55 protein-coding genes (2 of these 55 cut by a window edge) are annotated in these 55517 nt (G+C 61.3%); 21 read left to right on the top strand and 34 right to left on the bottom strand.

Annotated features, from left to right (window positions below; translation table 11 throughout):
• The 6 genes in view from rpsS to rpsJ are tightly spaced (at most 22 nt apart) and all read right to left on the bottom strand, a layout consistent with a single transcriptional unit that may run on beyond the window.
• Window positions 1–14 carry the start of a 30S ribosomal protein S19 gene (rpsS, locus tag AB5Y51_RS07575; protein ID WP_005307960.1) on the bottom strand. Its footprint begins 265 nt before the window's first position, so only the first 14 of its 279 coding nucleotides appear in the window; the start codon lies at window positions 12–14; the stop codon falls past the left edge of the window.
• Window positions 15–36: 22 nt separating this feature from the next.
• A complete protein-coding gene (gene rplB, locus AB5Y51_RS07570) occupies window positions 37–858 on the bottom strand; it encodes a 50S ribosomal protein L2 (RefSeq protein WP_010672560.1) in 822 nt (273 codons plus the stop codon).
• Between the two features lie 15 nt (window positions 859–873).
• Window positions 874–1173 carry a 50S ribosomal protein L23 gene (gene rplW / locus AB5Y51_RS07565; protein ID WP_342690021.1) on the bottom strand — a complete coding sequence of 100 codons (300 nt, stop codon included), beginning with the start codon at window positions 1171–1173 and terminating at the stop codon, window positions 874–876.
• Window positions 1173–1778, bottom strand: a complete 606-nt coding sequence (gene rplD / locus AB5Y51_RS07560; RefSeq protein WP_005340616.1) for a 50S ribosomal protein L4 — start codon at window positions 1776–1778, stop codon at window positions 1173–1175. Before rplD ends, rplW begins: the two co-directional genes overlap by 1 nt.
• A 17-nt stretch (window positions 1779–1795) precedes the next feature.
• Window positions 1796–2428: a 50S ribosomal protein L3 gene (gene rplC, locus AB5Y51_RS07555; RefSeq protein ID WP_010672559.1), complete on the bottom strand. Its 633-nt coding sequence runs from the start codon at window positions 2426–2428 to the stop codon at window positions 1796–1798.
• 22 nt (window positions 2429–2450) lie between these two features.
• Window positions 2451–2762 (bottom strand): 30S ribosomal protein S10, encoded by a 312-nt coding sequence (rpsJ, locus tag AB5Y51_RS07550; protein ID WP_005307944.1) that lies wholly within the window; start codon window positions 2760–2762, stop codon window positions 2451–2453.
• Between the two features lie 355 nt (window positions 2763–3117).
• Between rpsJ and AB5Y51_RS07545 the strand changes: the two genes are divergently transcribed.
• A complete protein-coding gene (locus AB5Y51_RS07545) occupies window positions 3118–4032 on the top strand; it encodes a DMT family transporter (protein WP_039039491.1) in 915 nt (304 codons plus the stop codon).
• A gap of 35 nt (window positions 4033–4067) precedes the next feature.
• Here AB5Y51_RS07545 and envZ read toward each other — a convergent pair whose 3' ends face one another.
• Both envZ and ompR read right to left on the bottom strand, forming a co-directional pair.
• On the bottom strand, window positions 4068–5378 hold the full coding sequence (gene envZ, locus AB5Y51_RS07540; RefSeq protein ID WP_164882882.1) for a two-component system sensor histidine kinase EnvZ: 1311 nt from the start codon (window positions 5376–5378) through the stop codon (window positions 4068–4070).
• Window positions 5375–6094, bottom strand: a complete 720-nt coding sequence (ompR, locus tag AB5Y51_RS07535; protein WP_010672556.1) for a two-component system response regulator OmpR — start codon at window positions 6092–6094, stop codon at window positions 5375–5377. Before ompR ends, envZ begins: the two co-directional genes overlap by 4 nt.
• Before the next feature lie 202 nt (window positions 6095–6296).
• Between ompR and greB the strand changes: the two genes are divergently transcribed.
• Window positions 6297–6770, top strand: a complete 474-nt coding sequence (greB, locus tag AB5Y51_RS07530; RefSeq protein ID WP_039039492.1) for a transcription elongation factor GreB — start codon at window positions 6297–6299, stop codon at window positions 6768–6770.
• Between the two features lie 268 nt (window positions 6771–7038).
• Window positions 7039–9345, top strand: coding sequence for a Tex family protein (locus tag AB5Y51_RS07525; protein WP_368178234.1), 2307 nt, complete (start codon window positions 7039–7041; stop codon window positions 9343–9345).
• Between the two features lie 58 nt (window positions 9346–9403).
• Here the strand turns inward: AB5Y51_RS07525 and AB5Y51_RS07520 are convergent, their stop codons facing one another.
• The 3 genes from AB5Y51_RS07520 to bioH form a co-directional block, all read right to left on the bottom strand.
• Window positions 9404–10165 (bottom strand): putative metalloprotease CJM1_0395 family protein, encoded by a 762-nt coding sequence (locus tag AB5Y51_RS07520; RefSeq protein ID WP_368178233.1) that lies wholly within the window; start codon window positions 10163–10165, stop codon window positions 9404–9406.
• Window position 10166: 1 nt separating this feature from the next.
• Window positions 10167–10400 carry a flagellar biosynthesis protein FlgE gene (locus tag AB5Y51_RS07515; RefSeq protein WP_368178232.1) on the bottom strand — a complete coding sequence of 78 codons (234 nt, stop codon included), beginning with the start codon at window positions 10398–10400 and terminating at the stop codon, window positions 10167–10169.
• Between the two features lie 72 nt (window positions 10401–10472).
• A complete protein-coding gene (bioH, locus tag AB5Y51_RS07510) occupies window positions 10473–11237 on the bottom strand; it encodes a pimeloyl-ACP methyl ester esterase BioH (protein WP_010672551.1) in 765 nt (254 codons plus the stop codon).
• 38 nt (window positions 11238–11275) lie between these two features.
• Here bioH and AB5Y51_RS07505 point away from each other — a divergent pair, with 38 nt between their 5' ends.
• Complete coding sequence (locus AB5Y51_RS07505) at window positions 11276–12004, top strand: ComF family protein (protein ID WP_368178231.1); 729 nt, start codon at window positions 11276–11278, stop codon at window positions 12002–12004.
• 148 nt (window positions 12005–12152) lie between these two features.
• The gene (nfuA, locus tag AB5Y51_RS07500; RefSeq protein WP_010672549.1) at window positions 12153–12731 is read left to right on the top strand and encodes a Fe-S biogenesis protein NfuA; all 579 of its coding nucleotides are present in this window, start codon (window positions 12153–12155) and stop codon (window positions 12729–12731) included.
• 69 nt (window positions 12732–12800) lie between these two features.
• Here the strand turns inward: nfuA and gpsA are convergent, their stop codons facing one another.
• From gpsA to AB5Y51_RS07485, 3 genes are read right to left on the bottom strand one after another with little or no spacing between them, the layout of a single operon-like run.
• Entirely contained in the window at window positions 12801–13805 is a 1005-nt protein-coding gene (gpsA, locus tag AB5Y51_RS07495; RefSeq protein ID WP_010672548.1) for an NAD(P)H-dependent glycerol-3-phosphate dehydrogenase, read from the bottom strand.
• A gap of 2 nt (window positions 13806–13807) precedes the next feature.
• Window positions 13808–14278 (bottom strand): protein-export chaperone SecB, encoded by a 471-nt coding sequence (gene secB, locus AB5Y51_RS07490; protein ID WP_010672547.1) that lies wholly within the window; start codon window positions 14276–14278, stop codon window positions 13808–13810.
• Between the two features lie 47 nt (window positions 14279–14325).
• Window positions 14326–14757, bottom strand: a complete 432-nt coding sequence (locus AB5Y51_RS07485) for a rhodanese-like domain-containing protein (protein WP_010672546.1) — start codon at window positions 14755–14757, stop codon at window positions 14326–14328.
• A gap of 348 nt (window positions 14758–15105) precedes the next feature.
• Between AB5Y51_RS07485 and gpmM the strand changes: the two genes are divergently transcribed.
• Together gpmM and AB5Y51_RS07475 are read left to right on the top strand one after the other, a co-directional pair.
• Entirely contained in the window at window positions 15106–16635 is a 1530-nt protein-coding gene (gpmM, locus tag AB5Y51_RS07480) for a 2,3-bisphosphoglycerate-independent phosphoglycerate mutase (RefSeq protein WP_039039496.1), read from the top strand.
• Window positions 16636–16644: 9 nt separating this feature from the next.
• Window positions 16645–18048: a peptidoglycan DD-metalloendopeptidase family protein gene (locus AB5Y51_RS07475; protein WP_223916338.1), complete on the top strand. Its 1404-nt coding sequence runs from the start codon at window positions 16645–16647 to the stop codon at window positions 18046–18048.
• Between the two features lie 206 nt (window positions 18049–18254).
• Here the strand turns inward: AB5Y51_RS07475 and AB5Y51_RS07470 are convergent, their stop codons facing one another.
• Entirely contained in the window at window positions 18255–18905 is a 651-nt protein-coding gene (locus AB5Y51_RS07470; RefSeq protein WP_041212172.1) for a Qnr family pentapeptide repeat protein, read from the bottom strand.
• A gap of 88 nt (window positions 18906–18993) precedes the next feature.
• Here AB5Y51_RS07470 and AB5Y51_RS07465 point away from each other — a divergent pair, with 88 nt between their 5' ends.
• Window positions 18994–20001 carry a substrate-binding domain-containing protein gene (locus tag AB5Y51_RS07465; protein WP_045522401.1) on the top strand — a complete coding sequence of 336 codons (1008 nt, stop codon included), beginning with the start codon at window positions 18994–18996 and terminating at the stop codon, window positions 19999–20001.
• A gap of 110 nt (window positions 20002–20111) precedes the next feature.
• Window positions 20112–20501, top strand: a complete 390-nt coding sequence (locus AB5Y51_RS07460; protein ID WP_039039500.1) for a nuclear transport factor 2 family protein — start codon at window positions 20112–20114, stop codon at window positions 20499–20501.
• Window positions 20502–20556: 55 nt separating this feature from the next.
• On the opposite strand, the gene AB5Y51_RS07455 is transcribed toward AB5Y51_RS07460, so the two are convergent.
• The 4 genes from AB5Y51_RS07455 to AB5Y51_RS07440 form a co-directional block, all read right to left on the bottom strand.
• On the bottom strand, window positions 20557–21249 hold the full coding sequence (locus tag AB5Y51_RS07455) for a helix-turn-helix domain-containing protein (protein WP_368178230.1): 693 nt from the start codon (window positions 21247–21249) through the stop codon (window positions 20557–20559).
• Between the two features lie 138 nt (window positions 21250–21387).
• Window positions 21388–22029 (bottom strand): bifunctional 4-hydroxy-2-oxoglutarate aldolase/2-dehydro-3-deoxy-phosphogluconate aldolase, encoded by a 642-nt coding sequence (locus AB5Y51_RS07450; RefSeq protein WP_039039502.1) that lies wholly within the window; start codon window positions 22027–22029, stop codon window positions 21388–21390.
• 9 nt (window positions 22030–22038) lie between these two features.
• On the bottom strand, window positions 22039–23835 hold the full coding sequence (gene edd, locus AB5Y51_RS07445; protein ID WP_039039503.1) for a phosphogluconate dehydratase: 1797 nt from the start codon (window positions 23833–23835) through the stop codon (window positions 22039–22041).
• Window positions 23836–23895: 60 nt separating this feature from the next.
• Window positions 23896–24405 (bottom strand): gluconokinase, encoded by a 510-nt coding sequence (locus tag AB5Y51_RS07440; RefSeq protein ID WP_039039504.1) that lies wholly within the window; start codon window positions 24403–24405, stop codon window positions 23896–23898.
• 165 nt (window positions 24406–24570) lie between these two features.
• Here AB5Y51_RS07440 and AB5Y51_RS07435 point away from each other — a divergent pair, with 165 nt between their 5' ends.
• The 4 genes from AB5Y51_RS07435 to AB5Y51_RS07420 all read left to right on the top strand — a co-directional run bounded on the left by AB5Y51_RS07435 (window position 24571) and on the right by AB5Y51_RS07420 (window position 31995).
• Window positions 24571–25932, top strand: coding sequence for a GntP family permease (locus tag AB5Y51_RS07435; RefSeq protein ID WP_223918078.1), 1362 nt, complete (start codon window positions 24571–24573; stop codon window positions 25930–25932).
• Window positions 25933–26084: 152 nt separating this feature from the next.
• Entirely contained in the window at window positions 26085–27434 is a 1350-nt protein-coding gene (gene pssA, locus AB5Y51_RS07430) for a CDP-diacylglycerol--serine O-phosphatidyltransferase (protein ID WP_041212167.1), read from the top strand.
• 176 nt (window positions 27435–27610) lie between these two features.
• Entirely contained in the window at window positions 27611–29680 is a 2070-nt protein-coding gene (gene recG / locus AB5Y51_RS07425; protein ID WP_368178229.1) for an ATP-dependent DNA helicase RecG, read from the top strand.
• Window positions 29681–29934: 254 nt separating this feature from the next.
• Entirely contained in the window at window positions 29935–31995 is a 2061-nt protein-coding gene (locus AB5Y51_RS07420) for an AsmA-like C-terminal region-containing protein (protein WP_368178228.1), read from the top strand.
• A gap of 46 nt (window positions 31996–32041) precedes the next feature.
• Here AB5Y51_RS07420 and AB5Y51_RS07415 read toward each other — a convergent pair whose 3' ends face one another.
• Window positions 32042–32950 carry a bifunctional GNAT family N-acetyltransferase/hotdog fold thioesterase gene (locus AB5Y51_RS07415; RefSeq protein ID WP_010672532.1) on the bottom strand — a complete coding sequence of 303 codons (909 nt, stop codon included), beginning with the start codon at window positions 32948–32950 and terminating at the stop codon, window positions 32042–32044.
• Between the two features lie 173 nt (window positions 32951–33123).
• On the opposite strand from AB5Y51_RS07415, the gene AB5Y51_RS07410 reads away from it, so the two are divergent.
• Window positions 33124–33804, top strand: coding sequence for a methyltransferase domain-containing protein (locus tag AB5Y51_RS07410; RefSeq protein WP_041215785.1), 681 nt, complete (start codon window positions 33124–33126; stop codon window positions 33802–33804).
• Window positions 33805–33869: 65 nt separating this feature from the next.
• On the opposite strand, the gene dtd is transcribed toward AB5Y51_RS07410, so the two are convergent.
• The 3 genes from dtd to typA all read right to left on the bottom strand — a co-directional run bounded on the left by dtd (window position 33870) and on the right by typA (window position 37282).
• Complete coding sequence (dtd, locus tag AB5Y51_RS07405) at window positions 33870–34307, bottom strand: D-aminoacyl-tRNA deacylase (RefSeq protein ID WP_010672529.1); 438 nt, start codon at window positions 34305–34307, stop codon at window positions 33870–33872.
• Window positions 34308–34433: 126 nt separating this feature from the next.
• Window positions 34434–35306: a virulence factor BrkB family protein gene (locus tag AB5Y51_RS07400; RefSeq protein ID WP_039039511.1), complete on the bottom strand. Its 873-nt coding sequence runs from the start codon at window positions 35304–35306 to the stop codon at window positions 34434–34436.
• Between the two features lie 164 nt (window positions 35307–35470).
• The gene (gene typA / locus AB5Y51_RS07395; RefSeq protein WP_039039512.1) at window positions 35471–37282 is read right to left on the bottom strand and encodes a translational GTPase TypA; all 1812 of its coding nucleotides are present in this window, start codon (window positions 37280–37282) and stop codon (window positions 35471–35473) included.
• A 350-nt stretch (window positions 37283–37632) separates the two neighbouring features.
• Here typA and glnA point away from each other — a divergent pair, with 350 nt between their 5' ends.
• The 5 genes from glnA to add all read left to right on the top strand — a co-directional run bounded on the left by glnA (window position 37633) and on the right by add (window position 43516).
• Window positions 37633–39042 carry a glutamate--ammonia ligase gene (gene glnA, locus AB5Y51_RS07390; RefSeq protein WP_010672526.1) on the top strand — a complete coding sequence of 470 codons (1410 nt, stop codon included), beginning with the start codon at window positions 37633–37635 and terminating at the stop codon, window positions 39040–39042.
• Window positions 39043–39234: 192 nt separating this feature from the next.
• Window positions 39235–39804: a DUF4124 domain-containing protein gene (locus AB5Y51_RS07385; RefSeq protein WP_010672525.1), complete on the top strand. Its 570-nt coding sequence runs from the start codon at window positions 39235–39237 to the stop codon at window positions 39802–39804.
• A gap of 86 nt (window positions 39805–39890) precedes the next feature.
• Complete coding sequence (glnL, locus tag AB5Y51_RS07380; protein ID WP_010672524.1) at window positions 39891–40946, top strand: nitrogen regulation protein NR(II); 1056 nt, start codon at window positions 39891–39893, stop codon at window positions 40944–40946.
• Window positions 40947–40955: 9 nt separating this feature from the next.
• Window positions 40956–42374 (top strand): nitrogen regulation protein NR(I), encoded by a 1419-nt coding sequence (gene glnG, locus AB5Y51_RS07375; protein ID WP_010672523.1) that lies wholly within the window; start codon window positions 40956–40958, stop codon window positions 42372–42374.
• A 140-nt stretch (window positions 42375–42514) separates the two neighbouring features.
• Window positions 42515–43516, top strand: coding sequence for an adenosine deaminase (gene add, locus AB5Y51_RS07370; protein ID WP_167826427.1), 1002 nt, complete (start codon window positions 42515–42517; stop codon window positions 43514–43516).
• Between the two features lie 69 nt (window positions 43517–43585).
• Here add and hemN read toward each other — a convergent pair whose 3' ends face one another.
• From hemN to AB5Y51_RS07350, 4 genes are all read right to left on the bottom strand, one after another.
• Window positions 43586–44959, bottom strand: coding sequence for an oxygen-independent coproporphyrinogen III oxidase (gene hemN, locus AB5Y51_RS07365; protein WP_368178235.1), 1374 nt, complete (start codon window positions 44957–44959; stop codon window positions 43586–43588).
• A gap of 28 nt (window positions 44960–44987) precedes the next feature.
• On the bottom strand, window positions 44988–45428 hold the full coding sequence (locus AB5Y51_RS07360) for a DUF2489 domain-containing protein (protein ID WP_039039514.1): 441 nt from the start codon (window positions 45426–45428) through the stop codon (window positions 44988–44990).
• Window positions 45429–45439: 11 nt separating this feature from the next.
• Window positions 45440–46021, bottom strand: coding sequence for a Der GTPase-activating protein YihI (gene yihI / locus AB5Y51_RS07355; RefSeq protein WP_039039515.1), 582 nt, complete (start codon window positions 46019–46021; stop codon window positions 45440–45442).
• A gap of 800 nt (window positions 46022–46821) precedes the next feature.
• On the bottom strand, window positions 46822–47439 hold the full coding sequence (locus AB5Y51_RS07350) for a cytochrome c (protein WP_042882257.1): 618 nt from the start codon (window positions 47437–47439) through the stop codon (window positions 46822–46824).
• A 143-nt stretch (window positions 47440–47582) separates the two neighbouring features.
• Between AB5Y51_RS07350 and yihA the strand changes: the two genes are divergently transcribed.
• Window positions 47583–48215, top strand: a complete 633-nt coding sequence (gene yihA, locus AB5Y51_RS07345; protein ID WP_368178227.1) for a ribosome biogenesis GTP-binding protein YihA/YsxC — start codon at window positions 47583–47585, stop codon at window positions 48213–48215.
• Between the two features lie 1002 nt (window positions 48216–49217).
• Here the strand turns inward: yihA and aroE are convergent.
• From aroE to AB5Y51_RS07310, 7 genes are all read right to left on the bottom strand, one after another.
• Complete coding sequence (gene aroE, locus AB5Y51_RS07340; protein ID WP_368178226.1) at window positions 49218–50039, bottom strand: shikimate dehydrogenase; 822 nt, start codon at window positions 50037–50039, stop codon at window positions 49218–49220.
• A 103-nt stretch (window positions 50040–50142) separates the two neighbouring features.
• Entirely contained in the window at window positions 50143–51051 is a 909-nt protein-coding gene (hemF, locus tag AB5Y51_RS07335) for an oxygen-dependent coproporphyrinogen oxidase (RefSeq protein WP_226043624.1), read from the bottom strand.
• Between the two features lie 100 nt (window positions 51052–51151).
• Window positions 51152–51712 carry a Sua5/YciO/YrdC/YwlC family protein gene (locus AB5Y51_RS07330; protein WP_039039520.1) on the bottom strand — a complete coding sequence of 187 codons (561 nt, stop codon included), beginning with the start codon at window positions 51710–51712 and terminating at the stop codon, window positions 51152–51154.
• Window positions 51713–51990: 278 nt separating this feature from the next.
• Window positions 51991–52548: a type I DNA topoisomerase gene (locus tag AB5Y51_RS07325; protein ID WP_042882250.1), complete on the bottom strand. Its 558-nt coding sequence runs from the start codon at window positions 52546–52548 to the stop codon at window positions 51991–51993.
• Between the two features lie 55 nt (window positions 52549–52603).
• Window positions 52604–53077 (bottom strand): DUF494 family protein, encoded by a 474-nt coding sequence (locus AB5Y51_RS07320; RefSeq protein WP_010672510.1) that lies wholly within the window; start codon window positions 53075–53077, stop codon window positions 52604–52606.
• The gene (dprA, locus tag AB5Y51_RS07315; RefSeq protein ID WP_368178225.1) at window positions 53070–54185 is read right to left on the bottom strand and encodes a DNA-processing protein DprA; all 1116 of its coding nucleotides are present in this window, start codon (window positions 54183–54185) and stop codon (window positions 53070–53072) included. Before dprA ends, AB5Y51_RS07320 begins: the two co-directional genes overlap by 8 nt.
• A gap of 1 nt (window position 54186) precedes the next feature.
• On the bottom strand, window positions 54187–55275 hold the full coding sequence (locus AB5Y51_RS07310; protein ID WP_227263118.1) for a LysM peptidoglycan-binding domain-containing protein: 1089 nt from the start codon (window positions 55273–55275) through the stop codon (window positions 54187–54189).
• Window positions 55276–55383: 108 nt separating this feature from the next.
• On the opposite strand from AB5Y51_RS07310, the gene def reads away from it, so the two are divergent.
• Window positions 55384–55517: the beginning of a peptide deformylase gene (def, locus tag AB5Y51_RS07305; RefSeq protein ID WP_010672507.1), read on the top strand. 379 nt of this gene lie beyond the right edge of the window; 134 of the gene's 513 nt are visible here — the first part of the coding sequence; its start codon is at window positions 55384–55386; the stop codon falls past the right edge of the window.

Raw genomic sequence — 55517 nt, 5'->3', positions numbered from 1 at the left:
AGAGAACGTGGCATGGTGATTCCTCTATGTTAACAATTACTTGTTACGACGACGTACGATGTACTTGTCGGTACGCTTGTTCTTACGGGTCTTGAAGCCCTTAGCCTTCTGGCCCCATGGGGACACAGGCTGCATGCCCTTGTTACGACCCTCACCACCACCGTGCGGGTGATCAACCGGGTTCATCGCCATACCGCGAACGGTCGGACGAATACCACGCCAGCGGTTAGCACCGGCTTTACCCAGTTGACGCAGCATGTGCTCGGAGTTACCCACTTCACCGATGGTAGCGCGGCACTCGGCCAGAACTTTACGTACTTCGCCGGAACGCAGACGCAGAGTTACATAGTTACCTTCACGAGCCAGGATCTGGATGAAAGTACCAGCGGAACGAGCCAGCTGGGCACCTTTACCAGGCTTCATCTCTACGGCGTGAACGGTAGAACCGACCGGGATGTTGCGCATCGGCAGGGTGTTACCTACCTTGATGGCAGCATCAGCACCAGAGGCGATTGCATCACCAGCTTTCAGGCCTTTCGGAGCCAGGATGTAACGACGCTCACCGTCTGCATACAGCACCAGGGCGATGTTTGCGGTACGGTTAGGATCGTATTCCAGACGCTCAACTTTGGCCGGAATGCCGTCTTTGTCGCGCTTGAAGTCGATCAGACGGTAGTGTTGCTTGTGACCACCACCGATGTGACGAGTGGTGATACGACCGTTGTTGTTACGGCCACCGGACTTGCTTTTGCTGTCCAGCAGAGCGGCGAAGGGCTTGCCCTTGTACAGCTCTTGGTTGACGATCTTGACGACGTGGCGGCGGCCCGGAGAAGTAGGCTTGCACTTAACGATTGCCATTTTTCAGAACTCCTCTTACTCGGCTGCGCCCATGAAGTCGATGTCCTGACCAGCTTTCAGGGTCACATAAGCCTTTTTCCAATCGGAACGACGGCCTACGCGTGCACCTGCGCGCTTGGTCTTACCCTTCATGTTCAGGGTACGGACGGTCTCAACTTCGACCTCGAACAGTTTCGCAACTGCAGCTTTGACTTCCGCCTTGGTGGCATCAACAGCAACTTTGAACACGATAGTGTTCTGCTTTTCTGCGACCATGGTGCTCTTTTCAGAGATGTGCGGAGCCTTCAGAACTTTCAGCAGACGCTCTTCACGGATCATGCCAGCATCTCCTCGATTTGCTTAACTGCGTCAGCAGTCATCAGAACCTTGTCGAAAGCGATCAGGCTGACCGGGTCGATACCGGCAACGTCACGCACGTCAACTTTGTACAGGTTACGAGCAGCCAGGAACAGGTTCTCATCGACTTCAGCAGTCACGATCAGAACGTCAGTCAGTTCCATTTCTTTCAGCTTGGCGATCAGTTCTTTGGTCTTCGGCGCTTCGATGCCGAACTTCTCAACAACGATCAGGCGCTCTTGACGTACCAGCTCGGACAGGATGCTACGGATAGCGCCGCGGTACATCTTCTTGTTTACTTTCTGGCTGTGATCTTGCGGCTTAGCAGCAAAGGTCACACCACCGGAACGCCAGATGGGCGAACGGATGGAGCCAGCACGGGCACGACCAGTACCCTTCTGACGCCACGGCTTTTTGCCGCCACCAGACACTTCAGAGCGAGTCAGCTGCGCACGAGTACCCTGACGGGCACCAGCGGCATATGCAACGACAACCTGGTGAACCAGAGCTTCGTTGAATTCGCGCCCGAAGGTAGTCTCGGAAACTTCAAGAGCGCTCTTGGCGTCTTTCATTACCAATTCCATTACTATCTCCTCAGACGTTACGCTTTGACGGCAGGTTTGACGATCACGTTGCCGTTGGTTGCACCCGGTACTGCGCCTTTGATGAGCAGCAGGTTGCGTTCAGCGTCAACACGAACCAGTTCCAGGTTCTGAGTCGTTACACGCTCAGCACCCATGTGACCAGCCATCTTCTTGCCCTTGAATACACGGCCCGGGGTCTGGTTTTGACCGATGGAGCCAGGTACACGGTGGGACAGGGAGTTACCGTGGGTCATATCCTGGGTACGGAAGTTCCAGCGCTTAACAGTACCGGCAAAACCTTTACCCTTGGATGTGCCGGTAACGTCTACCAGCTTAACGTCAGCGAGAAGATCTACTTTCAGCTCGCTACCAACAGTGAAAGTTTCACCGTTGTTCAGGCGGAATTCCCACAGACCGCGACCGGCTTCTACACCAGCTTTGGCGAAGTGGCCAGCTTCCGGCTTGGTTACGCGGCTGGCTTTCTTGGCGCCAGTGGTAACCTGAATAGCGTTGTAGCCGTCGGTTTCTACAGATTTGACCTGAGTTACACGGTTAGCTTCAACTTCGATAACAGTCACCGGGATAGAAACGCCATCTTCAGTGAAGATGCGAGTCATACCCACTTTGCGACCTACAAGACCGATTGTCATTGTTATCAACCTCTTTCCGTAATTAACCCAGGCTGATCTGGACGTCTACACCAGCTGCCAGATCCAGACGCATCAGTGCGTCTACGGTCTTGTCAGTCGGCTCAACGATGTCTACCAGACGCTTGTGAGTGCGGATCTCGTACTGATCACGCGCGTCTTTGTTGACGTGCGGGGAGATCAGAACGGTGAAACGCTCTTTGCGAGTCGGCAGCGGGATAGGACCGCGAACCTGCGCGCCAGTGCGCTTAGCAGTTTCAACGATTTCCGCAGTGGATTGATCGATCAGGCGATGATCAAAAGCCTTCAGGCGGATACGGATTCTTTGGTTCTGCATTGACAGAGCTCCAATAGATAAAAGAACATAAATCAACACCGCCCGACCGGGACTACTCCCGCCAGAGGTGTGATTTTTCACGTTTCCTCCCATATCGGGAGGACTGTATGGCTGGCAACTCGTAAACGGGAAGCTCAGCAAGCAGACATATCGTCTGGCTGCCTCATGGGCAAGCGGAGGGGATTATACGGATTTTTTCCACTCACGCAAGTGAAGGCGGACAGATTGTGCGCAATTTTATGTGACAGATGGATCTCGCCAACGGCTGGGCAAGCCCTTGCCTGGCAGGGGTAACGACAATGTTGCAAACAGGCTGATAGACTGCGCCCTCGCCCCTGTCTGCGGAACCCATCCCATGCTCAAGAATCAGAAGAAAGCCTACCAGTACGGGCTCTGTGCCGTCGCCCTCTGGTCCACGGTGGCCAGCGCCTTCAAGATCTCCCTCGCCTACTTTGAACCGGTACAGCTGCTGCTGGTCGCGGCCTGCACCTCGACCCTGACCCTGGGGTGCATCGTGGCCTGTCAGGGCAAACTGCCACTACTGCTCGACTACATCAAGCGTCGCCCCCTCTACTACCTCGCTCTCGGGGTCCTGAACCCCTTTCTCTATTACCTGCTGCTGTTCAAGGCATATGATCTGCTGCCCGCCCAGCAGGCGCAGACTCTCAACTACACCTGGGCCATCACCCTCAGCCTGCTGGCCGTTCCCTTCCTCGGTCAAAAGCTGCGCCGCCGCGATGGCGTCGCCATCGTGCTCGGCTATTTCGGCGCCCTGGTGATCGCCACCAGGGGGGACGTGTTCGGTCTGCAGTTCGACAGTCCGCTCGGCGTCACGCTGGCGCTGGTGTCGACCCTGATCTGGGCCGGTTACTGGATCCTCAACACCCGCAATCAGGGGGATCCCGTCGTCAGCCTGCTGCTCGGCTTCCTCATCAGCCTGCCCTTCATCATCGTGGCGACCTGGTTGCTCTCGGACTTTGCCATGACTGCCTGGCAGGGATGGGCTGGCGCCATCTATGTGGGGCTGTTCGAGATGGGTTTCGGTTTCGTGCTCTGGCTGATGGCCCTGCGCCACGCCACCAACACGGCCCCCATCAGCAACCTTATCTTCATCTCGCCGTTTGCCTCTCTGGTGCTGCTCAACCTGTTGATCGGCGAAACCATTCACCCGGCAACCCCCATCGGGCTGGTTCTCATCGTCGCCGCCCTGCTTATCCAGCAACTCAAATATGGCAAGCGCTACCGCAAGGTGAGCGACCCCCACCCCTGACAGACAAAGGGCGTATCCCTCGATACGCCCTGCTTTCAATCCATCCACTCCAGCGGCTGGTTCTTGGGTAGCCGGATCTCCACCTGCAAGCCCCCCAGTTCGGAGCGCCCCAGCCTGATGGTGCCGTGATGCTGGGAGACTATCTTGGCAACGATGGCCAGCCCCAGCCCACTCCCGCCACCGGTGCGCGCCACATTGCCCTGGGTGAAGGGCTTGAGCACCCGGGAGTAGTCCTCTTCTGCGATCCCCGGGCCATTGTCGGAGAGTCGCAGCCGCACCCAGTGGCCATCATCCCTGAGCTCGGCCTGCAACCGGGTCGCGCCATAGCGCAGGGAGTTGCCCGACAGATTGTTGAGGATACGGCGAATGCTGATGGGATGGCAGGCCACACGCACCGCCTCCTCCGGCAGGAGCAGCTCCACTTCCAGTCCCTGATCGGTCTGCATCAGCAACGCATCGTGAATGAGCTGGGTCAGGTCGACGGGCCGGGCATCGAGCCCCTCGTTCGGGCGAATGTAATCGATGAACTGATCAATGATGCCGTTCGACTCATCGATGTCCGCATTGATGCTCTCCTTGAGGTACTCATCCCCCGAGGACATCATCTCGGTTGCGAGACGAATGCGGGTGAGAGGGGTGCGCAAATCGTGGGATACCCCGGCCATCATCAGGTTGCGCTCCTCGATCAGCCCCTTGATGGAGCTCGACATGTGGTTGAAGGTGCGGGTCAGGCGGCGCACCTCCCGCGAGCCCTGCTCCCCCAGGGCATCGGGAAAGTTGCCGCGCGCCACCGCCACGGCCCCCGCTTCCAGATCCTCCAGCGGCCGCACCAGCTGACGGGCAAAACGCCAGGCTGCAAACAGGGTCACCACCAGCAAGACGCTCATATAGAGGATGAGCGGTTCGATGTCGTCATCTTCAATTTCCGTCAGGGGAATGCGCACCCACATCTGGCTGGCCTGGGGAGGCTGGATCCAGATGATGTAGTGATCCTGGATTTCAACCCTGACCCTGGTATCCCCTTTCAATTCGCGGCTGATGCTCTGCTCCAGATAGGGGTAGGGCTTGGAATCATTCAGCCCATGCTGCTCCGCCTCGCTCTGGGTATAGATGTCGCTTCCGGTCGCCACATAGACCAGCGCCTCGGCATCTTCACTGAGCGCCAACTGGTTGTTGTCCACCGGGAAGATGAGTTTGACCTGGTTTGCCAGCAGGTGGCTGATCTGCTTGACGGTCGGCGCCAGCAGGTAGTTGTAGAAGGTAACGTAGGAGACGACTTGATAGACCACCAGCACGGCAGCCAGAAACCAGAGCATGCGGGAGAACATGCTGCCCACTTTCTTCATGCGTTCTCACCGTCCGGTACGAACACATACCCCAGACCCCAGACGGTCTGCAGATAGCGGGGCTGGGCCGGGTCCTGTTCCAGCAGGCGGCGCAGGCGGGAGACCTGCACATCGATGCTGCGCTCGGTGGCCGTGTACTCGCGACCACGGGCCAGGTTCATCAGCTTGTCACGGGAGAGCGGTTCGCGAGGATGACTCACCAGCACCTTGAGCACGGCGAACTCCCCGCTGGTCAGGGCAACCGGTTCGCCATCACGGCTCAGTTCACGGGTCGCCAGATTGAGCTGGTAGGCCCCGAAACTCACCATCTTCTCCGCCGCGGAAGGGGCGCCGGGCAGCTCCACGGTATGGCGGCGCAGCACGGCGCGGATCCGGGCCAGCAGCTCACGGGGGTTGAACGGCTTGGGCAGATAATCGTCGGCCCCCATCTCCAGACCGACGATGCGATCCACTTCGTCCCCCTTGGCGGTGAGCATCAAGACAGGGATCTGGTTGCCAGCTTCCCGCAGGCGGCGGCAGATGGAGAGGCCGTCTTCCCCCGGCAGCATCAGATCAAGCACCATCAGGCTGAAGTTTTCACGCGTCAGCAGGCGATCGGCCTGCTCCCCGTTGGCGACACCTCGCACTACAAACCCCTGCTCGGTGAGGTAGCGCTCCAGCAAGGAACGCAGTTTCAGATCGTCGTCCACCACCAGGACCTTGTATTGCTGACTCATTGCCACCTCTCTTCTCTGTCTCCCCTCATACTAGAGCCGCCCCCTGCAACCACAAAGCATAAATATGTTACCGGTTATTGCCCTCATTCGGCCCCGGAGCCGGGAAGGATGGATGGCCAGCTCTGCTTTTTGCTCGACAGGGCGGCGACAATGACTAAGATCCCGGGCAACCGGATGCAATTGGCGAGGGAGTGATAACCCCATGAAAACCAAACTCATTACCCGTGAAGGCTACACCAGGCTCCGGCAGGAGCACGACATGCTCTGGCGGGAGGAGAGGCCCGATGTCACCAAAAAAGTAGCTTGGGCGGCGAGCCTGGGTGATCGCAGCGAGAATGCCGATTACCAGTACAACAAGAAACGCCTGCGGGAGATCGACCGCCGGGTTCGCTACCTGCGCAAGTGCCTGGAAGAGCTGACCATAGTCGACTACTCCCCCTCCCAGGAGGGCAAGGTCTTCTTCGGCGCCTGGGTCGAGGTGGAAAACGACGAGGGTGAGACCAAGCGCTTTCGCATCGTCGGCTATGACGAGATCTTCGGCCGCAAGGATTACATCTCCATCGACTCCCCCATGGCCCGTGCCCTGCTCAAGAAAGAGGTGGGCGATGAAGCCATGGTTCAAACGCCAGTGGGTGACGCCTGCTGGTACATCAATGAGATCAGCTATCCCAAATAAGCCAGGCCGACCCTCACTGCCAAATCGGCTGACAAGGCCAGGAGAGACCGAGCATGTCCGCCCACCGGGTATGAGAAACGTCATTTCTGCCGGGGTGGCATCCCGCTGCCCGACCCCATATAGTGCTCACACCCGGCGCCTTGCGGCGCCAACCGGCCCGCGCGGCAGTGGCCTGGCAGGTATCTAAAGTATCGCCAGGACAGACCCCCTGTTCGGCGACATTGCCCCACGCTGACCAGTTAGACAGGACCCGACCAAGAGACCCTCCATGCAAAGCCACGTAATAGAACATCAGATCGCCGGTGAGCTGAATGCCCGCCCGGAACAGGTGCAGGCAGCCGTTCGCCTGCTGGACGAAGGCGCGACCGTTCCCTTCATCGCCCGTTACCGCAAAGAGGTGACCGGCGGTCTGGACGACAGCCAGCTGCGTACCCTGGAGAGCCGCCTCGGCTACCTGCGTGAACTGGCGGATCGCCGCCAGGTGATCCTGCGCTCCATCGAAGAGCAGGGCAAACTGACCCCCGAGCTGGCCCGCGAGCTGAACGAGGCCGACAGCAAGACCCGGCTGGAAGACCTCTACCTCCCCTACAAGCCCAAGCGCCGCACCAAGGGGCAGATGGCCATCGAAGCGGGGTTGGAGCCACTGGCCGACCTGCTGCTGAGCGACCCGCTGAAAGATCCCGAGCAGGAGGCGGTTCGCTTCCTCAATGCCGAGCAGGGGATCACCGACGGCAAGGCCGCCCTCGACGGTGCCCGTTACATCCTGATGGAGCGCTTCGCCGAGCAGGCCGACCTGCTGGAGAAGCTACGCGACTACCTGTGGCACAACGCCACCCTGCGCGCTCGCGTGGTGGCCGGCAAGGAGCAGGAAGGGGCCAAGTTCAAGGATTACTTCGAACATGACGAACCTCTGCACAAGGCCCCCTCCCACCGGGTGCTGGCCATGCTGCGCGGTCGCAACGAGGGAGTGCTCAATCTGGCGCTGGTCGCTGGTGACGATGAGGGCGCCAGCCCCTGCGAAGGGATCATTGCCCATCACCTCAGGCTCAACTTGCAACACCGCCCGGCCGACAAGTGGTTGCAAGGGGTGGTGAGCTGGACCTGGAAGATCAAGCTCTCCTTGCAGATGGAGACCGAGCTGATCGGTCGCATCCGCGAATCGGCAGAAGACGAGGCGATCAAGGTATTCGCCATGAACCTCAAGGATCTGCTGATGGCGGCGCCGGCCGGCATGCGTTGCACCATGGGGCTGGATCCCGGCATCCGCACCGGGGTCAAGGTGGCGGTGGTGGATGCCACCGGCAAGCTGGTCGATCACGCGACCATCTATCCGTTCGAACCCAAACGCCAGGTTGACCAGAGTCTCAAGACCCTGAGCGAGCTGTGCCAGAAGCACAAGGTCGAGCTCATCAGCATCGGCAACGGCACCGCATCCCGGGAAACCGACCGCCTGGTGAGCGATCTGTTCGAGCGCTACCCGGCCGCCAAGGCACAGAAGATAGTAGTGAGTGAAGCGGGGGCATCGGTCTACTCCGCCTCCGAGCTCGCCTCCCAGGAATTCCCGGATCTCGACGTCTCCATTCGCGGCGCTGTCTCCATCGCCCGCCGGCTGCAGGATCCCCTGGCCGAGCTGGTCAAAATCGATCCCAAGAGCATAGGTGTGGGCCAGTACCAGCACGACGTCGGCCAGAGCCAGCTGGCCCGCCGCCTCGACGCGGTGGTCGAGGATTGCGTGAACGCGGTGGGGGTGGATGTGAATACCGCCTCGGTCGCCCTGCTCAACCGGGTTTCCGGCCTCTCCCAGACCCTGGCCCAGAACATCGTCGCCTACCGCGACGAGAACGGCGCCTTCAAGAGTCGTCAGCAGTTGCTGAAAGTAAGCCGGCTCGGGCCCAAGGCATTCGAGCAGTGCGCCGGCTTCCTGCGCATTCGGGGCGGCAGCAATCCGCTGGACGGCTCGGCGGTGCACCCGGAATCCTACCCTGTGGTGGAGCGGATCCTCGCCAAGCTGGAGCAGACCGTGGACAGCCTGCTCGGCAACAGCAGCCTGCTGCGCACCCTCAAGCCCACCGACTACACCGACGAGCAGTTCGGGGTGCCTACAGTCACGGACATCATCAGCGAGCTGGACAAGCCCGGCCGCGACCCGCGTCCCGAGTTCAAGACCGCCACCTTCAAGGAAGGGGTGGAGAAAATCAGCGATCTGGTGCCCGAGATGGTGCTGGAGGGGGTGGTCACCAACGTCACCAACTTCGGCGCCTTCGTCGACATTGGCGTCCATCAGGACGGGCTGGTGCACATTTCTTCCCTCACCGATCGCTTCGTCAAGGATCCCCGCGAGGTGGTCAAGGCCGGTGACATCGTCCGGGTCAAGGTGCTGGAAGTCGACGTACCGCGCAAACGCATCAGTCTGACCATGCGTCTGGATGAAAAAGCCGGCCAGCCTGCACGCAAACCGGCCGAGCCGCGTCACACCGGCAACGCCCGACCTAAACAGGCGCCTCGTCAGAGCGCTTCGACCGAGGGTGCCATGGGCAACGCCTTCGCGGCTGCCCTGTCGAAACTGAAGAAATAAGCCCCCAGAATGCAAAAAAGCCCCGAAAGGGGCTTTTTCATGCCTGCACGGAGCGGGATCAAACGTCCTGACTCAGGCTATGCGGGGAGGCTGGCCTCACCGCTTGCTGATAGTACCTGGCAATCACCTGGTTTCGATTGTCCATATAAGCACCGAGCGGGCCTGTGGTTTCCTGCCTGAGGGTCATCAGATCCTTGCGGGCCTGTGCCTCCTTGCCAGAGGCGGCACGGGCCACACTCATGTCTTGTGACGATGGTTCATCGGGAGCCAGTGCAGCGGCACGCACCTGCTGCATCTTGGCGATAGTCGCGGCGGGATCCCCGGGAATGGTCCCCATGTCGATGACCACCTCCCCCCCGGTGGCATAACGCTTGCCATCCGGCCCACGGGAAAACTGGTAGGTAGGGCTCCCCGCATGCTCGCCGCCGGCTGCCTGGTGAGCCTGCTCGTGCTTGCGAACTTCGAGATCCCGTTCGACCAGCGCAGCCACCTGACGCTGCTGCTTTTGCTGCTCCTGCTGCTCACCCTCCTGACGTTGTCGACGCTCCCCCTCCTCCCCCGTTGCCTCGACAAAACGGTGCGCCATCATCACGGGGCCGGTCTGGCCGTTCTCTTTCGTGGACGAGGATGGGGTGGCGGGATTGGCCTGGGCGGCCCGGGATCTCTCTTTCTGGGAACCGACGCCGGACTCGGCGTTGGACGCTTCGCTCTGGCGGCTGGGGGGCACCAGTTCTGCACGGCGGTTGTCAGTCTGTGCCGATTCCGTCTGCGGCTGCAGTTGATTCGGAATGATGGTCGGCAGACTGACGTTGATGTTCATGTCACACCCGGATATCGATCAGGGTGCCCAGCATGTCGCTGGCCGTCTGGATCACCTTGGCGGATGCCCCGGCATGCAGCTCGGCCACCTTGAGATTCACCAGTTCATCCGGTAACTGCACCTGATCACCCGTTGGCGTATTGAGACGGGCGATCTGGCTGGACGCCTGGCCCGCCAACTGCTCGGCCCGTTGGAACCCCTGCACGCCCGCCGTCATGGCTGATTCGATACGCATTGGCACACTCCTCTGTAGGGTTGGCTAATTATCCACCAACCTGACGAGTTATTGAAGCCTGCCGCTCAAATCTCAGTCAATGAACCGCCGCAGGAGGGTGATGAACTGCTCTGGATGGGAGATGAAGGGAGCATGGGATGCCTTCTCCAGCACCAGACTGTGGCTGGCAGGATAGCGCGCATCCAGCAAGGGGATCGCCGCCTTCGGCACCAGGGTATCCAGCCTGCCGTAAAGACGCAGCCAGGGCAGATCCAGGCCGATCAGTTCATCCCGCAGATCGACCTCGGCCAGCAGGCCCAGACCCGCCTCCAGGGCCGCAAGCCGGGGAGCGGGTCGCTCCGCCAGCCAGTGACGCAACTGGCGAATGTCGTTTCTGGCGTGCTCGCTGCCCATGGCCTGGATCGCGAGGAAGCGCTCTATGGTCTGCATGAAGTCGCCGGCCAGCATCTGGTTGAACCCCGCCAGCACCTTGGGGGCAATCCCGGGCCACTCGTCGCGGGCCATGAAGCAGGGAGAACTGGCTACGGTAATGAGAGAGTGAAGGCGTTCAGGCATGGTCAGCGCCAACTGACTCGCCACCAGACCACCGAGGGACCAGCCGAGCAGATGGCATTTTTCAGGCAATATGGCCGCCACCTGCTCTGCCAGCCAGGGCAGGGTGTAGTCTGTCCCTGCTTGCAGGGGGCTGTTGCCAAAGCCGGGCAGGTCCACCAGATGCAGCCGATAGTGGGCAGCCAGTTCTTGGGCAATACCATGCCAGACGGCCCCGTTCATGCCCCAGCCATGCAACAACACCAGGTCCGGGCCCTGGCCAAACCGCTCAACCGATACGCTCATCTAGACTCAAGATCCCTGTTTATCTGCTTGGAGCCTGCATGTTAAAGCGGCTGCTCGCCAAAGCAAGTCCGATCCTTGGCACCCAGTCCGACTGGCTCGGTCTGTGCCTGCTCTGTCGCCAACCCTGTGACAACACGCCTTTGTTGTGCTCCTGGTGCCGCCACGCCCAGCGCCAGCACGACAGACGATGCCTGATGTGTGCAGCACCGCTGCCGGAGCAACATCGCGAGAGCGAACTGCTGTGCGGACGCTGCCAGCGCAGACCCGCCCCCTGGGAGCGTTTGCAGGTGATCGGCGATTATCAGGCACCTTATGCCCAACTCATCCCCCGGCTGAAGTATTCCGGTCAGATCCTGCTCGCGCCGCTGCTTGCCAGCCTGCTGGCAGACCATCTGGACCTCTCCAACCCACCGCAGGTCATCATTCCGGTTCCCCTGCACTGGTGGCGCCAGTGGTGGCGCGGCTTCAATCAGGCAGAAGAAATCGGCCATGCCCTGAGCGCACTCACCGGCATTCCTTGCGACACCCGCGTACTGCGCCGGACAAGGTCGACCCCGCAACAGACCCGGCTCAGTGCCGGCCAGCGGCGACGCAATCTGCGTGGCGCCTTCGAAATAGAATCTCACCACTACCGGCATGTGGCACTGCTCGATGATGTGGTCACCACGGGCGCCACCGCAGGTCAGCTCACCCGGTTGCTTCATGAACACGGCGTCACCACGGTAGAGGTGTGGGCCATCTGCCGTACCCTCCGACACCTGAAATAACCGGGCTGGGATCCGGCCCGGGAGTCCGCTGGCGGCATGATTCCGATACGCCCGGGCTCACAGGCTCACCATCGGCACGCTACCCAAGCCCCGCCAAGCGAGTTATCATGAATACCCTAGTCGTACACTCAGGTTTATGAGGATAGTGATGATCAGCATTTCCGACACCGCCCAGGCCCACTTCCGCAAGTTGCTGGAGAAGCAGCCTGATGGCACCAACATCCGGGTGTTTGTGGTCAATCCGGGAACCCAGAATGCCGAGTGCGGCGTATCCTATTGCCCACCCGACGCGGTCGATCCGGAAGATCAGCACCTGCCCTTCAGCGGCTTCGACTGCCTGGTCGATCCCCTGAGCGCCCCCTTCCTGGTGGATGCCACCATCGACTTCGTCACCGATCAGATGGGCTCTCAGCTCACCCTGAAAGCCCCCAACGCCAAGATGCGCAAGGTGGCCGACGACGCCCCGCTGATCGACCGCATCGAGTACGTGTTGATGTCCGAGGTGAACCCCATGCTGGCCGGTCACGGCGGCAAGGTCACTCTGGTCGAGCTGACCGACGACAAACTGGCCATCCTGCAGTTTGGCGGCGGTTGCAACGGTTGCTCCATGGTCGACTACACCCTGAAAGAGGGGATCGAGAAGCAGCTGCTGGAGAAATTCCCGGGCGAGCTCAACGGCGTCAAGGATGCCACCGAGCACCAGCGCGGCGACCACTCCTACTACTGATTTGCCCCCTTGCGGCAAAGAAAAGGCCCCGCCAGCTGGCGGGGCCTTTTGCATGCTGCGGCTGGCAGATCACTCGTCCTTCTTGTCTCGCGACAGCAGGGCGATGGCCGCCTCTTTCGGGTTCTTGCCTTCGTACAGCACCTTGAAGATCTGTTCGCAGATGGGCATCTCGACGCCACAGCGGGCCGCCAGCAGATGCACCTCCTTGGTGTTGCGATAGCCTTCCACCACCTGGCCTATCTCGGCCATGGCGGTGTCAACCGACTTGCCCGCTCCCAGCGCCAGACCGAAACGGCGGTTGCGCGACTGGTTGTCGGTACAGGTCAGCACCAGATCCCCGAGCCCCGCCATCCCCATGAAGGTCTTGGCGTCGGCCCCGAGGGCGGCGCCGAGGCGCTGCATCTCCACCAGGCCCCGAGTGATGAGCGCAGTTCTGGCGTTGGCGCCAAAGCCGAGTCCGTCAGAGAGACCGGCACCGATGGCGATGACGTTCTTGACCGCCCCGCCCAGCTGCAGACCGATGAAGTCCGGATTGGTATAGACCCGGAACGAGCGGCCGCAGTGCAGCAGGTGGGAGAGATCGTCGGCAAAGTCGTCGTGGGTGGAGGCCACCGAGATGGCGGTCGGCAGACCGGCAGCCAGCTCGCGGGCGAAAGTCGGGCCCGAGATGACCGCCAGTGGAATGGCATCCCCCAGCACCTCCCGCGCCACCTCTTGCAGCAGACGGCCGCTGTCCGGCTCCAGCCCCTTGGTGGCCCAGGCAATCCGGGTATCCGGGCGCAGGAAGGGTTTGACCCGGGCCAGTACCTGGCCGAACACATGGCTCGGCACCACCAGCAGCAGCACGGGAGCGGCTTGCACCGCCGCCTGCAGATCCGACGTCAGTTGCAGATCGGCCGGGAAGGGGACATCCGGCAAGAATGCCTTGTTGCAGCGATCCTGTTCCAGCTCGGCGACATGGGCAGGGTCGTGACCCCACAGCAGGGTCGGATGACCGTTGCGCGCCAGAGAAATGGCAAGGGCGGAGCCATAAGACCCCGCCCCCAGGACCGAGATTGCGATCTGGTCGGCCATTATCAGGCTTCCGCAGTCGCCTGCTGGGCCTGTACCTGCGCCATGTGCTGGGCGAACAGGGCGTCGAAGTTGACCGGTGCCAGGTTCAGCTGCGGGAAGGAACCCTTGCTCACCAGGTTGGACACCGCTTCGCGGGCATACGGGAACAGGATGTTCGGGCAGAAGGCAGCCAGGCAGTGGGCCAGTTGCGGCTCAGGCAGGTTGCCGATGGTGAAGATGCCGGCTTGCTGCACTTCGCACAGGAAGGCGGTCTCGGTTTCCAGCTTGCAGGTGACAGTCAGGGTCAGCACCACTTCATAGACGCTGTCGGCCAGGACATTGGTCTTGGTGTCCATGTCCAGCTTGACGTCCGGCTGCCACTCTTTCTGGAAGATGTGCGGGGTATTCGGGGCTTCGAAGGAGACATCCTTGGTGTAGACACGCTGGATGTGGAATTCCGGTTGCACTTCCTGGTTGTTGATTTCGTCAGCCATTTCGTTTGATTCCTTTTTAAGATAATGAGTGGGCGCAGGCCCTTAAATCAGCGTTTTTTGGTCACCGGCAGATTGTCTGCACGCCATTGGGCCATGCCACCGCTGAGCACATACACCTGCTTGAAACCGGCCTTGCTCAGTTGGCGACCCGCGCCACCAGCGGTCATCCCCGACTCGCACACCACTATGATGGGGGCATCCTTGTGCTTTTCAACCGGACCCAGATTATTCGCCTGGATCTGGGCGAGCGGCAGGTGATGGGCCCCGGCCAGATGGCCCTTGGCAAATTCATCCTGACTGCGAATGTCCACGACGGTGGCATTTTCACGGTTGATAAGCAGGGTAGCGGCGTGGTTGTTGACCGCCTTCACCGGAGAAAAACGAGCACGCACAGTGGTATACACTAGGGTGCCTGCCAGGCCCAACCAGGCTGCGGTCAGCAGCGGATTGCGGGCCGCGAAATCCAAATACTCTTGCATCTTCTACTATCCAGGGACCAAGACAAGGGCCCGAGTATACATGGGGCCCTGCATAAGATCAGCCATCTTGGCGGCAAAGCGAGAGCAAGCTCCCATCAGGGATGGCTGCCGATTCTTCCTCCTCCAACCGAGCCGAACGAGAGGATGTGCCATGCCGAAAAGAGGGGGGAAACAGAGGAAAACCCGCCGCGGCAGACAAGCCGGCAACATGCCTAAAACAGCGGGATAACAGTTAAAAAGCGAGGCTGGAGAGGGACTTGGCTATCAGGTGACTATTTCGGCAGATGTAGTAATATTACGCTAGTTTCACTTCCCGCAATTCATTCCTATCCGAGAGGACATAGCCTTATGTCAACAGCTAAGAAACCGCTGGTTCTGGTCATCATGGACGGTTGGGGCTACAGCACCAAGCAAGAGTACAACGCCGTTGCTGCCGCCAAGACCCCCAATCTGGATCGCCTGGCCCGTGACTACACCAGCACCCTGATCTCCGGCTCCGGCCTGGACGTGGGTCTGCCGGACGGCCAGATGGGCAACTCCGAAGTGGGCCACACCAACATCGGTGCCGGTCGCGTCGTCTATCAGGAGCTGACCCGCATCTCCAAGGACATCCAGGACGGCGACTTCTTCCAGAACGTCGAGCTGGCCAAGGCTGTCGACGCTGCCGTGACCAAGGGCAAGGCCGTGCACATCATGGGTCTGATGTCCCCGGGTGGCGTACACAGCCACGAAGAGCACATCATGGGCATGATCGAGATGGCAGCCAAGCGTGGCGCCGAGCAGATCTACTTCCACGCCTTCCTGGATGGCCGCGACGTCCCGCCGCGCAGTGCCCAGTCCTCCATCGAGCTGTTCGACGCCCTGTTTGCCCGACTGGGCAAGGGTCGTTTCGCCTCCATGATCGGTCGTTACTACGCCATGGACCGCGACAACCGCTGGGATCGCGTGCAGCAGGCCTATGACCTGATGACCCAGGGCAAGGGCGAATTCACCGCCGACAACGCCACCGACGCGCTGGCCGCCGCCTATGCCCGCGACGAGAACGACGAGTTCGTCAAAGCCACCCGCATCGGCGACGCTGTACCGATGATCGACGGCGATGCGCTGATCTTCATGAACTTCCGTGCCGACCGCGCCCGCGAAATCACCCGCGCCTTCGTCGATACCGACTTCACCGGCTTCGCCCGCACCGCCACCCCGGCCCTGCACTTCGTGATGCTGACCGAATACGCGGCCGACATCAAAACCGCCTGCGCCTATCCGCCCACCGCCCTGGTCAATACCCTGGGCGAGTGGCTGGCCAAGCAGGGCAAGACCCAGCTGCGCATCTCCGAGACCGAGAAGTACGCCCACGTCACCTTCTTCTTCAACGGTGGCGAAGAGGCCTGCTTCAGCGGCGAAGATCGCGAAATCGTGGCGAGCCCGAAAGTGGCTACCTATGACCTGCAGCCGGAGATGAGCTCCGAAGAGCTGACCGACAAGCTGGTTGCGGCCATCAAGAGCGGCAAGTACGACGTCATCATCTGCAACTACCCGAACGGCGACATGGTCGGCCACACCGGCGTGTTCGATGCGGCCGTCAAAGCCTGTGAAGCGGTCGACCACTGCATCGGTCGCGTCACCGACGCCCTGGCGGAAGTGGGTGGCGAGTGCCTCATCACCGCAGACCATGGCAACGCCGAGAAGATGATGGACGAAGAGACTGGTCAGGCCCACACCGCCCACACCAATCTGCCGGTTCCCCTCATCTACTTCGGTCGTAAAGCCGAGGTCGCCGAAGGTGGCAAACTGTCCGATCTGGCCCCCACCATGCTGACCCTGATGGGTCTGCCGGTGCCGCCGGAAATGACTGGCAAGCCCCTGATGATTCTGAAATAATCCTGCCCCATGCGGGGATGCGAAATTATTTCACAGAAAACCAGTCGCGTCGGCCTGTTGGCCGGCGCGCTGTTTTTTTGCCTGATCGGCGGTACCGGCACAGCCCAGGCTGCGAACCCGCAGTTGGGGGCCATGCAGTCCCAGATCAAGGAACAGCAACAGACCCTCAAGCTCAGCAAGCAGGAGCTTGCCAAGCTCAACACCCAGCTCAAGGCTGACGAGCAGGCCATTTCGGCTGCCGCCGCCAAACTCGAGCAGACCAGACAGCAACTCCGGCAGAACCAGCAGAAGCTGGCGTCCCTGCAGCAGGACAAGCTGGCACTGGAGCAACAAGCAAAACATCAGAAACAGTTGCTGGCCAAGCAGGCGGAAAGCGCCTTCCAGGCGGGCAACCACGATTACCTCAAACTGCTGCTCAACCAGCAGGATCCGGCCAAACTGAGCCGCGCCCTCGACTATTTCGACTACCTCAACAAGGCCCGTATCGAGGCCATCGAAGCCCTGCGCGCCACCCGTGACAAGCTGGCCAAGAACCAGCAGGCCACCAGGGAGACCGAGAACCGCCTCCAGACCCTGCTCGGCGAGCAGCAGGAGCATCACCAGAGCCTGCTGGCCAGCCAGCAGAGCCGTGCCAAGGTGCGCAACCAGTTGCAGCAATCGGTGCAGGCCGACGAGCAGAAGCTCGACAAGCTGGTCAAGGCGGAGAAGGCGCTCAAGGCGCGGCTGGAAGAGCTGCGTCGTCAGCAGGAAGAAAAGGAACGCCGCGAACGGGCCGAGCGGGAGCGCCTTGCCAAGATCAAGGCCGAGCAGGAGCGCCAGCGCCGTCTGGAGGCCCAGCGCCTGGCAGCCGAGCAGAAGCGCATCGAGGAGCAGCAGCGGATCGCGGCCCAGCAGCGCCAGGTCGGCGAACAGCAGCGGCTGGCGGCCCAGCAGCAACGCGTCGCCGAACAGCAGGCCAAGGTGGCGCAGCAGCAAGCGGCCGCCCGCAACAGCGCCAAGGCAAGCAGCAACGGCTACGGCGGTCTGAGCACGGGTGGCAACCTGCGCTGGCCGGTGCAGGGCCCCATCCTCATCTCCTACGGCTCGCCGCGTACCGCCGAGCTGAAGTGGAAGGGCACCCTGATCGGCGCCAGCGAAGGGACCCAGGTCAAGGCGGTGGCACCGGGCCAGGTGGTCTACGCCGACTGGCTCGACGGCTTCGGCATGCTGCTGGTCATCGACCACGGCAAGGGTTATATGAGCCTCTACGGCCACAACCAGTCGCTGCTGCGCCAGGTGGGACAAAAGGTGGAGCAGGGTGAGCCCGTGGCCCTGGTCGGCGACAGCGGCGGACAGGAGCGCTCCGGCCTCTACTTCGAGATCCGCTATCAGGGCGAGGCCATCAACCCGACCAAGTGGCTGGCCAGACGCTAAGCCCGCCTTGGCGGTGCCCGAGCGGAGTCCGCTACCTCATCTCCAACCCTTCTCCCGCGAGGGGAGCAGGGAGCAAAAGACAGCAACACCGCGTCGTTTACCACTTCACCTGACAAAAAGTCTGCATCGCGCAGGCTTTTTGCTTGGCAGGGGGGGCACCACACCGCTCGCCCCGATGATGAAAACTTACCTCTTTTCCACCCCGCTCAGGGGAAGACCACCAGCCCGATCTGCTCCAGCAGCCCCTGCTGCTGATCTTCATTTATCTGCACCCCGGCGAGGTTGACCCGGCGCAGATCCAGGCCGGGCAGATCGCACTGGCGCAGATCGCAGCCTTGCAGGTTGAAGCTGGTCCAGTCGATTTGCCCGAACTCGGAGCCGCTGAGATCCGAGCCTGCCAGGGAGGCGCCCAGCAGGTTGGCCCCCTGCCAGCGGTTGCCGGCAAGCTCGCACCGCTCCAGCAGGCAGCTTTCGAAGTTGGCGTAGCTGAAGTTGTTGCCGGTGAGGTGGGCTTCGCAGAAATAGCTTTTGGCAGTGATCCGGTTGGCGAAGCTGGCATGGGCGAAGTTGATCCCCATGGCCTGGCAGTCGCGCATCTCCAGCCCAAGACACTGGCTGCGGCCGAAGTCCGCCAGGGTGAGATCGCAGCGCAGGAAGCTCGCCTCCCTCAGATCGCAGCCCTGAAACAGGCATCCCAGCTCCCGTTCCCTGTCATAGAAGCTGCAGTCGACGAAGCGGCTCTCCCCGAGATCGAGCCAGGAGAAGTGACAGCCGATGAAGCGGCACCCCTGGAACTGCTCCCCCTCCACCTCCTGCTGCTCGAAGTGGACCCCCTCGAAGCACCTGCCCTTGATCATCCCCTGCCCCCTGTTGATGGCGTCATATGCTGACATTGCCGTGCAAAAACGGTAATGTTACGTGTAACATTTTTTGCCGGATCCCCAGATGAACGACACCCGCAAGCGCCGCCCTACCCTGCAGGACATTGCCGACCTGACCGGTGTCACCAAGATGACCGTCAGCCGCTACCTGCGCGACCCGTCCGCCGTGGCCGAAGGGACCCGCGAGCGCATCGCCGCCGCGGTGGAGGAGCTCGGCTACATCCCGAACCGGGCGCCGGACATGCTGTCGAACGCCACCAGCAAGGCGATCGGCATCCTGATCCCCTCCCTCTCCAATCAGGTCTTCTCGGCGGTGATCCACGGCATCGAGGCGGTGACCCGGCCCGCCGGCTACCAGACCCTGCTCGCCCACTACGGCTACAGCCCGGAGCGGGAGGAGGAGCAGATCGCCTCGCTCCTCTCCTACAACGTGGACGGGCTCATCCTCTCGGACACCCAGCACACCGAGCGCACCCGCAAGATGATCGCCACCGCCGGCATCCCGGTGGTGGAGACCATGGATCTGCCCCTCTCCCCCATCGACATGGTGGTGGGCATGGATCACCGGGCCGCCGCCCGGGCCATGGTAACAGAGATGCTGCGCCGGGGACGGCGCAAGGTGATCTACCTCGGCGCCCGGCTCGACGTGCGCACCCAGCTGCGAATGGAAGGCTACTACCAGGCGATGGCCGATTTCGGTCTGACCGGCCAGCACCTGCTGACGGAGCAATCCTCCAGTTTCACCCTGGGGGGAGAGCTGCTGGCCCAGGCCATGGCGCGCTTCCCCGATCTCGACGGCCTGTTCTGCACCAACGACGACCTGGCAGTGGGAGCCCTGCTGCAATGCCAGGCCAGGTGGATCCCGGTACCCCAGCAGGTGGCCATCGCCGGCAGCAACGCCCTCGACATCGGCCACGCCATGACCCCCAAGCTCGCCAGCATCGTCACCCCCCGCGAGACCATAGGTCGCGAAGCCGCCATCATGCTGCTGGCCCGCCTCGGCGGCCAGCCGCTGGCGACCAGGTGCAAGGACATCGGTTTCTCCCTCTATGAGGGGGAAAGCCTCGGCTGATCCCCGGCCATCATGGCGCGTTCGACCGCCATGATGGCGCCTTCTCCCCTCTCCCCTCGCCGTCCCCTGGCCTATGCTGGCTCCTCCATCCCCCCTGTCAGGAGCAGACCATGCACCACACCGAACGATTGAAAGCCTGCCTACAGCGCGTCATCTGCGATCCCGCCTTCCCCCTGGCGGAGCTCGACGACTGGTTCACCCCCGACTACTGCCAGGAGGTGAACGGCGAGCGGCTCGACTACCCGGCGTTTCACCAGCACATCGCCACACTGCGCCGCCATCTGGCCGGGGCGAGCATCGAGTTTGTCGCCACCCTGGCGCAGGGGGAGCGGGTGCACTCGACCCATGTGGTACGGGCCACCCGCCAGGACGGCGGCACCCTGGTCTGCAAGGTGAGCGGCCTCTTCACCTTTCGCGGCGATCGGATCTGCCACACCGACGAGGTGACCTGTCTGCTGGCAGGCAGCAAGGAGGATGCGGATATCGGCTCGCGGCGCTGACTGCCGGCAACCCGCAGACACCGCCATGGCGGGCAGGAAGGCAGACGACGGGCCCTCAGGCCGCCGGTTCGCGCCGGGCAAGGCGCTGGAGGGCGCGGGACAAGGCACCGGGATCCTCGTAGCCGAGCCGATCGGCGATCTGGGCCAGCGTGAGCCCCCGGTGCTGCAACTGGCGCGCCCGTCCCAGCACCACCTGCTCCCGCCACTGGCGAAAGCTGCACCCCAGCTGCTGGAGGAAGAGCCGGTTGAGGGTACGCACCGAGGCGCCGCAATCTGCCGCCAGCGCCGTCAGCGTCAGATGGATGGCGGGCGCCTGGCACACCTTGTCCAGCACCCGCAGCAGGCGCGGGTCCAGCGCCCCGGTGAGGGGAATGCGCGCCGCGAGCGGATCGGCGCGCTCCAGCTCCTGGCCAAGCACCGTCAGATAGGCTCCCTTCACCTCCTCCTCGGCCAACTCGGGCAGGCGGGCGAAGAGGCCCGCCAGCAGCGGGCTGGCCTGCAAGGGGCCGAAGGCGGTGCGGGCTGACGTCGGCACATAGAGGAGGGAGAGCCGGGAGCAGCGCAGCACGCGAAACTCGTGCTCCCACCCCGCCGGAATAAAGCAGATCTGGCCCGCCACCAGCAGTTCTCCCTCCCCTCGCCCCGTGATGATGCCGCCCCCGTCGTGCAGATAGCAGTATTGGGCATGGGGGTGGCAGTGCAGCGCGGTGAAGTGCCCTTGCGGGTAGGATGGATGCAGACAGGACATGAAGGCTCCAGGGGAGAGGGGCAGCCCCCGACCTTAAGCCAGGGCGAGGCCGGAAGCAAACGGCCCACCCCCTCCCGAGGCGGAAAAACAGCAGGCCACCCGGGGGTGGCCTGTTTAATTTTTCTAAACGATATTTGCTTAGCGTTTAACCAATTCAACCGCTTCCCGGGAGAGGCGGGTCACCTCCTCCCAGTTGCCGCTCTTGACGGCGTCTGCCGGCAGCATCCAGGAGCCGCCGACGGTGGCCACACATTTCAGCGCCAGGTAGTCGGCCACGTTTTTCGGGCCGATGCCGCCGGTGGGGCAGAATTTCACCTGGGGCAGGGGCGCCGCGATGGCGGAGAGTGCCTTGGTGCCGCCGTTCGCCTCGGCCGGGAAGAATTTGAGGTGGTCGTAGCCTGCTTCCAGCGCCTGCATCACCTCGGACGGGGTGGCCACCCCCGGGATCAGCGGCGCCGTGCTCTTGGCCGCGTGGGCCAGCAGGGCCGGGGTCATGCCCGGGGAGATGACGAAGCGGGCACCGGCAGCGACGGCGGCATCAAACTGCGCGCAGTTGAGCACGGTACCGGCACCGACCATGGCATCCGGCATCGCCTTGGCGATGAGGGCGATGGCGTCCAGCGCCACCGGGGTGCGCAGGGTGATCTCGAACACCGAGATGCCGCCATCCAGCAGGGCCTTGGCCATGGGCAGGGCCTGCTCCAGGTCGTTGATGACCATCACGGGTACCAGGGGGGAGGCGGCAAACACCTCGGCAGGGGTCACTTTCCAGTTCTGCATAGCTCTTCCTTAGTCAAAGATGGTGGCGCCGCACTCGGCGCTCGATACCGCGCGACGCATCACGCTGAACAGTTCACGGCCCCACCCCTCTTGTTCCAGGGTGAGGTCGATCTCGGCCTGGGTACGGCCACTCAAATCGGTCAGGCAGTCGAGGCGGCCGGACTCGGCATCCACCCGCAGCAGGTCGCCATCGGCGAGCAGGCCGATGGCTCCGCCGTGCAGGGCTTCCGGGGTGACGTGGATGGCGGCCGGGATCTTGCCGGAGGCGCCGGAGAGGCGACCATCGGTGACCAGGGCCACCTTGTGACCCGCCTTCTGCAGGTTGCCAAGCACCGGCATCAGCTTGTGCAGCTCCGGCATGCCGTTGGCGGCCGGGCCGTTGTGGCGCACCACGATGACGGCGTCCTGGTTCAACTCACCGGCCTTGTAGGCCGCCTCCACCGCATGCTGGGAGGAGAAGACCCGGGCCGGGGCCTCGATGACCCGATACTCGGGCGCGACGGCGGAGACCTTGACCACGGCACGGCCCAGGTTGCCCGCCAGCAGCTTGGTGCCGCCGGTGGCCTGGAACTCGCTGCCAGAGGGGGAGAGCACGCTCGGATCCGCGCTCTCGCCCACCGGTTGCCACACCAGCTTGCCATCCACCAGTGCCGGACGGCTGAGGTAGTCCTGCATCTCGCCGAAGACCGGGGTGGCATCCATGTGGATCAACCCCTCTTCGGCCAGACGACGCATCAGGCCGGGCACGCCCCCCGCCTGCTCGAAGGCGTTGACGTCCGCCGGGCCGTTCGGGTACATGCGCACCAGGAGCGGCACCACGTCGGAGAGATCGCTCAGGTCGTCCCAGGTCAGCTCCAGCCCGGCGGCACGGGCCAGCGCCACCATGTGGATGCTGTGGTTGGTGCTGCCGCCGGAGGCGAGCAGGGCCACCAGGCCGTTGACCAGAGCGCGCTCGTCGATCACCGCACTCAGGGGGCGATAGGCCGGGGAGCCCGGGATCATGGCGCTGATGCGGCGGGCCGCTTCCTCGGTGAGGGCGTGGCGCAGCTCGCTGTGCGGATGCACGAAGGCGGAGCCCGGCAGCATCAGGCCCATGGCTTCGAACACCAGCTGGTTGGTGTTGGCGGTGCCGTAGAAGGTGCAGGTGCCCGCCGCGTGGTAGGCGCCGCACTCCATCTTGAGCAGGGCGTCGCGGCCCACTTCACCGGCAGCGTACTGCTGGCGCACCTTTACCTTCTCGTCGTTGCTGATGCCGCTCGCCATGGGGCCGGCAGGCACGAAGGCGGTGGGCAGGTGGGCGTGGGAAAGCGCCCCCATGATCTGGCCCGGGGCAATCTTGTCGCAGATGCCGAGCAGCAGGGTGGCGTCGAAGGTGTTGTGGGAGAGGGAGACCGCGGTGGCCTGGGCGATGAGATCCCGGGAGAAGAGGGACATGTCCATCCCCGGCTGGCCCTGGGTCACGCCGTCGCACATGGCGGGCACGCCGCCGGCGACCTGGGCGCTGTGGCCGAGCTCGGCCAGGGCGCCCTTGATGATGTCCGGGTAGCCCTGATAGGGCTGATGGGCACTCAGCATGTCGTTGTAGGCGGTGACGATGGCCACGTTGGCGCGGGTCATGTCGAGGATCCGCCCCTTCTCGTCACAGCTCGAGGCGGCCACGGCGTGGGCCAGGTTGCCGCAGGAGAGGGAGGCGCGGGTCTTGCCCTGATCGGCCTGGCGCTGGATGCGGGCCAGGAAGCGGGCACGGCGGGCGGTGCTGCGCTCGCGGATGCGGTTGGTCACCTGGGTGATCACGGGATGGGTCATAGCTTTCTCTCCAACTCTATATACGGGCGCGGTCGGCTGCAGCCGGGCGCGCGACATGGCTCATTGCGCCTGCGTCAGCGCGGTGACGGCACGGTCGACCACCTGTTCGAAGGTCCCGTCGATATCGATGCGAAACACGCCGGGCTCGCCATCCGGTCGCTCCAGGGTATCAAACTGGCTTTGTACCATGGCTTCGCGCATGAAGTGGCCCTGCCGTGCCCGCATCCGTTCGAGAATGAGGGACTGGCTGCCATCCAGAAACAGGAAACTCACCGAGTCGTTACCCTCGCGGATCTGGTCGCGGTACTGCTTCTTGAGGGCCGAACAGACGATGACGCCGAGCTCGTTCTTGCGCTCCAGGCTGTAGGCCGCATCGCGGATCCGCTCCAGCCAGGGGGCCCTGTCTTCATCGTTGAGCGGGTTGCCCGCCGCCATCTTCTGGATGTTCGCGCGAGGGTGCAGATCATCGCCGTCGATGAACTTGGCCCCCAGGGCATTGGCCACCTTGAGGCCGATGCTGGACTTGCCGCTGCCACACACACCCATCACGATAATGCACTTGCCCGCCATTATTTGACCTCTCTCTCACTTTTCAAAAAACGTTCGCCTGATGGGTTCTAAGCTACCACGTTACCGGTAACATGTTACCGGTAACGTTTCGCAATGTGAAGTGCAGCACAGAAATGTGCAGAACAACAACTAGAACCATTTGAGGACAATTTTATGGACGGAGCAATGAACACACCCGATGTCGCCTATCTGCTCTCGGTAGCGGGCGGAGCCATTGTCATGTTGCTGGTGCTGATCATGCGATTCAAGGTACATGCCTTCGTGGCATTGACCCTGGTCAGCATGCTGACGGCCCTGGCCACCGGGGTCACCTATGACCAGGTGATCCCCACCATGCTGACCGGTTTCGGCGGCACCCTGGCCTCGGTCGCGCTGCTGGTCGGCCTCGGCGCCATGATAGGCCGGATCCTGGAGATGACGGGGGGCGCCAAGGTACTGGCCGATACCCTGATCAACCGCTTCGGCTCCCACCGCGCCCCCTTCGCGCTGGGTGTGGCCTCCCTGCTGTTCGGCTTCCCGATCTTCTTTGACGCCGGCCTCATCGTCATGCTGCCCATCATCTTCAGCGTGGCGAAGCAGTTCGGCGGCTCCGTCCTCAAGTATGCCCTGCCCTCCGCCGGTGCCTTCGCGGTGATGCACGCCTTCCTGCCGCCCCACCCGGGTCCGGTGGCCGCCAGCGAGCTGCTGGGTGCCAACATCGGTCTGCTCACCATCGTGGGTCTGCTGGTCGCGCTGCCCACCTGGTATCTGGGTGCCTACCTGTTCGGGCTCTGGTCCGGCAAGAAGTTTGAGCTGCCCCTGCCCCCGAGCTTCACCGCCAGTGCCGAGCAGCTCTCCGACAAGGCGCCGAGCTTCGGCCAGGTGATCTCCATCCTGCTGCTGCCGCTGGTGCTGATCTTCATGGATACCGGCCTCAACACCCTGAGCGTCATGGGCGTCATCGACAAGGGTGCGGACTGGGTCAACGTGCTGCGCATGGTCGGCAAGACCCCGGTCGCCCTGCTCATCACCGTGCTGTACGCCCTCTGGATGTTCCGCCAGAGCCAGGGCAAGGTGCAGCTCGAGAAGTTCTGCAACGACGCCCTGGCCCCGGTCTGCGCCGTCATCCTGGTCACCGGTGCCGGCGGCATGTTCGGCGGCGTATTGCGGGCGAGCGGCATCGGCACCGCGCTGGCCGACGTCCTCTCCGATACCGGCATGCCGGTGATCCTGGCAGCCTTCCTGGTGTCCGCCGCGCTGCGGGTCGCTCAGGGTTCCGCCACCGTGGCCCTGACCACTACCGCCGCCCTGATGGCGCCGACCGTGGCCGCCACCACCGGCCTGAGCGAACTGGATCTGACCTTCATCGTCATTGCCATCGCCGGGGGTGCCACCGTGCTCTCCCACTTCAATGACTCCGGCTTCTGGCTGGTCAGCCGCTTCCTCAACATGGACGAGAAGACCACCCTCAAGACCTGGACCGTGATGGAGACGCTGCTCGGTACCATCGCCTTCCTCATCGTGGCCACGGCCAGCGCCATCCTCTGACGGAAACACATCGGGGCCGCATCCGTCGGCCCCGATGTGATATTGCACCGACTTTTTACGGATTCTTGCTTGGGCCCATCGCCACAGATTGCTAGAATTGCCTATTCTTCGCCCCGAGTGGAACGCTTCATCCCGTGATTTCAGGCTTCTCTATGCATTCATCGGCACATTATCGACAGTTGCTGACCCGCTTACCCCAGATCGCGGTTGCCGCGGATCAGTTCCAGATACTCAGCAGCGCCAAAGACTTCAAGAGCCGGATCCTGTCGCTCATCGCCCATGCGACCCAGCGCATCTATCTGATCGCGCTCTATCTGCAGGATGACGAGGCGGGACGGGAGATCCTCTCCGCCCTCTATGCCGCCAAGCAGCGCAATCCCTCTCTCGACATCAAGGTGTTCGTCGACTTCCACCGCGCCCAGCGCGGCCTGATCGGCAAGGGCAAGCAGGGGGGCAACCACCTGATGTACCAGGCCATGGCCGCCAGCCACCAACACCAGATCGAGATCTACGGCGTGCCGGTCAAGGGCCGCGAGCTGCTCGGGGTGCTGCACCTCAAGGGCTTCATCTTCGACGACACCCTGCTTTACTCCGGCGCCAGCCTCAACGACATCTACCTGCACCAGCAGGAGCGCTACCGCTTCGATCGCTATCACCAGATCCACAGCCCGGCACTGACCCGCAGCATGGTCAACTACGTGGATGACGTCTTCCTCGGCAGCGAGGCCGTCCAGCGGCTGGATCGCACCGGCATCCCCGGCGCCAAGCAGCTCAAGGGACCGATCCGCCGCTTCAAGCAGCGTCTGCGCCTCTGCCAGTACCGCTTCGAGAGCATCCAGCCCAACGATCGGGAGATCGCCGTGACCCCCATGGTGGGCTTGGGCAAGCGGGGCAACCAGCTCAACCGGATGATCCGCAACCTGGTGCGGGCCACCGAACGGGAGATCTTCATCTGCACCCCCTACTTCAACCCCCCCAAGGAGTTGAACAAGGACGTGGAGGCGCTGCTCAAACGCGGCTGCAAGGTGACCATCGTCGTGGGCGACAAGACCGCCAACGACTTCTTCATCCCCCCGGAGGAGAAGTTCTCCACCATCGGCGGTCTGCCCTATCTCTACGAGACCAACCTGCGCAAGTTTGCCGAGCGCAACCAGCACCACATCGACAACGGCCGGCTCAACCTGATGCTCTGGTGCTGCGAGAAGAACTCCTATCACCTCAAGGGGATCTTCGTGGATGAGGAGTGGGCCCTGCTCACCGGCAACAACCTCAATCCCCGAGCCTGGGCGCTGGATCTGGAGAACGGCCTGCTGGTACACGACCAGCACCATCACCTGCGCGAGCAGTTCAGTGCGGAGCGGGAGAACATCCTGGCCCACACCCGCCGCATCAGTCACTTCGACCAGATAGAGCAGATCAAGGATTACCCGGATCAGGTGCGCAAGCTGCTGGCCCGGATCCACAGGGTCAAGGCTCACCTCCTGCTCAAGCGCATCATCTGACCGCCAGGATGCCCCGTCAGTGAAAAGGCCTGCCGTTTCCGGCAGGCCTTTTTCATGGATGGCCCTCCCCCCGCTCCCTTGCCCACCAGCCCGGAACGGCACAACGCGGCTTGCATCGAGGCCGCAACAACCCCTATCATCTGGACATATTTACAGTGTTTTCGGGCATCTAATTGATGAAATTGGATAAAATCTCCCTCGACAGCCTCAAGGGTGTCGGCAGCAAGATGCTGGAGAAACTCGAGCGGCTGGGGCTGGCCACGGTGCAGGATCTGCTGTTCCACCTCCCCCTGCGCTACGAGGACCGCACCCAGGTGTGGCCCATCGGTGATCTGCCGCCCGGCCTGCACGGTGCCGTCGAGGGCGAGATCCAGGACACCCAGCTGGTGATGGGGCGCCGCCGCATGCTGGTGTGCCGTATCAGCGACGGCACCGGCAGCCTGACCCTGCGCTTCTTCAATTTCACCGCTGCCCAGAAAAACAGCCTGGCCCAGGGCCGCCTTATCCGCTGCTTTGGCGAGACACGTCCCGGCAAGTACGGCCTGGAGATGGCCCACCCCGAGTACAAGCTGCTCGGCGAAGAGCAGGCCGGCCAGACCGAAGAGGCCCTCACCCCCGTCTACCCCACCACAGAGGGGCTGCGCCAGCTCACCCTGCGCAGCCTCACGGATCAGGCCCTGGCCCAGCTCGACCTCTACGGGGTCGAGGAGCTGCTGCCTGCCGGCCTCTATCCCCAGCAGATCGATCTTGCCGCCGCCCTGAAGCTGCTGCACCGCCCGCCTCCCTCGGTGGCGCTGGCCCTGCTCGAGAGCGGCCAGCACCCGGCACAGCAGCGGCTCGTACTGGAAGAGCTGCTGGCCCACAACCTCTCGGTCTTGAAGGTACGCGCCCAGGCACAGACCCAGCTGGCCCGTGCCCTCAAACCCGCTCCCGAGCTGGGCCGGCAGCTGCTCGGCGCCCTGCCGTTCACCCCCACCGGCGCCCAGAGCCGGGTGGTGGCGGAGATCGGCCGGGATCTGCAGCAGAGCCACCCCATGATGCGGCTGGTGCAGGGGGACGTGGGCTCAGGTAAAACGCTGGTCGCGGCGCTGGCCGCCCTGCAGGCCATCGGCAACGGCTGCCAGGTGGGGCTGATGGCGCCGACCGAGCTGCTGGCCGAGCAGCACGCCATCAACTTCGCCAGGTGGCTGGAGCCGCTCGGCATCAAGGTGGGCTGGCTGGCGGGCAAGCAGAAGGGCAAGGCGCGGGAAGAGGCGCTGGCCGCCATCGCGGACGGCAGCGTCAAGATGGTGGTGGGCACCCACGCCATCTTCCAGGAGCAGGTGGTGTTCCAGCGTCTGGCCCTGGTCATCATCGATGAACAGCACAGGTTCGGGGTGCATCAGCGCCTCGCCCTGCGGGAAAAAGGGGAGCGGGAAGGGGTGCATCCCCACCAGCTCATCATGACCGCCACCCCCATCCCCCGCACCCTGGCGATGACCGCCTATGCGGACCTCGACACCTCCATCATCGACGAGCTGCCGCCGGGCCGCACTCCCATTACCACGGTCGCCCTGCCGGACAGTCGCCGTCAGGACGTGATCGAGCGGGTGAGGCTCGCCTGCGAGGAGGGCAAGCAGGCCTACTGGGTCTGCACCCTGATCGAGGAGTCGGAGGTGCTGGAGTGCCAGGCCGCCGAAGACACTGCCGCCGAGCTGCAAACCCTGCTGCCCGGCCTGCACATCGGCCTGGTACACGGCCGGATGCGCCCCGTCGAGAAACAGCGGGTGATGGAGGAGTTCAAGGCGGGCATACTGCAACTGCTGGTCGCCACCACCGTCATCGAGGTGGGGGTGGATGTGCCCAATGCCAGCCTGATGATCATCGAAAACCCGGAGCGACTGGGGCTGGCCCAGTTGCACCAGCTCCGCGGCCGGGTCGGGCGGGGGTCGGTGGCCTCTCACTGCGTGCTGCTCTATCATGCCCCCTTGTCCAAGACCGCCCAGAGCCGCCTCGGGGTACTGCGGGAGACCAATGACGGCTTTCTCATCGCCCAGCGGGATCTGGAACTGCGCGGCCCAGGCGAGCTGCTCGGTACCCGCCAGACCGGCCTGGCCGATCTCAAGATCGCCGATCTGGTGCGCGACCAGCCTCTCATCCCTCAGGTGCAGAAGATGGCGCGCTTCCTGATGGACAAACACCCGGCGCATGTCGAGCCCCTGATCCGCCGCTGGCTGGGCCTGCGAGACCACTACTCCAATGCTTGACCAAGGCAGATGCAGAAGAGGGTCACCTTGCCTGATGGACAAACACCCGGCTCATGTCGAGCCCCTGATCCGCCGCTGGCTGGGCCTGCGAGACCACTACTCCAATGCTTGACCAGGGCAGATGCAGAAGAGGGTCACCTTGCCTGATGGATAAACACCCGAGCCGTGTCGAACCCTTGATACGATGCTGGCTCGGTCTACGGGATCACTACTCGAATGCCTGACCAAGCAACAGAAACAGGAGGAAAGCACTGATGAATTCCTGGCTGCGCGGCCTGCTCTACACCTTTGCCTTCCTGCTGCTCTTTGTCTGGGTCGGTCTCGGCCTGTTCGATGCCGAGCGCGCCAAAGGCCCCATCGCCAACTGGCTCAGCCAGCAGACCGGGGTGCCCGTCACCATAGGCCGACTGGTGTTCAATCCGCTGCACCCCTACACCCTGCTGGCGGAGAAGGTGCGCTATGGGGATGCGGTACAGCTGGAAAAACTCTATCTGGAGATCGAGCACATCGACTGGTTGAACCGGGATGTGCGCATCGCCCACCTGGACCTCATCCGTCCCGTCATCAAGCTGCCGCTCCCCAACCAGTTGCCAAGCCTGCCGGTTCACTCCCTCACCATCAGCGACAGCACCATCGACAACCTGAGCCTGCAGAGCGAGGCCCTGACCCTGCGCGGCCTCAGTGCGTCCCTGAGTGACTGGGAACTGATCGACCCGAGACGCCAGCCCCAGGCCAACCTCACCCTGGGCATCAACCAGCTGGAGACCCCCATGTTCACCCTGGCCCGTCTCAGCCTCAAGGGGCGGCTGGAGGGGCAGGTGCTCAGCACCGACAGACTGACCACCAACCTGTTCGACGGCCTGCTCGAGACCGGCATGGTGCTGAACTGGCCAGAGCGCAGCCTGCAACTGCACGATCTCAAGGCCCGCGCCATGCGCCTCGAGCTTGGTGACATACCCCCTGGCGAGTTCCCCCTGCGCCGCATCACCCTGGACAGGGGTCAGCTTGCCCAGGTGAGCATCAATGCCATCGATCAGGAGCTCTCCCTCAACAACTTCAACGGCCAGCTCACCGCCTTCGACTGGCAGGCGGGCAGCCAGCCCAGCGGCTATCTGGCGGGCACCCTGGGCGACATGGGCCGCGGCCTGTTCCAGCTTGAGGCCGTCGAGGGCAAGCTCGCTTTCTCCCCCCGGCAGCTGGATGCCGAGCTGCGGGGCAAGGCATACGAAGGGGAGTTCAACGTCGAGCTGGCCCTCGACACCCAGCAGCAGAAGCTCGTCCTGAAGGATCTGGCCCTGAGCGGCATGGACATCAGTTTGCCCCAGGGGTGGTGGCAGGATTGGCAGGGCTGGCGCCCGCAACAGATCGACATCCGCAAACTGGCCTTCAACAAGCTCAAGGTACTCTCTTTCGACGACACCCTGCCCCTCTCCCTGACCGGCTGGCAACTCTACCTGAACGATCTCGCCCTGCGGGGCAACCAGCCAGGCCCCCTGCTGGGACGTGCCCGCATCGAGAGCAAGTGGTTCGAGCTGGTGTGGGACGGTCTCAGTGCCCGCAACGGCACCCTGGATGGCGAGCTGACCCCCAGCTCCTGGCAACTCAACACCCTCGTCACCTCCCTGCCCGACGAGAGCTCCCTCAACCTGAGCGGCCAGTGGGGCAGGACGCCCGGGCAGGAGAGCCGCCTGCAGTTGCATGGCAAGCAGCTGGATCTGGAGCAGTGGGGCAAGTTGCTGCACTCCCCCGTCTCCTTCGCGGGCAAGGTGGATCTGGCGGCAGATCTGCAGGCCGACCTCAACGGGCAGCCCGGCGAGCAGACGGCCAACTGGCGCCGGACTCTTCAGGGCAGCTTGAGCCTGGAGAGCAAGGATCCCTTCTGGGACAAGGTCGGCATCGACCCCTTGCTGGATGACTGGTTCAGGGAGCAGACCCCCCCCGATCTGACACCGCAGACGCTGTGGCAGGCGATGCAACGCGGAGACACCCCCTTCTATCAGATCAGGCTGGATGCCAGGGCGGAGCAGGGCAAGGTGCGGATCGAGCAAGGTGGCGCCTCCACCATCACCCACCTGCTGGCACTGCAAGGGGGTGTCGACCTGGCCGCAGACCAGTGGCAGCTCGACCTCGGGGTCCTGAACAAGGGGCGCTGCGCCGAGCTGCTCGCCCGCTGGCGCGGCCCCCTCAATGCGCCCGACCTGGGCTGGAGTTTCCCCACGGGACAGGACGCCTGCGGCTGGGAGGCGGGTGTGAGCTACCCCGCCCAGGGACGAAGCGGACCGCTCTGGCGCCCACAGCCACCCGCCACCCAATAACGAACAAGGCCTCGCGAAGAGGCCTTGTTGCTGTGAACATCAGGGATCAGCGTGCGCCGCGCTTGATGGGCAGCACCACGTACTGACCGACAAACTCCACCGCCAGCTTGCGGCCGCTGAACAGCTGCACCCGCAGGCTGAATTTGGCGGACTCTCCGCCCCTCAGCGGCTCGAGCACGGCGGGCATGCCCTCCCGGGCCACCCGCGCCTCCGGTTCTTCGCTCACCGGCCGGTAATACTTGATGTTGCCCTCGGCCAGCACGGTATCCCCTCCCAGCCCTGCCTCCTTGAGCTGCAACCAGATGAGACCCCAGCCCGCCAGCACGCACTGGCTGTAGATGCTGCCGGCGAACATGGTGTCGTGGACGTTGAGATTGGCCGCCAGGTTGGCCTTGAGGTGGAAGGTCTGGCCATCGTAGTGGGTGATGTGCACCCCCATCTTCTCGCTGATGGGAATGCCCCGCGACCAGCGGGTGGTGAGATCCTGGCACCACTCCGGACGGTACTGGATGGTCTGCATGGGACTCAGGGACTTGATCATCTGACGGTGAGGGATGCGGCCGAAGGAGACGGGGCCTTCCCCTACCTCGAGGAAGCCGCAGCGGCGATAGAACTCCACCGCCTCCTGGCGGGCGTTCATCACCAGCCGTTTCACCTTCTCGTCGCGGGCAAGCTGCTCGAGATCTTCCACCATGCGGGCGCCCAGCCCCTGGCCGCGAAATTCGGGTCGCAGCGCCATAAAGCGGATTTGGGCTTCATCGCCGCCCACAAAGAGGCGACCCACGGCGATGGGCGTTCCGTCGGGTGAGAGCATCAGCCGGTGAATGGCGACGGTATCGTACTCGTCACGCTCGGAGCCAAGGGGCAGATTGAAGGGTTTGCGCAGTAGTTCCCAGCGCAACTGATAGTAAGCATCCAGCTCCGCTGGTGTTTCTGGGGTGACTACCCGGTACATAAAGCGATCCTTGAGTGTGCGCCGACTGGCAGATGGAAGGACTGACGCAACCATTTCTCCCGGCGCAGCCTGTAGTAGGTATCCAGCTCGGCTGCCGTTTGGGGGGTGACCACCCGGTACATAACAACATCCTTGAGTTACACTGGTCGAAAGCCATCTTGCCGTGCAAATTCATGGACTTCAATCTGCAAGCGTACCAAGCCGATCACTTATTGCACCTCAGTGCCAAACCCGAACGCCGCGTTTCGGTGCTTGAAAATGCCCGTCATCGCTGGCTGGAAATGGACGGCGTGGTGCAATCCGCCATGAGCCTCAACCAGCCGGCCCGCCTCTGTCTGCCTCATCAACGGAGCATCGCGGAGCAGTTGCCAAAGCAGGCAAGCCGGATCCTGGAGCTGGGGCTGGGCGGAGGGGATCTCACCCGTCACCTGGCGGCACGCTGGCCCGATGCCCACCACGACTGCGTGGATCTGGATGCCGAGATCCTCACCCTGTTCCAGCAGTTCTTCCTCCCCTCATCAGGGGGCTCGCCTCGGCTGCATCACGCCGATGCGCTGCACTTCCTGCACCAGAGCCAGGAGATCTACGATCTGGTGCTGCTGGATTTGTTCAGCCAGGACGGCAACCCCCTGCTGCTGTTCCAGGCTCCGCTCTATCAGGCGCTGGCTAAACGCCTGAGCGGCACCCTCATCATCAATCTGCTGCCCCGCACCCGGCTCGAACAGGCACAGGCTCTGCGACTGGCAGAGGAGTGGATAGGCCCGACCCACGTCCACGACGTGCCCGGCTACCGCAACGTCATCCTGCACGCGACCCGTCAGCATGGCCAGGGCGGGCGAGCACCGGCAGGGTGAAGAACCTGCGAAGTGTGCAGGCATCGCGTCCTGCCCTCCGCTGAGTCCTGCCCTACCTGCCACCCTTATACCTGCAGCCAGAAGGTGACGGGGCCGTCGTTGAGCAACCTGACCTTCATGTCGGCGGCGAAGCGGCCGGTTTCGGTCGGCACGCCGCTCTCCCTGGCGCGAGCCACGAAGTACTCATAGAGTCGCTCTGCATCTGCGGGATGGGCGCCACCGGAGAAGCTGGGTCTCATCCCCTTGCCGGTATCCGCCGCCAGGGTGAACTGGGAGACCACCAGCAGGCTGCCGCTCACCTGGCTCACGTTGAGGTTCATCTTGCCGTTCTCGTCCGAGAAGATGCGATAACCGCTCACCTTGTGCAGCAGTTTGTCCGCCTTGGCCTCGTCATCCCCCTGCTCCACCCCGAGCAGCACCAGCAACCCCTGGCCGATGGCCCCGGTCACCTCCCCCTCTACCGTTACGCTGGCCTCGCTGACCCGCTGAATCAGTGCAATCACATCCCTCTCCTCTCAAAACAGCACGACCGCCCATCCTGCGGGATGAGCGGTCGTCGATGCTACCAATAAATGCCCTGCCCGGGCCAACGCCTTTGTGTCGGGATCCGGTGTGATGGCCGGCCGGCGTCAGGCCAGTTCCTCTGCACCGGGCTTCTCGTACTCCCCGAGGCAGGCGGTGGTCTCGGCCCCCAGCAACACCACCAGCCAACTCAGATACACCCAGACGAACAGGATGGGAATGGTCGCCAGGGCGCCATAGATGGCCTGGTAGGAGGGGAAGTTGGTGATGTAGATGGCAAAGCCGCGCTTGGCCAGCTCGAACAGGGTGGCCGCCACCAGGGCACCGATGAAGGCGTGGGTCAGCCGCACGCGGCAGTTGGGCACCACGGTATAGATCAGCAGGAAGGTGAGCACGGAGAAGAGGAACGGCAGGCTGCGCAGCAGCAGATAGCCGATACCGAACAGGCTGTCAGCCGCGAACAACCTGAGCGAGAGAATGTAGGAGGAGATGGCGATGCTGGCACCGATGAGCACGGGGCCCAGGGTCAGGATCATCCAGTACATGGCGAATGCCTGGGCCAAGGGCCGGCTTCGGGTGGACCGCCAGATGTAGTTGAGGTTCTTGTCGATGGCCGAGATGAGCATCAGGGCCACCACGATCAGGGCACCGATACCGACGGCCGTGGTGTTGGTGGCGTTGGCCACGAAGCCGTCGATGTACTCCTTGAGCATCTCCCCTGCGGTGGGGACGAAGTTGTGATAGACAAACTGCTCCATCGCCTGCTTCAGGCTCTGGAACACCGGAAAGGCCGACATCATGCCGAACACCACGGCGATCATGGGCACCAGGGAGAGCAGGGTCACATAGGCCAGGTAACCGGCGGTCACCGTCAATCTGTCCTGCTGGAAACGGCCCCAGACAAACTGGGCGAAGTGGGCACCATCGTGGCGCAAGAAGGAGAGTGCATGGGCCAGACGGCCGCGGATCTGCTGCTGCATCTTGTTTCTCGTAAGCGTGATCATGCAGACATTGTGTCAGATAGGGTGGTCATTTGGCCACCCGCAGACCGGCCGGATGCGCCTCCATCCAGCTCAGGCCCCATGAGCCCATAAAAAAAGAGGCCTTAAGGCCTCTCTTTGGTCTGTCGATGAACAGCTATCGATCAAGCACGACCGGCGCGCTTGCGATCCAGTTCGGTCAGCAGCTTTTTACGGATACGGATGGCCTTGGGGGTGATCTCCACCAGCTCATCGTTGTCGATGAACTCCAGAGCTTGCTCCAGGGTCATGCGGATCGGCGGAGTCAGCACCTGGGCTTCGTCGGTACCGGAGGCACGCATGTTGGTCAGCTGCTTGCCTTTCAGGCAGTTGACGGTCAGGTCGTTGGAGCGGGAGTGGATCCCGATCACCTGGCCTTCGTACACTTCGGTCGCGTGACCGATGAACAGACGACCACGGTCTTGCAGACCGAACAGGGCGAAGGTCAGAGCCTTGCCGGTGGCGTTGGAGATCAGCACGCCGTTCTGACGTTCACCGATGCTGCCACCCTTGTGCGGACCGTAGTGGTCGAAGGTGTGGTACAGCAGACCGGTACCCGAGGTCATGGTCAGGAACTCGGTCTGGAAGCCGATCAGGCCACGGCTCGGGATGATGAAGTCCAGACGGACGCGACCCTTGCCATCCGGGGTCATGTTGGTCATCTCGCCTTTACGCAGGCCGAGCTGCTCCATCACGGAACCCTGATGCGCTTCTTCCACGTCCACAGTAACGGTTTCGAACGGTTCTTGCAGTTCGCCATCCACAGTACGCAGGATAACTTCCGGACGGGATACCGCCAGTTCGTAACCTTCGCGGCGCATGTTTTCGATCAGGATGGAGAGGTGCAGTTCACCACGGCCGGAGACGCGGAACTTGTCCGGATCTTCGGTCTCTTCCACGCGCAGGGCCACGTTGTGGACCAGCTCCTGGTTCAGACGCTCCAGAATGTTGCGGGAGGTGACGAACTTGCCTTCTTTACCGGCGAACGGCGAGGTGTTGACCTGGAAGGTCATGTTCACGGTCGGCTCGTCAACGGAGAGCGGCGGCAGGGCTTCGACGGCACTGTTGTCACAGATGGTGTCGGAGATCTTCAGCTCGCCCAGACCGGTGATGGCGATGATGTCGCCCGCTTGCGCGTCGGTCACTTCGGTACGGGACAGGCCCAGGTAGCCCAGCACCTGACCGACCTTGCCGGTACGCGGTTTGCCGTTGGCACCGACGATGGTGACCTGCTGGTTGGTCTTGACGCGACCACGGGTGATGCGGCCGATACCGATGACGCCCACGTAGGAGTTGTAGTCCAGCTGGGAGATTTGCATCTGGAAGGCACCGTCAACGTCGCCCTTCGGGGCTTCCACGTTGTCGACGATGGCCTGGAACAGGGGTTCCATGTTCTCGGACGGGACGTCCTGATCCAGGGTGGCCCAACCGTTCAGTGCAGAGGCGTAAACAACCTTGAAGTCCAGTTGCTCATCGGTGGCACCCAGGTTGTCGAACAGATCGAAGACCTGATCCATTACCCAGTCAGGACGAGCACCCGGACGGTCGATCTTGTTGATGACCACGATGGGCTTCAGACCCTGGGCGAACGCCTTCTGGGTCACGAAACGGGTCTGCGGCATCGGGCCGTCAACGGCGTCGACCAGCAGCAGCACGGAGTCAACCATGGAGAGCACACGCTCAACTTCACCACCGAAGTCGGCGTGACCCGGGGTATCCACGATGTTGATGCGGTAGTCGTTCCAGCGGATCGCAGTGTTCTTGGCGAGAATGGTGATGCCACGTTCCCGTTCCAGATCATTGGAGTCCATGATCCGTTCCTGACCTTCGCTGGTGCGATCCAGAGTGCCGGATTGCTGCAGCAGCTTATCAACCAGAGTCGTTTTGCCGTGGTCAACGTGCGCAATAATCGCAATATTGCGTAAATTCTCTAACATTCTCGCCTCAAATCACCGGGTAAAATTGGGCGCTAATTGTACTCTCGCCTTTGTGATCTGCCTAGCAGAATTGCAACACATTCACGCACAACAAAGGATCAGGATCATGGACCCCGCAGCAAAAGGCTGCTTAGATGGCCTGGATACGCTGGCGCACCATCTCGGTGCACCAAAACGATCCAAGGTTGCACCACTTTAATGCAGCAACCGGCATGAGAACGGGTTTCTCGACAGCCTGAAACGGTGCAAGTGCCCTGAAATCAAGCTGTCACAAACTTGGCACGATACTGGCTTATGTGAATTTGACGACGCATTCACCCAAAGAGTTTTAACACCGGAGGTTACTTAGCATGTCAGCCCAGAACGTTTTGGCCCTGATCCAGGAACACGAAGTCAAGTTTGTTGATCTGCGTTTTACCGACACCAAGGGTAAAGAGCAGCACGTATCCATCCCTTCCCACCAGGTTGACGAAGACTTCTTCGAAGACGGCAAGATGTTCGATGGTTCCTCCATCGGCGGCTGGAAGGGCATCAACGAGTCTGACATGGTGCTGATGCCGGACCCGGCTTCCGCCAAACTGGACCCGTTCACCGAAGAGACCACTCTGAACATCGTCTGTGACGTGCTTGAACCCGCCACCATGCAAGGCTATGACCGCGATCCGCGCTCCATCGCCAAGCGTGCCGAAGATTTCCTGAAGTCCAGCGGCATCGCTGACACCGTGCTGTTCGGGCCGGAGCCGGAATTCTTCATGTTCGACAACATCACCTTCTCCAACACCATGGGCCACAGCTTCGTGAAGATCGAATCCGAAGAAGCTGCCTGGAACTCCGGTACCGACTACGAGCACGGCAACAAGGGTCACCGTCCGTTCGTCAAGGGTGGTTACTTCCCGGTTGCCCCGGTTGACTCCTCCCAGGACATCCGTGCCGCCATGTGCCTGGTGCTGGAAGAGATGGGCCAGGTCGTCGAAGCTCACCACCACGAAGTGGCGACCGCCGGTCAGAACGAGATCGCAACCCGCTTCAACACCCTCACTCTGAAGGCTGACGAAGTACAGGTCCTGAAGTACGTGATCCACAACGTGGCCCACGCCTACAACAAGACCGTCACCTTCATGCCGAAACCCATGTTCGGTGACAACGGCTCCGGCATGCACTGCCACCAGTCCCTGGCCAAAGACGGCGTCAACCTGTTCGCAGGCGACCTGTACGGTGGTCTGTCCGAGATGGCGCTGCACTACATCGGCGGCATCATCAAGCACGCCAAGGCCATCAACGCCTTCGCCAACCCGACCACCAACTCCTACAAGCGTCTGGTGCCGGGCTATGAAGCACCGGTCATGCTGGCCTACTCCGCCCGCAACCGCTCTGCCTCCATCCGTATCCCGGTCGTGCCGAGCCCGAAAGCCCGCCGCATCGAAGTGCGCTTCCCGGATCCGGCTGCCAACCCCTACCTGGCCTTCGCTGCCCAGCTGATGGCCGGTCTGGACGGTATCATCAACAAGATCCATCCGGGCGATGCCATGGACAAGAACCTGTACGATCTGCCGCCGGAAGAAGCTGCCGAAGTCCCGACCGTTGCCGGTTCCCTGGACGAAGCGCTGTCCGCACTGGATGCAGACCGTGAGTTCCTGACCCGTGGTGGCGTGTTCAGCGATGACTTCATCAACTCCTACCTGGAACTGAAACAGCAGGATGTTGACCGCGTGCGCATGACTCCGCACCCGCTGGAGTTCGAGCTGTACTACTCCGTCTAATCCGCTTTCCCATGACAAACCCGCCATCTGGCGGGTTTTTTTTCATTCTGGCAACGGAAATACCGCCAAACGGGCACGATCGTGCAGAAAGATGATCCCGTTCACGGAGCCGTACCACCCTCGGCTGTTCACACCCCGACCCCGTGGTTTTTCTCTGATAGGATTAAGGTGAACCCCGTCAAGGAGAGATGGATGAACACTGTACCCTGGCTGCTGAGCCTCCTGCTGATGGCCTCCTGTTCCGCACAGGCCGCCCGCGTCTACTCCTGGGTCGATCCCCAGGGGGTGACCCACTACACCGATGCCCCTCCTCCCGGCAAGAGCGCAAAAGAGGTGGACCTGCGGGTCTCGCCGCTCATCGGCACCGCCCCCCACTCGGTCCAGGTGGACAACTTCAACAGCCTGACCGGTGTCGATGCCAGGAAAGCCCTGGAGGCGGCTCCCCTGGAGATCGACCTCATCTCTCCGGAACCGGGCAGCACATTGCGCGACAATACCGGCAACATCGTCTTCCAGGGCGAGATCTCTCCCCAGGTCCCGGTGCAATACGATGTGCGCCTGATCCTGAACGGCAAGGCGGTGCCCCTGGTTCACAACAGCCTGGCCATACGGGTGGAAAACCTCGATAGGGGCGCTTACGAGGCACGGCTCGAGTTGCTCGCCAAAGACGGTACGATCCTTGCTAAATCTAAGCCAACCACCTTTTACCTGCACAGGGCGTCGGTGAATCAGGCTCCCAGAGCCGCCCCCAAGGCCAATTAGGGGTGATGTGACGCACCGATGCGGGTAAACTTGATGCACTATATTGGTGCATTCCAGGTGTACAGCACCGTTTTAGGGAGAAACCTGTGCCAACCCGCTCGGACAACGCCAAGACACTCTTGGACAATCTGCTGACCGCCGTCATTCTCATGGATGAACGTCTCTGCATACAATTCGTCAACCCGGCGGCAGAGCAGCTGCTTTCCCTCAGCGAACGACGACTGATCGGCATCGAACTGCCCCACCTGCTGGAACACATCTCTCTCGATCTGCAGCGTTTCAAACAGTGCCTCATTTCGGGGCAGGGCTTCACCGACAGCGAAGTCACCCTGGTGGTGGAGGGGGAGCCCAGGCTGGTGGAGATCAGCGTCAGTCCCATGGCCGATCATGAACAGCGACTGATGGTGGTAGAACTGCGCAAGATCGATCAGCAGAAGAAGATCAGCCAGGAGCTGCAGCAACACGCCCAGCAGCAGGCCGCCAAGGAGCTGGTGCGCGGCCTGGCGCACGAAATCAAGAACCCCCTGGGGGGATTGCGCGGCGCGGCCCAACTGCTGCAAAAGGAGTTGCCCGACCCGGCCTTGCGTGAATACACCGGCATCATCATCGAGCAGGCCGATCGCCTGCGGGTGCTGGTCGACAGGTTGCTCGGTCCCCAGCGTCCCGGCCGTCACCAGATGCACAACGTTCACTCCGTGCTGGAACAGGTGCGCCGTCTGGTGGACCTGGAGCTGCCGCCGCAGATCCGCATCGAGCGGGACTACGACCCCAGCATCCCCGAATTCGAGATGGAATCGGATCAGCTGCAACAGGCGTTCCTGAACATAGTGCGCAACGCCGCCGAGGCCCTTGGGGATCAGGACGGCCTCATCCGCATCAAGACGCGCACCGCCTTCCAAATCACCATCCATGGCCAGCGCTATCGCCTGGCGGCCGAAATCAAGATCATCGACAACGGCCCCGGCATTCCCGACGCCATTCGCGACACCCTCTTCTACCCCATGATCACCGGCAAGGAAGGGGGAACGGGCCTGGGCCTCTCCATCGCCCAGAACCTGATCGATCAGCACAAGGGGCGCATCGACTGCATCAGCTGGCCGGGCCACACCGAATTCACCATTTATTTACCACTTCGCAAGTAAGGGAACCTCATGACAGCAAAAGTGTGGATCGTCGATGACGACAGCTCCATCCGGTGGGTTCTGGAGCGCACCCTTGGCAGCGAAGGCTTCGAATGCGAAAGTTTCGCCGACGGCGAAGCCCTGCTGAGTTCACTGGAGATGCGCTCGCCGGACGTGATCCTCTCGGATATCCGCATGCCGGGCATCGACGGCCTGAGCCTGCTGGAGCAGATCCATCGCCGCCAGGCCGATCTGCCCATCATCATCATGACGGCCCACTCGGACCTCGACAGCGCGGTCAACGCCTACCAGCGAGGTGCCTTCGAATACCTGCCCAAGCCGTTCGACATCGACGAGGCGGTCACCCTGGTACGCCGGGCCGAGAACCACCTCAAGGAGCAACGTACCAAGCGCAAGGCTCGCCAGCAGGAAGCCACCACCACCCCGGAGATCATCGGCGAAGCCCCTGCCATGCAGGAGGTGTTCCGCGCCATCGGCCGGCTGTCGCGCTCCAGCATCTCGGTGCTCATCAACGGCCAGAGCGGTACCGGCAAGGAGCTGGTTGCCCATGCCCTGCACAAGCACAGCCCCCGGGCCCACAAGAACTTCATCGCCCTCAACATGGCGGCCATCCCGAAAGATCTCATCGAATCCGAGCTGTTCGGCCATGAGAAGGGAGCCTTCACCGGCGCCAACAACATTCGTCACGGCCGCTTCGAACAGGCCGATGGTGGCACCCTGTTTCTCGACGAAATAGGCGACATGCCGCTGGACGTGCAGACCCGGTTGCTGCGGGTACTGGCGGACGGGCAGTTCTACCGGGTAGGCGGCCACCAACCGGTGCAGGTGGATGTGCGGATCATTGCCGCCACCCACCAGAATCTGGAGAAGCGGGTCGCCGACGGCGAGTTTCGGGAAGACCTGTTCCACCGCCTCAACGTCATCCGCATCCATATTCCGGCCCTCAAGGAGCGCCGGGAGGACATCCCCCAACTGGCCCAGCACTTCCTGCTGCGAGCCGCCAAGGAGCTGAACGTGGAGGCCAAGAGCCTGCACCCGGATACCCAGACCTACATCAGCCGCCTCCCCTGGCCGGGCAACGTGCGCCAGTTGGAGAACGTCTGCCGCTGGCTGACGGTGATGGCCTCGGGCCAGGAGGTGCTGGTAGGCGATCTGCCCACCGAGCTGCTGACGCCCATCACCAGCACCGCCGAGCCGGGCCAGCCCGCCCTGACCGGTGGCTGGCAGCAGCAGTTGCAGGACTGGGTGGCCGCCAAGCTGGCCCTGGGGGAGACCGATATCCTCGCGGATGCCATGCCACAGTTCGAACGGATCATGCTGGAGACGGCACTGGATCACACCCACGGTCACAAGCAGGAGGCTGCCCGCCTGCTCGGCTGGGGCCGCAATACCCTGACCCGCAAGCTCAAGGAGCTCGACATTCCCTGAGCCTGCGGGAAAAACGATTCCCATCACGCCTTGAGGGAAAGCCTGACCAATCACACCCCGTTTGCTTGCAAACGGGGTATCTTTTTCAGGCGCCCCGCCTAGAATGGCAGCTTTCCAACCCGACTCGCAGAAGGTGCCCCATGATTGACAGATCCCTCCCCCTGACCGACCTGCATCGCCATCTGGATGGCAACATCCGCCCGCAGACCATTCTCGAGCTGGGACGTCAGCACAACATCCGACTGCCGGCCGATGAGCTGGAAGCCCTGCGCCCGCACGTGCAGATCGTCGAGAACGAACCGAGTCTGGTGGCCTTCCTGAAGAAACTGGACTGGGGCGTGGCCGTGCTGGCCGACTACGATGCCTGCCGCCGGGTCGCCTACGAAAACGTGGAGGATCTGCTGCGTGCCGGGATCGACTATGCCGAGCTGCGTTTCAGCCCGGCCTACATGGCGATGACCCACAAACTGCACCCGCAGGGCGTGGTCGAAGCCATCATCGACGGTGTGGCCGCAGGCAGCCGTGACTTCGGCATCAAGACCAATCTCATCGGCATCATGAGCCGTACCTTCGGCACCGAGCAGTGCAAGCAGGAGCTGGATGCCTGTCTGGCTCATCGCGATCGCCTGGTCGCCATCGATCTGGCCGGCGACGAACTGGGCTTCCCGGGCGAGCTCTTCACCGACCACTTCCGCCGGGTGCGGGATGCAGGCATGCGGGTCACCGTGCACGCCGGTGAAGCCGCCGGCCCCGAGAGCATGTGGCAGGCCATTCGCGAGCTGGGAGCCGAGCGCATCGGCCACGGCGTCAAGGCCATCCAGGATCCGGCCCTGATGGCCTATCTGGCCGAACACCGCATCGGCATCGAGTCCTGCCTCACCTCCAACCTCCAGACCACCACGGTGGCGAGTCTGGCCGATCACCCGATCCGCCAGTTCCTGGCGGCCGGCGTGCTGGCCTGCCTCAATACCGACGATCCGGCGGTGGAGGGGATCGACCTGCCTCACGAATACGAGGTGGCTGCCCCCGCTGCCGGCATGACGGTGAGCGAAATCCGCACCGCCCAGCAGAACGGCCTGATCCTGGCCTTCCTGAGCGAAGCCGAGAAGGCCGAGCTGAGTGCCCGTGCGGCTCAACGCTGAGCAGGGGTAAAACCCAATAAAAAAACCGCCGAAAGGCGGTTTTTTTATTGTCCCACGACATTGCCCGGCCTAGATCACCCGGGAGAACTGCTGCTGGCGCGCCTTGCTGCGCAGGTAGACATCGAAGCACATGCAGATGTTGCGGATCAGCAGCTGACCGGTGGAGACCACCTCCAGCCCCTCTTCGGTCATGCGCACCAGACCGTCGTTGATGAAGGTCTGCAACAGCTTGAGATCCTCGGCAAAATACTCCTTGAACACCAGGCCGTGGGCCTGCTCCACAGCGGCGAAGTTCAGGGAAAAATCGCAGATGAGGCGCTTGATCACCTCACGACGGATCAGATCGTCCCGATTGAGGGAGCACCCCTTCCACTGGGCATGGCCCAGTGACTCGACCTGGGCGTAGTAGGTTTTGAGATCCTTCTGGTTCTGGGAATAGGCATTCCCCATCATGCTGATGGAAGAGACCCCCAGCCCCAGCAGATCGCAATCCCCCTGGGTGGTATAGCCCTGGAAGTTGCGATGCAGCTTGCCCTCGCGCTGGGCGACGGCCAGCTCGTCATCGGGCTTGGCAAAGTGGTCCATGCCGATGAACTGATAACCCTGGCCGGTCAGGAAGGCAATGGTGTCCTGCAGCATGGCCAGCTTCTCCTGCGGCGCCGGCATGTCCGCTTCTTTCAGCTTGTGCTGGGCGGCAAAACGGCTCGGCAGGTGGGCATAGTTGAAGATGGAGAGGCGGGCCGGGTCGGTCTTGAGCACCTCTTCCAGGGTGTGATGGAAGCTCTCCCGGTTCTGGTGCGGCAGACCGTAGATGAGATCCAGATTGGTGGAGCGGAACCCCAGCTCGCGGGCACGGACCAGCATGGCGCGGATGAAGTCGTTGTCCTGCTCCCGATTGACCGCGACCTGGACCGTCTTGTTGAAGTCCTGAACGCCGAGGCTGATGCGGTTGAAACCGAGCTCCCGCAGCACATCCAGCATGGACAATTCGATCTCGCGGGGATCCACCTCGATGCTGATCTCCCCCTCCTCGGCGAAGTGGAAGTGCTCCCGCAACATGGCCATCAGGCGACGAGTCTGGGGTTCGCTCAGATAGGTGGGTGTGCCGCCACCCCAGTGCAGCTGGGTGACCAGTCTCTCCTTGAACAGGGGGGCCTGGGCCTTGATCTCCTGTTCGAGGTAGTCGAGGTATTGATCTGCCTTGTGCTGGTGCCGGGTAATGACCTTGTTGCAGCCGCAGTAGTAGCAGAGCTTGTGACAGAAGGGGATGTGCACGTAGAGCGACAGATTGCGTGCAGGATACTGGCCCGCTGCCTGGACAAAGTCCGGATAGCCGAACCCCTCGTTGAACTCCAGCGCAGTGGGATAGGAGGTATAACGCGGACCACTGTAGTTGTATTTTTCGATCAGGGCCTGATCCCACACAATCTGTTCTGCTTGCACGCTTGCTTCCTCTGTCTTTGTCATGGGCTCACCGGCTTAACTGAAAATCCTTCAGTCTGGCGACATCCTCAAGGATCTGCGCCTCCAGCTCGGCCTCGTAGCCGCTGCGTTCGAGATCCATCTTCATCACTTCATTGCGCTTGAGTGCCCGCCTCGCCTCATGGGTCGGCATCTCCTTCACCTTCTCATAGAGGCCGTAGAGCCCCGGGAACTCGGTGGCAAAGGCGCGGCCCCCCTTTATTTGCAAGGCATCCAGCAGATTGGTCAGCCGGATGGCGCCTTCTGAGTAGTCGCACTGACCATCTCGTACCGCGTGGGCGATCACCCTGACACTCTCCAGAATCCGCTCGTTGCGGGCCGCAATGGCGTGCTGCTGCATCTCTTGCTGGCGTTTGAGACGCGCCATCAGGGTGCCGGCATAGACGGCAAGCCCCAGCAAAATCAGGCCACCCAACAGGGCGGCCAGCATCCATCCACTCATCACTTTTTCTTCGGCTCGGGTTTGGCTTCAGGCTGGTAGTCTGCCTGAGAGAAACGTTCCCACAGCTCCTCTTCGGAGGCAGGCTGACTCGGCTCGTCAAAATCGGCATCATCAAAATCCATGTCGCCATCTTCGTCATCGTCGTTGTCGATGATACCGAGCTCGTCCATCAGCTCCTGATAACGGTCAACCCGCTGATCGACCCATGCCTGCTCTGCGGCCTCCAGGGTTTCACCGGCATCCAGACGATCCAGCAAGGCATTGAGGCGATCATCATTCTCGATGGACGCCAGCTCCTGCTCGGGGGTCATCACCACCCGCTTCTCTTTCGCAGGCTTGGTCGCCACCGGCTTGCTGCCCTTCTCGTCGGCAATCAGCGCGATGGGCTTGCGAGAGCCGATGCGTGGATCCTTGGCCTGCTTGGAGCCGCTCTTTTTGCCCGCCTGCTCGACCTGTTGGCGGGAGCCCGCCTTCAGGCCCTTGCGCTTGGCGGCGCGCTTGCGCTCACGACCTTCCTGGGCACTGGCATCTGATTCTTTGCGCTTGCCGGTAGGCTTGCGGTTGGGTTGTTTGGCCGACATGAATGACTCCGACAAATAACTGAATGGAAACCCCCGGAGCGTGTCGTCCGGGGAGGATGCTGAAGCGGGGAACAGTAAATATGGAACAAGAGTGGGATCCCGCACCAATTCGACCACTTTGGGTCGCTGAACACCGCAGGATCGGCATCCTCTGGGCATGTTGCTGGTATTTTGACACAGAATGTCTTGGCGGGTTAATGACCCAATAGAAAAAAGGCAGCCGAAGCTGCCTTTTTCCATCATGCGAGTTCCATTCCCTGGTAGCCAATCGCCTTATCCCTGGGCGAACCACGGCGCATCATTTCGTTGGATCATCCTGATCCTTATTGACCAGTCCTGAGTGTGCGTGTGTTTGTTTGTCTAACCCAAACCGGCGACATCCTGCCTCCCATCGGGGTGGTTGCCTCCCGCAGCCCCGCTCATCCCTGGCGGTCACCATCCTGGCTTTTTACATCTATTGCTCATCGCATGCTCCGAGCCGACATCCTGTCAAACCGAAGACGGGTCTTGCACCCTCTCTCCGGCCAATCCTGATTGCCTACTGTAACTTCTTCGCTGGATGACTCAATCAACCAAAGCACATTTCGAACTGGTACAAAATGATGCTCTATTTCTTAATTCATTGAAAAACAAAACATAAAAAAATATACGTGAGCAATCTTTCAGACACGACCAGCCCCGTATATAGAAGATCTCTTACAGCAATGCAGGCTGTTTACGGGCGATCGCTACAACCTCAAAAAAGAGCAGGGAACACAATGGTTCCCTGTTCTTTTCAACAAGATAACTGACAGGCTATATCAGTGAAGCCCCGCCACATACTTGGAGAGCGCCTCGATGTCCTGATCCGTCAGTTTCTTGGCCACATCCCGCATCATGCCATTGGGATCGTTGTCGCGGGTCGCCGAACGAAAAGCTGTGAGCTGGGCCTTGATATAGGCGGGATGCTGCCCTGACAGGCTGGGGTACTTCGCTTGCTCGACGCCGGAACCCCGTGGGCCATGACAGGCGGTACAGGCGGCCAGGCCTCGCTCCATGTCTCCCCCCATATAAAGCGCCTTGCCTGCGGCAACCACATCATCGGGCACGGCAACCGGCGTCACCTTCTGGCTGGAGAAATAGGCGGCAAGATCGTCCATATCCTGCTCGGACAACGGCAACGCCATAGGTCCCATGACGGGCGCAACCCGACCAGTTTGGCCAGAAGCTGCAGCCTTCAGTTCAACTAATTGTTTTTTGATATATGATGCGTGCTGACCAGCAATCTTGGGATACATGTCGACTGGGCTGTTGCCGTCCGGTCCATGACAGGCCGCACAGACGGCAGCCTTGGTTTGTCCCGCAGCGGCATCGCCCTTGGCTTGTGCCATCCCAGTTACGCCAACCATCAGAGCAAGTGTAATGACTAGGTTCTTCATGGCGTTCCAACTTTCTCGTTATTAGGCTTCCAGATCCCATGCCGCTGAAGGCATGTTAAAATAAACGCGTTCAAGCGACGCCATTTTACACTATTTCACAAAAAAGTAACTCTATAACCCTCTATCTCTATGGGGAATTTACGTTGGAAACACAAACTCTGAATTTCAATAAGGTGCATTTTGTGACCAGCGCACCCGACATCCGCCACCTGCCAAATGATGGGGGTGTCGAGATTGCGTTTGCCGGTCGTTCCAACGCTGGCAAATCGTCTGCATTGAATACCTTGACCAAGCACAAGAACCTGGCACGTACCAGTAAGACCCCTGGCCGTACTCAGCTTATCAACCTGTTTGAACTGGAGCCGGGCAAACGCCTGGTCGACTTGCCCGGCTATGGATATGCCCAGGTTCCGCTGGAAATGAAGCTCAAGTGGCAAAAGTCACTGGCTGAATACCTGCAACGACGGGAGTCCCTGAAAGGGCTGGTGATCCTGATGGACATCCGCCATCCGCTCAAGGAAACCGACATGAACATGCTGGAATGGAGTTCACACCGTGAACTGCCGGTGATGCTGTTGCTGACCAAGGCGGACAAGTTAAGCCCGGGGCCCCGCAACAACCAGGTGATCAAGGTTCGTCAGGCGGTGGCAGAACTGGGCCCGCAGATCCAGGTTGAAGCATTCTCTTCTCTGACCAATATCGGCGTCGAGAAGCTGGCCCAGACCCTGAGCGGCTGGTACCTGTCCGAAGCAGACAACTCCCAGGCAGACGACTAAGATCATCAGAACGAGGAGTAAACGACTCCTCTCCCTGGCTGCAATTGGCGGAGTTGGACCTCCGCTGATTGAAAGGCTTTCATGATCCCCCCATCTCCGAGCCCTCCCTCCCCGCCTTCGCCACCTCTGAAGAAAAACCTCAAAAAATATATTTAAATCATACTGATAGCATGTTCAGACGCGAAAATAATTAACTAATCATCAACCTGATACCGTTTTCATGGATATCGAGTAAAAAATCAGAATTGAAGGCTGTAACAAACGAAACTGAAATTTAATTACACAGTGAGGCAATATAGGGATAAAAATGAGGCCGGTCTTGCCATTGCAAACCGGCCTGAAGAAATGAGTTCAAAAATTTGGGAAAAAGCGAGTTCTCGAGAACAAAGACGATTGGTTTTCCTCAAGAAACGCCTTCATTCTAACAAAGAACGGCAACAATTAAAGCATTTACTCTAAACGTTACTCATAAAAAAACGCCCCGACGATGACTCATCGGGGCTGCTATTCAGCCACATTCAATTACGTGAAATAAAAGGTCTGAAAGATAGAACATCTTACCTCTGTACCCTACGCCGACAACTGTACAGCAAAGCAGCAGAAAGTGAAAGTAATTTATGTAATTTAGTTTCAAAGATAGGGAAGAGAAAAAATATTCATAATTTTCATGCAGATAAAAAAATCCCCAGTACGAATACCGGGGAGTTATAAAGGTGACTAGCTAGCACTTCCTCAACTATCAAGTTAGTCAGCAGTCCGTTACAGAAGTTCCGCTGCTTTGAGAAAAAACTCAAAAAAATTCTGCGAGTGACGGCAAAGTAAAATAACTTATTGTTACGCAATGGTTTTATAAAAATGGCACCTGTTCTGCCACACCCCCACCACAGAACAACCGTTTCACGTCACACGTGTCGTGCCGCATCCTGATGGATGCCCCCTATCCAGCGATGCAGAATCTCTACATCAGTCCTGCCGACAGCCCAATAGAGCACACTAGCTGGTTCACACGACGCCCAGATTGCGCTGCAACTCTCTCAATACCTGCTTGGTGCCGGGCCGGATCCCTCGCCATACGGTAAAAGCCTCCGCAGCCTGTTCGACCAGCATGCCCAATCCATCCATGGTATGGCGCGCGCCATGTTGTTTGGCCCAGCCGATGAAGGCTGTGTCCGTTGCGCCATACATCATGTCGTAGATCGCGATGTCCGGGTGGATGAGGGTTGGAGCCAAAGGTGGCAACTCACCTTGCAGACTGGCTGAGGTGGAATTGATGATGAGATCGAACGGCCCCACCAGCTGTTCATAGGATTGAGCCGTGATGCTGCCCAGATCCCTGAATTCCACAGCCAACTGTTCCGCCTTGGCATGGGTACGGTTGACCACAACGATCTCGCCCGGTGCTTCCGCCAGCAGGGGGGCCAGGGCGCCACGAGCTGCGCCACCAGCTCCCAGAAGCAGGATCCTGCTACCGGCAAGGTTCACTCCGTGAGCCTTGAGATCGGCGACCAGCCCGGCGCCGTCGGTATTGTCACCCAGCAGCACGCCATCATCAGTCAGTTTGATGGTGTTGACCGCTCCCGCCCGCTTGGCCCTGGGGCTCAGCCGCTCCACCAGCACGAAGGCTTGCTCCTTGAAAGGTACGGTCACGTTGCACCCCTTCCCTCCTTCGGCGAAGAAGTGGTTCAGAGCGCTGGCAAACTCATCGACGGCCGGTTCTGCCAGACCATACTCCAGCTCTTGCTGGGTCTGCCTGGCAAACAGGGAATGAATGAAGGGAGATTTGCTGTGGCGCACGGGGTGGCCAAAAACCAGATAACGATCCATCAAGGCGTTCCTTTTGAGGGCAATATCCCGATTTAACGGGTTTTCTCATGAAGGAACAAGCCGAATATCGGCCAATAAGAAGGGGCCATCGTGGCCCCTCTGGTCACAACCACTCGCGCGGTTTGAGGTATTCGCTGTAGAGCAATGCCTCCGGGCTGCCAGCCTCCGGCTGCCAGTCGTACTCCCAGCGCGCCAGCGGCGGCATCGACATCAGAATGGATTCGGTACGCCCCCCCGTCTGCAGTCCGAACAGGGTCCCGCGGTCGTAGACCAGATTGAACTCCACGTAGCGGCCACGGCGATAAAGCTGGAATGCCCGTTCCCGCTCCCCATAAGCAAGCTCCTTGCGTCGCTCGACAATCGGCAAGTAGGCCGCCAGGTAACCCTCACCCACTGCACGCATGAAGGCAAAGCAGTCGGCAAATGGCCAGCGGTTCAGGTCATCGAAGAAAAGACCACCCACCCCGCGCGTCTCGCCCCGATGCTTGAGGAAGAAGTAATGATCGCACCAGGATTTGAACTCGGGATAAATGTCGGTGCCGAACGGCTGACAGAGCTCATGGGAGACCTGATGCCAATGCCTCACGTCCTCTTCGAACGGATAGAAGGGCGTCAGGTCGAAGCCGCCACCAAACCACCAGATCGGCTCCTCCCCCTCTTTCTCGGCGATGAAGAACCGCACATTCGCATGGCTGGTCGGTACATAGGGATTATGCGGGTGGATCACCAGCGACACCCCCATGGCCTCAAACCTGCGGCCAGCCAGTTCGGGACGATGTGCGGTCGCGGATGCCGGCATGGCATCGCCATAGACATGGGAGAAGTTGACCCCACCTTGCTCGATCACCGCCCCCTGGCGCAGCACCCGTGTTCTACCGCCACCACCACCTTCGCGACTCCAGGCATCTTCCACAAAGTGCCCGCATCCATCGGCCTGCTCCAGGCCACGGCAGATATCATCCTGCAATTGCAGCAGGAAGGCTTTTACCTGGGCCACATCCGGTTTGCTCATTTTATCTCCTGTCAGACAGGCATCATGCATGCACTGCCTGCACTTCTCGTATTGTCATGACCTCATCGCACAACCTGCATGAAACAGGGCCGTGCCCAACTCAGGATGGGCGAATGATGGCCCCGGTGCGGGCGTCCTTGATTTCGGACGGGTTGGCTTGCCCCCCGACTTCGCCGGGCAGAATGTAAGCCAGCTGGCTTGCCAGCAGATCGCCAATATCAGCCACCCGGCGAGCGGGCTCCTCACCGGTGAGATTGGCACTGGTGGACACCAGCGGTTTGCCAAATGCCCGGCAAAGCCCTTGCACCTGGGGATGGCCTGTGACCCGCACCGCCAGGGTCTCGAACTGACCGGTCAACCAGGACGGCGTCGTCGCGCGAGCGGGCATGATCCAGGTGAAGGGACCAGGCCAGCTCGCCTGCACGCGAGCAAGCTGCTCATCGCTGAGCTGGCTCAGGTCGATGTAGTCCTGCAATTGCGCCAGATCTGCCGCGATCAGGATCAATCCCTTCTCCACCGGCCGCTGCTTGATGGCCAGCAGCCGCTGCACGGCGGCTTCGGAATCAGGATCACACCCCAGACCAAACACGGCTTCGGTGGCATAGGCGATAACCCCTTCTCCTTGAAGGGCGGCAACCGCTTGTTCAAATTCATTTGGCATAGGCACATGCGACAGCCACGCTGCCGCCTCTCATCACTGGATTGTATGTTGAACCGACATGACGGCATCGGGGCCATCACTGCTGCGATATGGGCTATATCCCTGCTCCTCTTCAGTCATGCATTTCGGCTCAGACGCTTGAGTGCATCAGTGAACCGAGCAACCGCAGGGAGTTTGAGATGGCGATCAGGTCAGGATCAAGGCAAGTTGGGCGATGCGCATCGGCTCACAACCTCACGCTGACCAGCAATCCGCCTGCCTGATCATGGGCGGCGAGATTATACCCGCTCAATCTGGTGGGAGCATTTCTTTTGCGGGCAGACCCAGCGCAGGTTTCCCCGCACCTTCTTCTCGATCATGATGCCCCAGCCACACTCGGGACAGGGCATGGGAACCGGCTTGTCATTCACCACATACTTGCAGTGAGGATAGGCGTCACACGAGTAGAACTGTTTGCCATAACGGGACGTGCGGCTCACCAGATGACCTTTGCCACACTCCGGGCAGAGGATTTGGGTATCGTCACTCTCCTGAAGGGATTCGATATGCTGACAGGCCGGGTACTGGGTACATCCCACAAACAGACCGTAACGACCCTTCTTGATGGCCAGTGAATGGCCACAATCCGGACAGGACGACCCCTCGAGCACTTTCTCTATGTCGCGGCCAGAGGGGGTGAGGGAGCGAATGTAATCGCAAGCGGGATAGGCTGAACAACCAAGGAAGGGACCGTGTTTGCCCTGGCGGATCACCAGTTCAGCACCACACTGCGGGCACGGCTCGCGCTCGAAGGCATGTTCGTGGGCAGAGAAGAGGTGGTGATCGATCTTTGACATGGGCCGCGCCTTGAAATCCAGATGGCCTGAATTCTACCAGCGCGGCACCGGGCTGTCAGTGGATGACGCCGTCCGACTCGTCAAACACCAGCTCTTCCATCTGCTGGTAGGCGTTTTCGCTGCCTGGCACATTGAACAGCACCATCATGACGACCCACTTCAGATCGTCCAGCTCGATGTCCGGCTTGTCCAGCTCGAGCAACCGTTCGATGCAGATTTCACGGGTTTCGGCATTCAGCACTTGCGCCTGCTCCAGGAACAGCAGGAAACCGCGACATTCAGTACTGAGGCGAACAAGCTCCTGCGGCGCATAGATCCGCATAGAGCCCTGCTGGCTTGCGGTGACATAGACTTCCCGCTCGCTGTCGTGCAGGTTGGCCAGTCGCTCCAGCCAGTTGAGCGCTTTCTCGATCTCGTCCTTGTCGAAACCGGCCCGGCTCAGTTCGTCGGTGAGTTCATCCTGCTCGACCATCACATCTGCATCGCTGTGGATGTAGGTCTCGAAAAGGTACATCAATACATCAAACATGATTCGCCCTCCTCGCTCTGACGTATCCACCGGCTACCGCCATCACTGCACCAACCAGCTCCAGCTCTACCAACCTGCCCAGTACGACATCGACAGGAAGCCGGGCCCGTTCGGCAACGGTATCCACGCTCGTGGTCTCATAATCTACGTTATCCAACAAATCGGCATAAGGCAATTCGCTATTATACTGCGCCTCGGAAGAACCGTTGGCGGGTCCGGGGGGCAAGACCAGCCTTGGAAACTCTTCCAGGATATCGGCGGCATTCAAGACCAGCTTGGCACCCTGTTGAAGCAGACGGTTGCACCCTGCTGCCTGTGCATTTTGCGGGGCGCCGGGAACGGCAAAGACCTCGCGGCCCTGCTCCAGCGCATAACGGGCCGTGATGAGCGAACCACTCTGTTCTGCCGCTTCCACCACCAGTGTCCCCAGCGACAGACCACTGATGATACGGTTGCGGCGAGGGAAGTGTTCAGCCAGGGGGCCTTGCTGGGGCGCCAACTCGGAGACAAGCAGACCTTCCTGCTCGAGGATCTGCATCGCCAACCCCTGATGACGCTTGGGGTAGAGACAATCCAGACCGGACCCCAGCACCGCCAGGGTGATTCCGCCCGATGCCAGCGCCTGCTGATGGCAGACGCCATCAATGCCCAACGCGAGGCCGGAGGTGATCGCCAGACCACAGCCCACCAACTCGGCACACAAGCGTGTCGCATTGTCTTTGCCGGCATAGGTGGGGTGGCGGGTACCCACCATCGCCAACTGTGGCAGGGAGAGGGATGAGACGTTCCCGCGGCAGTAGAGCAAGAGCGGGGCACCGGGGATCTCTTTGAGCAGGGCAGGATATGCGGGGTCATCGGGACAGAGGAGGTGATTGCCGGGCTCGGCGGCCCAGCTCAATCCCTGCTCCACGACAGGAAGAGGCCATCTCATCTGCTGAATCTGGGCACTCTGCAGACCAAGAGCTCGCAGGGCGCCATCGTCTGAGTCAAACAGAGTTGTGATGTCACCACCCACATGCGCCAACAGGCGAGCGGCGGTGACCGGGCCTATGCCTGTAACGGCATCCAGCGTCAGCCATAGCGACAACCGCTCCAGTGGCAAGGACACGTCAGAAATTACTGACCTGATAACCAGAGCCGACCAGATCCTGACTCTGCAGGATAAGACCGTAACTCAATTTGTCGTAGACCTTGAACAGCATGACTCTGGCAACGGCCTCGGCAGGCAGCGATGACTTGCCGGCAGAATAGAACGCCTTGTCATAGACGGATGAATATTCCCGGTATGACACCTTGCCATTCTTGTCCACCATCTCGGCTCCCGGGCGCAGGATCTCGAGCACATCGCCCGGGGCCACCTGATCACGCTCCCCCTTGTTGATGAGTACCACATCAAACTTGCCCCCACCATGTACCTTGCTCGGCAGCTCGATCACATAGCCGGGGGAAATGGAAGGTGCCGCCTTTGGCATGAACACGGCAGAGATGCTCTCCTGCGACGGCAGCGGCATCACCTTGTCGCCCTGATACACCTCACGCCGGTTATGGGTCAGCGTCACTTTGGTGGTGTCGTGGGCAAGGTACTCCTCTGCCCGCACCGTGCCGACAAAAATTGCCTCCTGACCGAGCGACTCGCCGGTATGCTTGTCCTTGTATGCCACCCCCGGGCGATAGAGGCCATAACTCTGGCCCGGATTCAGGGCTCCTTTCACATAGAGAATGTCGCCCTCCAGCATCCCGACATGCTTGTCATTGTTGCCGAGCACATAGGGCAGGTCCTTGCTCTGCTGATTGTTGGCCAGAATGTGGTCGGTCTGCAGGAAGGGCGCTATCTCACTCAGAGGCAGGGTCGGTATGGGATTGGCCTTGTTTTCATAGCGGTTCTTGGGCGAGAGACGGATGACCTGCTTGCCCCCCTGACTGGCTTTGCCGAGCCGAGGCTCACCATTGACCCAGCTCAGGTGCAGCACGTCACCGGGATAGATCCAGTGGGGATTGGCGATCTGCGGATTGATGTTCCAGAGGCGTGGCCAGAGCCAGGGTTCGGCCAGATACTGGCCCGAGATGTCCCAGAGGGTGTCCCCTTTTTGCACCACATAAGTCTCGGGGTAACCGGATTTGAGCGTCAACTGCTGTGCCATGGCGCCACCGGCCAGGGCTGTCGCCAGGCAGGCGACGACGATTTGCTTCAGATACATAACACTCCCTGTTACTTCTGCACGCAAAGTGTTGCTGTTTTTTGTCGGCGTAAATGACTAGAATTACGTCAATATTGACTGCGTTTATATGAAACTAAAGAAAAAATTATGGCCATTCTAGATGTATTGCGTTTCCCCGATGAGCGTCTGCGCACAGTCGCGGCCCCTGTCGAAGCCTTTACACCCGAGTTACAACACATTGTAGATGATATGTTCGAAACCATGTACGCGGAGGAAGGCAT

Origin of the sequence: Aeromonas sp. R7-1, from assembly GCF_040908115.1 — a bacterium.
GTDB classification, from domain to species: domain Bacteria; phylum Pseudomonadota; class Gammaproteobacteria; order Enterobacterales; family Aeromonadaceae; genus Aeromonas; species Aeromonas caviae.
The sequence above is the reverse complement of the archived record's forward strand: the minus strand, read 5'-3'. Positions and strand labels throughout refer to the sequence as shown.

Excerpts from the sequence above, each read along its gene's own strand:
- rplB (WP_010672560.1), bottom strand. The coding sequence starts at position 858 with ATGGCAATCGTTAAGTGCAAGCCTACTTCTCCGGGCCGCCGCCACGTC.
- rplD (WP_005340616.1), bottom strand. The coding sequence starts at position 1,778 with ATGGAATTGGTAATGAAAGACGCCAAGAGCGCTCTTGAAGTTTCCGAG.
- rplC (WP_010672559.1), bottom strand. The coding sequence starts at position 2,428 with ATGACAATCGGTCTTGTAGGTCGCAAAGTGGGTATGACTCGCATCTTC.
- rpsJ (WP_005307944.1), bottom strand. The coding sequence starts at position 2,762 with ATGCAGAACCAAAGAATCCGTATCCGCCTGAAGGCTTTTGATCATCGC.
- AB5Y51_RS07545 (WP_039039491.1), top strand. The coding sequence starts at position 3,118 with ATGCTCAAGAATCAGAAGAAAGCCTACCAGTACGGGCTCTGTGCCGTC.
- envZ (WP_164882882.1), bottom strand. The coding sequence starts at position 5,378 with ATGAAGAAAGTGGGCAGCATGTTCTCCCGCATGCTCTGGTTTCTGGCT.
- ompR (WP_010672556.1), bottom strand. The coding sequence starts at position 6,094 with ATGAGTCAGCAATACAAGGTCCTGGTGGTGGACGACGATCTGAAACTG.
- greB (WP_039039492.1), top strand. The coding sequence starts at position 6,297 with ATGAAAACCAAACTCATTACCCGTGAAGGCTACACCAGGCTCCGGCAG.
- AB5Y51_RS07525 (WP_368178234.1), top strand. The coding sequence starts at position 7,039 with ATGCAAAGCCACGTAATAGAACATCAGATCGCCGGTGAGCTGAATGCC.
- AB5Y51_RS07520 (WP_368178233.1), bottom strand. The coding sequence starts at position 10,165 with ATGAACATCAACGTCAGTCTGCCGACCATCATTCCGAATCAACTGCAG.
- AB5Y51_RS07515 (WP_368178232.1), bottom strand. The coding sequence starts at position 10,400 with ATGCGTATCGAATCAGCCATGACGGCGGGCGTGCAGGGGTTCCAACGG.
- bioH (WP_010672551.1), bottom strand. The coding sequence starts at position 11,237 with ATGAGCGTATCGGTTGAGCGGTTTGGCCAGGGCCCGGACCTGGTGTTG.
- AB5Y51_RS07505 (WP_368178231.1), top strand. The coding sequence starts at position 11,276 with ATGTTAAAGCGGCTGCTCGCCAAAGCAAGTCCGATCCTTGGCACCCAG.
- nfuA (WP_010672549.1), top strand. The coding sequence starts at position 12,153 with ATGATCAGCATTTCCGACACCGCCCAGGCCCACTTCCGCAAGTTGCTG.
- gpsA (WP_010672548.1), bottom strand. The coding sequence starts at position 13,805 with ATGGCCGACCAGATCGCAATCTCGGTCCTGGGGGCGGGGTCTTATGGC.
- secB (WP_010672547.1), bottom strand. The coding sequence starts at position 14,278 with ATGGCTGACGAAATCAACAACCAGGAAGTGCAACCGGAATTCCACATC.
- AB5Y51_RS07485 (WP_010672546.1), bottom strand. The coding sequence starts at position 14,757 with ATGCAAGAGTATTTGGATTTCGCGGCCCGCAATCCGCTGCTGACCGCA.
- gpmM (WP_039039496.1), top strand. The coding sequence starts at position 15,106 with ATGTCAACAGCTAAGAAACCGCTGGTTCTGGTCATCATGGACGGTTGG.
- AB5Y51_RS07475 (WP_223916338.1), top strand. The coding sequence starts at position 16,645 with ATGCGGGGATGCGAAATTATTTCACAGAAAACCAGTCGCGTCGGCCTG.
- AB5Y51_RS07470 (WP_041212172.1), bottom strand. The coding sequence starts at position 18,905 with ATGATCAAGGGCAGGTGCTTCGAGGGGGTCCACTTCGAGCAGCAGGAG.
- AB5Y51_RS07465 (WP_045522401.1), top strand. The coding sequence starts at position 18,994 with ATGAACGACACCCGCAAGCGCCGCCCTACCCTGCAGGACATTGCCGAC.
- AB5Y51_RS07460 (WP_039039500.1), top strand. The coding sequence starts at position 20,112 with ATGCACCACACCGAACGATTGAAAGCCTGCCTACAGCGCGTCATCTGC.
- AB5Y51_RS07455 (WP_368178230.1), bottom strand. The coding sequence starts at position 21,249 with ATGTCCTGTCTGCATCCATCCTACCCGCAAGGGCACTTCACCGCGCTG.
- AB5Y51_RS07450 (WP_039039502.1), bottom strand. The coding sequence starts at position 22,029 with ATGCAGAACTGGAAAGTGACCCCTGCCGAGGTGTTTGCCGCCTCCCCC.
- edd (WP_039039503.1), bottom strand. The coding sequence starts at position 23,835 with ATGACCCATCCCGTGATCACCCAGGTGACCAACCGCATCCGCGAGCGC.
- AB5Y51_RS07440 (WP_039039504.1), bottom strand. The coding sequence starts at position 24,405 with ATGGCGGGCAAGTGCATTATCGTGATGGGTGTGTGTGGCAGCGGCAAG.
- AB5Y51_RS07435 (WP_223918078.1), top strand. The coding sequence starts at position 24,571 with ATGAACACACCCGATGTCGCCTATCTGCTCTCGGTAGCGGGCGGAGCC.
- pssA (WP_041212167.1), top strand. The coding sequence starts at position 26,085 with ATGCATTCATCGGCACATTATCGACAGTTGCTGACCCGCTTACCCCAG.
- recG (WP_368178229.1), top strand. The coding sequence starts at position 27,611 with ATGAAATTGGATAAAATCTCCCTCGACAGCCTCAAGGGTGTCGGCAGC.
- AB5Y51_RS07420 (WP_368178228.1), top strand. The coding sequence starts at position 29,935 with ATGAATTCCTGGCTGCGCGGCCTGCTCTACACCTTTGCCTTCCTGCTG.
- AB5Y51_RS07415 (WP_010672532.1), bottom strand. The coding sequence starts at position 32,950 with ATGTACCGGGTAGTCACCCCAGAAACACCAGCGGAGCTGGATGCTTAC.
- AB5Y51_RS07410 (WP_041215785.1), top strand. The coding sequence starts at position 33,124 with ATGGACTTCAATCTGCAAGCGTACCAAGCCGATCACTTATTGCACCTC.
- AB5Y51_RS07400 (WP_039039511.1), bottom strand. The coding sequence starts at position 35,306 with ATGCAGCAGCAGATCCGCGGCCGTCTGGCCCATGCACTCTCCTTCTTG.
- typA (WP_039039512.1), bottom strand. The coding sequence starts at position 37,282 with ATGTTAGAGAATTTACGCAATATTGCGATTATTGCGCACGTTGACCAC.
- glnA (WP_010672526.1), top strand. The coding sequence starts at position 37,633 with ATGTCAGCCCAGAACGTTTTGGCCCTGATCCAGGAACACGAAGTCAAG.
- AB5Y51_RS07385 (WP_010672525.1), top strand. The coding sequence starts at position 39,235 with ATGAACACTGTACCCTGGCTGCTGAGCCTCCTGCTGATGGCCTCCTGT.
- glnG (WP_010672523.1), top strand. The coding sequence starts at position 40,956 with ATGACAGCAAAAGTGTGGATCGTCGATGACGACAGCTCCATCCGGTGG.
- add (WP_167826427.1), top strand. The coding sequence starts at position 42,515 with ATGATTGACAGATCCCTCCCCCTGACCGACCTGCATCGCCATCTGGAT.
- AB5Y51_RS07360 (WP_039039514.1), bottom strand. The coding sequence starts at position 45,428 with ATGCTGGCCGCCCTGTTGGGTGGCCTGATTTTGCTGGGGCTTGCCGTC.
- yihI (WP_039039515.1), bottom strand. The coding sequence starts at position 46,021 with ATGTCGGCCAAACAACCCAACCGCAAGCCTACCGGCAAGCGCAAAGAA.
- AB5Y51_RS07350 (WP_042882257.1), bottom strand. The coding sequence starts at position 47,439 with ATGAAGAACCTAGTCATTACACTTGCTCTGATGGTTGGCGTAACTGGG.
- aroE (WP_368178226.1), bottom strand. The coding sequence starts at position 50,039 with ATGGATCGTTATCTGGTTTTTGGCCACCCCGTGCGCCACAGCAAATCT.
- hemF (WP_226043624.1), bottom strand. The coding sequence starts at position 51,051 with ATGAGCAAACCGGATGTGGCCCAGGTAAAAGCCTTCCTGCTGCAATTG.
- AB5Y51_RS07330 (WP_039039520.1), bottom strand. The coding sequence starts at position 51,712 with ATGCCAAATGAATTTGAACAAGCGGTTGCCGCCCTTCAAGGAGAAGGG.
- AB5Y51_RS07325 (WP_042882250.1), bottom strand. The coding sequence starts at position 52,548 with ATGTCAAAGATCGATCACCACCTCTTCTCTGCCCACGAACATGCCTTC.
- AB5Y51_RS07320 (WP_010672510.1), bottom strand. The coding sequence starts at position 53,077 with ATGTTTGATGTATTGATGTACCTTTTCGAGACCTACATCCACAGCGAT.
- AB5Y51_RS07310 (WP_227263118.1), bottom strand. The coding sequence starts at position 55,275 with ATGTATCTGAAGCAAATCGTCGTCGCCTGCCTGGCGACAGCCCTGGCC.